Raw genomic sequence first — 55,902 nt, 5'->3', positions numbered from 1 at the left:
CTCTACACTCTGCCCGCAGTGCGCGGTCGGGGTTTGGGTCGGCGTTTGATTGAACAGGCCGAGTTTGCGGCTCGGCAGCAGCAGGCGGACTCTCTGCATCTGTGGACAGATACTCGCTTCACGACGGCTCATCGGGTTTATGAGCGGCTCGGCTATGTGCGTCTGCCGGAAATTCGTGAATTGCACGATCGCAGCAACTCTGTGGAGTATCACTACGAAAAGCGTCTCCGTTGAGGGTCGGGCTGTTGAACTGTGATGCGTTGGTGATTGGCTGTGGAGTGGTGGGCTGTGCCATTGCCTACGAATTGGCCACAGCTGGGCTGTCGGTCATTGGAGTGGATGCCGGGGATCCTGCCGCCGGCTCGACAGGGGCAGCTCTGGGGGTATTGGTGGGCATTTCCAGTCGGCAAGCGGGTGGGGAGACGGTTCAGCTTCGCCTGAAAAGCCTGGAGCTGTTCGATCCCCTAATCGCGCGGCTGGAGGAAGACCTGGGCCGGAGTTTGCCCGTCAATCGGCGCGGCATTCTCAAACTCCTCAGGGAGGAGGAAGTGGAAGCTTGGCAAGAGACCCTGGCGGCCCGCCGACAAGCAGGTTACCGCCTAGATCTGCTCAGCCCTGCCGAAGTGGGATCCCTGCAGCCCGGCCTGCGCAGCGACCTGGCGGCGGCCATCTACTCTCCCCAGGATCGACAAGTCCAACCCAAGCTCCTAACCCAGGCTCTCTTGGAAGCAGCCCAACGCAAGGGATCCCGCTTTTTCTTCCACCAGCCTGTCCAGAAGATTCAGCGCAGCTCGGATCCCCCCTTTCGCCTGCAAACGGTTTACACGCCCGCTCTCACCCTCTCGGCAGGGCACGTCATCCTGGCGGCAGGTCTGGGCAGCTCTCCTCTGGCCAAAGAGCTGGGGCTGCAGGTGCCGCTGCAAGCGGTCAAAGGTCAGGCCCTGCGGGTCAAAGCCCCCGGGATCCCCCTGGGGCCCGTGGTCACCGACGCGGATCTGCATCTGGTTCCCCTGGGGGATGGATCCCTGTGGGTGGGGGCAACAGTGGAATTTCAGGCCCCTCATCCCGAGCCGACGCTGCTGGCGCTACAAGATCTGCTGGCCCGCGCCATCCGACTCTGCCCGGCTTTGGCCGAAGCAACTTTGTTGGATCATTGGGCCGGCCATCGGCCTCGACCAGTGGGACAGCGCGCCCCCATCCTGGGTTGGGCTCCTGGCTACGCCAATCTGCTCATTGCCACCGGCCATTATCGCAATGGAGTGTTGCTGGCCCCGATCAGCGCCGCCATCCTGCGGGACTTGGTACTGAAAGGGGAAACAGCCCTCTGTGATCTAGGGCCCTTTGCCCCCAGACAGGGCTGAGCCCGTATCCATCTTCCGGCTCTCGGCCCGCCGATGGACAGGACATATGTCAGAATGAAAGGCTGCCTGGTTAGGATCGGATCGTCCGTTGAGTAGCCCAAAGGAGAAGAGAGCCTTGCCGAAGTTCGCCCTAAAAGCCCTCTGGTTGGAAAACGATTTGGCTATTGCCGTCGATCAGGTGGTGGCCAAAAACCGCAGCCCCCTCACCCACTACTTTTTCTGGCCGCGGGATGACGCTTGGGAGCAGCTTAAGGCTGAGCTGGAAAGCAAAACTTGGATCAGCGAAGTGGATCGCATCGAGCTGCTTAACCGAGCCACCGAACTCATCAACTACTGGCAAAACGGCGGGCGCAACCGCCCCATCAGCGAAGCCCAGGCCCAGTTTCCCGACATCCTGATCGGCGGCAACTCCTAGCCCTCTCCCCCCTGTCAGCCAAAACGTGACTCCGGATCTGCCCATCTTGCTCAGGCTCCCGTCTTTGAGCTAGATTGGCACTCGGGAGTTTAGAGTGCTAACTCCCTGCTAGCCGAGCCGGAGGATTCCTGGGAACCCCACTCCGCCTGGCAGTACCCAAAGTAGGAGCCCAGTCAGACTTACGAGGATCGCGGATTCTATGGCAAAGCGGATTCTGTTTAGAGAAGAGGCCCGCAAGGCATTGGAGCAGGGCATCAACCAACTGGCGGATGCAATCAAGGTTACGATTGGCCCCAAAGGACGCAACGTGGTCTTGGAGAAGAAGTTTGGTGCCCCCCAAATCGTCAACGACGGGGTCACGATTGCCAAGGAAATTGAGTTGGCCGATCCTTTGGAGAACACAGGCGCCCAGTTGATGCGGGAAGTGGCCTCTAAGACCAACGATGTGGCCGGAGATGGTACCACCACAGCCACCATCCTGGCCCAAAGCATGGTGCGGGAAGGGCTCAAAAACATCTCGGCGGGCGCCAACCCTGTGGCTCTGCGGCGCGGCATTGAAAAGACCACTGCCTACTTGGTGGAGCAAATTGCAGCTCATGCCAAGCCTGTGGAAGGCCGTAAAACCATCGCCGAAGTAGCCACTATCTCTGCTGGCAATGACAGCGAAGTGGGAGAGATGATCGCCAAGGCCATGGATGCTGTAGGGCGAGATGGGGTGATCACGGTCGAAGAATCCAAGTCGCTGGAAACCGAGTTGGACGTGGTGGAGGGGATGCAGTTTGACCGCGGCTACATTTCCCCCTATTTCGTCACAGACTCGGAGCGGATGGTGGCCGAGTATGAGAATGCTTATCTGCTGATTACCAGCAACAAGATCTCCAGCCTGCAAGATCTGGTGCCCATCCTAGAGCGGGTGGCCCGCGAGGGTCGGCCTCTTCTGGTCATTGCGGAGGATGTGGAGGGAGAGGCTCTGGCCACATTGGTGGTGAACCGCCTGCGGGGGGTACTCAATGCGGTGGCGGTCAAGGCTCCGGCTTTTGGGGATCGGCGCAAAGCCATGCTGGAAGATATCGCCATTCTCACCGGCGGGCAGCTCATCTCTGAGGATGTTGGCATCAAGCTGGATAAGGTCACCCTGGACATGATGGGGGTGGCCCGCAAGATCACTGTCACCAAAGACAAGACCACCATTGTGACCGATGGCAGCACCAAGGCGGCGGTGGAAAAGCGGGTGGCTCAAATTCGCAAGCAACTGGAAACCACCGATTCCGAGTACGACCGCGAGAAACTGCAAGAACGCATCGCCAAGTTAGCCGGGGGAGTGGCGGTGATCAAAGTGGGGGCTGCCACTGAAACAGAACTCAAAGATCGCAAGCTGCGCATTGAGGATGCCCTGAATGCCACCCGAGCTGCGGTGGAAGAAGGGATCGTCCCTGGCGGCGGGGCGACGCTATTGCACCTCTCCAAAGGGATCCCGGCTTTCAAGGCCAAGTTGAATGCCGAAGAACAGGTGGGGGCAGAAATTGTTTACCGAGCCTTGCAGGCCCCTCTCTTTCAGATTGCCCACAATGCCGGTCTGGAAGGGTCAGTGGTGGTGGAAAAGGTTTTGGAGAAGGAGATGCCCTTTGGCTTCGATGCCCTGAGCGGAACCTATGTGGATATGTTTGCCCAGGGGATCGTCGATCCGGCCAAAGTGGTGCGCTCAGCGCTGCAAAACGCGGCTTCCATAGCCGGAATGTACCTCACAACCGAAGCGATTGTGGTGGAAAAGCCTGAGCCCAAGCCGGCGGCTGGCTCTGCACCTAAGGGGATGATGTAGTCTTGCGAAAGTGAGCTTTCTGGGAAGGGATTAGTCTTGGATGTACTCCTCGCCAGAGATCAGGGCAGCTTCGGCTTTTTGAAACTCCCTGCCCAAGTAGGCCGCATGGCTGAGCTGGGAGACCACTCTCTCCTGCTCCTTTTCAAAGATCTGTACACACAGTTCTTTGGCCGTGCGCCCAACATACACCCGTTCAGGGGATCGGTTGACGGAGCCCTTGGCTGGGATCACAGCTCCTGTCTCCGGATCGGTGGCCAGCCCCCGCTCATTGATGACGGTGCTGTAGTACTTGGCGCAAATGAGGTTCTGCTCCCGATCCAAGTAGATGACGAAATAGCCCGCCGGATCCAGATCCAGGGGGCGGCGGGAGAGATGGTCGTCGATACTGCGAATCTGCTCGCTCAGGGGATTGGAGGAAGGGGACATAGAACGGCTGACCCAGAACCACACAGGAGAAACGTAGCCGGGACTACTTTTGGCTGCTCTCATTGTGGCAGATGAACCCAATCTTTAGGCAACCTTTGGGAGAGTTGACTCCCTTCCCGGCCTGGTCATGCACCCAATCCAATGGGATCCTGTGCGGCTCCCCTAACCCAAGTTCTCAGAGCTTGGATTAGCGCGGGGCAACCCGATAGAATCGGGTGGCCGTCACCCACTGGTCGGAAGGGATCCCCTCGACGATGATGGCGCGGGCAATGGCATTGCCCAGTTGGGATCCCCGCACCCGCACGTCGGCAAAGGAGCCACTCTGCTCAAAAGAGGCAATCTCCTGGAAGTTCAGCGGACGGGGGGATGCCACCGCTAACACCTGGGCTTGGCCGAAGGGTGGAGCGATGGTCAACCGATAGCTGGCCCCTGGCGGCGGGAAGGTGCGCACTTCTCCGGCCCGCAGAAACTCGTTGCCACCGGAAAAGCGGTTGGGCAAAATCAGATGGGTACGGCCATCGGCTTGGATGCTGAACAGGTAAACGTAGGCATCGCGGTTGGTGCTCAGGGTAATGGCAATCGGCTCGCCAGGCCGGTAGATGGGGTTAGACCCGTGCCGATCCAGCTCCAGATTCACCCGCAGGTCGGAAGGAACGGGGTTGACAATGATGGAGCGGGTGCCAACATCCAACTGACGAGTATCGGCCAGTTGCAGCCTTTGTAAAGGAGGGTAGATGCCTAGGGTTTGCGGAAAAACAGCGGTGGTCGGAGCCACAGACAGCCCCAAAGCCAGCGGTAGGAAAAGCAGTTTGGCATTCATGGTTCACACCCAATCGATGGCTATGTTCATCCTAGGAAGGGGCGCAGGTTATGCGGGTCAGGCTTTGCGCAATCTCCAATCTCTTGCCGCGGCAGTTTCTCCTGCTGCAGATGGCACCCCCAAGAGGGAAAAGACGGTAAACCAGCGGGGGCACGGCTCTGTTCTCGGTACCTGGGATGGGAATTGGGAGCCACCGGTTTGGCAAGGGTTAATCTACAGGTAAGGGATCCCTTCCTCATGCCAGCTTCCCAGTCAACCCCCAACTTGCTCATGGCTCACGACAGCTACCAAGAAGGCATCGCAGCGGTACAAGCGGGCGATTTCCAGGCTGCCATCCAAGCGTTTCGCCAGGCGGTTGCTGCCGATCCAACCCATACCGAAGCTCGTTACAAGCTGGCCTGGGTACTGGGCATGAGCGGCTATCTGGATCCGGCCCTGACAGAGCTGGAAGCCGTTTTGGCGGCAGATCCCAACCATGTGGCAGCCCATTACAATCGAGGGGCCCTCCTCTTGCAAAAGGCCCAACTGGAAGCCGATGAGGACGGACAAATCGATCTGGCCGTTCTACAGCAGGCAGAAGCAGCCTTTCAAGCGGTGATGCGCTTGGATCCCACCGACCAACGGGCCTTTGCCTTCCTCAATTTGGTCAAGCGGGCCATTCGCAACCATCAGGCGTCCACTCAGGTCTCTAGCGGCAGTGGCGGGTAAACCCCTGCACCAAGACTTCAATCGGCGCAATGCTGGGATCCCCCAGCTCAGCCTCTGCCTCTTGAGAGACCTGTTGCACCACTGCCGGTGACAGTTGCAGCTTTTCCACCAACTGCCGAAAAGCATCCAGCTCTTCCAGATTCACCACGGGCTCCTCCGGGCTGCGAGCGCTGGCGGCAATCACCAGGTAGCCCAACTTGAGGATGAGACGCTTCTCGGCCTCATCGCCGATTTTCGACAGCACCTCCTCCAACGGGACTTGCTGCACTAGGTACTGGCGGATCTCTTGCGCCAAGCTGGCCCGCTGGTCGGGATCCGAAGCAAAATGCTGAGAGAGTTGCTGGGCGATGAGTTCTACTTCCGCAGCCTCTAGCGCACCATCAGACCAGGCCATCGCAGTGACGGCTCGCAGCAGATTCATCTGCTTGGGAGTAATGCCGGGCGGGGGTGGAGTGGGCATATATCCTCCTGGGGTGGCTTATCTGCCAGTGTAGAAGGGGATCCTGGACCCTTCTGGTTAAGTTTGGTATCTGCTCGATGGCTGCTGGCTTTGGCTCAAGTCAAGATAGGTGCCGCCTACCCGGTCGAAGGGGGGCTTTTGCCGAGGGGATCCGATAAGTCTGTGGGGGTTGTGGTCGGCAGCGATTGCACAGCCTGAAGCCCATTGCGTAACATAAGTAAAGCCTGGGGATCCCAGCAGTTTGGAGAGGTGTCCGAGCGGTTTAAGGAAGCAGTCTTGAAAACTGCCGTGGTTCACGCCACCGTGGGTTCGAATCCCACCCTCTCCGCTTACCTGGAGGTGATGCCCAACGGGCCGCAGCTACAGAGATTCACTGGCCCAGAGGGGGAGCTATCCACATGACCATCCTTGATTTATCGACCTTGACCACTCAACAGCTCAAAGACATAGCTTGGCAGTTGCGGGGCACTCCCGCAGTGGAGCCCATCTATCGGGAACTGGGATCCCGACCCAAGAGCATAGTGATTGCACCTGAAGATCCCCAGTGGACAGAAAAGGTTAACCAAATCCTCACAGAGGGATCCCCATCCTGACCGTCGCATCCCAAACAAGGCGGGACATGAATATCGAACAGCCGCCCTTGCCTGCCTGTGTCAGCTCTGCTAAATACTGAACACCCCCCACAGTTCCTTTAGTTGAAGAGAGGGTCACCATCTTGGGTAGCAGGAGCTAGCCGCAATGATTCCCACCGTCAAAGACGTTTGTCAAATTCATCCTATGGCCTTGAACTACGCCATAGTTGAGCAAATTGAAAATCTGTCGAATGTTATCGAGCATACAGCAGAGGATGCCCGGGCATTCTTCGCCAAAAACCACATTACCCGCGGGATGGATCTGTTGCTGCGTCAGGGGCTCAAACGGCTGGCAGGTCGCTCCGACCAAGCGGTGTTTGAACTCAAACAGGCGATGGGGGGTGGTAAAACCCACTCCATGATTGCCCTAGGGTTGCTGGCGCGGGATGCCGCTTTGCGTGCCGAGGTTGTGCCAAACATCACTCAAGATGCTCCTTTTGCCGACGCTAAACTGGTTGCCATCAATGGACGCCTCAAGTTCGAGCAACGGTTTATTTGGGGAGAGATTGCCCGGCAACTGGGGAAAGAAGAGGCTTTTGTCAAATTTTGGCAGCACGGAGCAGATGCCCCCAGTGAGCAGGATTGGATTGATTTAATTGGAGATGAACCCACCCTCATTCTATTGGACGAGCTGCCGCCCTACTTCGACTACGCCATTACCCGCATGGTGGGCGGAGGTACATTGGCGCAAGTGACAACCTACGCCCTATCGAACCTGCTGAGTGCCGCCTTGAAGTTAAAGCGCTGCTGCATTGTCATTTCCAACCTATCCGGCAGCTACGAAGGAGCCTCACGGGAACTGCAAAAAGCAATCGGTAACTTCGCTCAAGAAACCAACCGCCAAGCGCGATCCATCACACCGGTAGACCTGGGCACATCGGAAATTTACGACATTCTCCGCAAGCGGCTATTTAGCTCCCTGCCCGATGTACAAACCATTGATGCAGTTGCTTCTGCCTACGCAAAAGTGCTGGGAGATGCAGCCAGAGCCAAATCAATTGCCAAAACTGCCGAACAAATTGCCGCCGAAATTCATGCTTCTTACCCTTTCCATCCTTCGGTTAAGCACATCATTGCCCTATTTAAGGAAAACGAAAGCTACCGTCAAACTCGCGGCTTGATGCAGTTTGTTTCAAAAATAATCCAGTCGGTATGGGAGCGTCCCAGCAACGATGTCTACCTGATCGGTTGCCAGCATCTGAACCTCAACATCCCAGATGTGCGGGAAGAGATCAACAAAATCAGCAATCTACAGGGAGCGATTGCCCACGATATTGCGGCCAATGGCACTGCTGTCGCTGAACTGGTGGATCAAAAACTGGGCCATGATGCTGCCAGTCAGATTGCTGCCCTGCTGTTGACTGCCTCTCTGTCTGAATCAGTCGATGCCGTGAAAGGCTTTACCGAGGGGCAATTTTTGGAATACCTAGTAGCTCCTCAGCGGAATGTCAGCGAATTTCAGGATGCTTTTCAAGCGTTCCGTGCCAACGCCTGGTACCTGCACCGCAAAGAAAACGATGCTTGGTACTTTTCCAACATCGAGAACCTGCGTAAGCGCATTGATAGCCGTGCCCGCAACGCTCCCCAGCCGAAAATTGATGCGGAAATGAAGCGGCGGCTGGAAGAAATTTTCCGACCCCAACGGCGGATTGCCTATCAAGAGGTGCAAGCCCTGCCCAAAATTGATGAGATTCGCCTCAATGGCCCGCGGGTGTGCCTGGTACTCAGCCCAGACAGCAAAACACCCCCAGAAGAGGCCCAGCAGTTTTGGGAAAGTGTTCCCGAGAAGAACAACTTTTGTGTGGTTACCGGAGATGGCTCCAATCTGGCCAGCCTAGAAGACAAAACCCGTCGTTTGTGGGCCGTTGCCCGAGTACTGGAAGAAACCGGTGGAGACAAATCCCCCCACAAAGCAGAACTGGAGGAAGAGGCCGAACAAGCCGCCTACGACTTTAACGCCACTGTGGTCAGCCTGTTCAATCGGGTCTATTACCCCATCAAGGGCAAACTGACTCCTACCAAGCTCTCCATGACCTTTACGGGCAATACCTTCCATGCTGAAGAGCAGATCGAAAAAGCCCTATCCGATGTCGGTGCATCCAAGCTGTATGTCGATGTGGAAGCCAATGCCGAGGCGTTGCTGTCGCGAGCAGAAGACCTGTTGTGGCCGGCAGGGGGAGAGCGGCGTATCCCTTGGCGAGACGTGGTTTCCCGCACCATCACCAACGAGCGCTGGCCCTGGTTGCCCCCCAAAGGAATGGATACCCTGCGGCAGATAGCCGTCAGCCAAGGTCGCTGGCGGTACACCGAAGATGGATACATCGAAAAGGGGCCCTTTCCGCCCCCCCGCACATCCGTAGCCATCACCCAGCGAGAATACGATGACCGCACCGGTACGGCTACCTTGGAAATTCTGCCTCGAGATGCGGGCAAAAATGGCCGTGTTCACTACAGCTACACGCCCAATGTGGATGCCAACAGCCCTGTGGTGCCCGATACGATCTGGACAACCGATGCCACTGCCCTGTGGTTTGTCGCCATTGACCCGGATGGCCGGCACGAGACAGGGGATGTCTATGCTTGGAAGAATACGCTGACCCTCACCCACCAGCCTCGTATTGGCGGCGGCAAGCGCACCGTAGAGCTAACCGTGAAACCCCGTGGTCAAATTCGCTGGAACACCACGGGCATTAACCCACGGGAAGGCACCCTCTACACTGGCCCCATCGAACTAGAGGGATCAGAAGCCGTTACCATCTATGCCTACGCCGAAGATCAAGGGGTGAGCACCACTCGCAACTTCACGATCCCGGCGCTCGACCAAAAAGGGCCGGTGATTGACAAAAACAAACCGGCTAAGCTGCACAAGCGCCTCAACCTGCAAGGAAATAAGGCGAGTTATACGGCCATCAATCAGAGCAAGGCTTTGGGTGTGCGACTGGCAGGTGGGATCTCCCTAACCGTGGGGGAAGGGAACCGAGCCATCACCACCCGGTTTGGAAGCGATATGGTGGTAAAAGCGGAAGACATTGAGCAGTTTATTGCGATAGCACGTCAGGCTTTGGGCAATGAGACGGCAGAGGTGAGTCTGCGCTTGGACGACCTACACTTTAGCAGCGGCCACGATTTGGAAGTCTTTTTGCATCGGTTGGAAATCAATCCTGAGCCGGGAGAGGTAGAGCAGTGAGCGATAAAAAATGGGAGACGGTGGGGTTCGGCTGTCCCAAAACCGTTGATCCCCACCACTTTGTGGTCGAAATACCTGCCGGCAGAACCGCTCCTGTGCTGATTTACGAAGTCTATGGCATCAAGGCGGGCATCAACGGACAGCCGGACATTGCGGAGCGCTGTGTTCTCAGCCGGTCTATCTGGAGCCAGATTGCTGAGGATCTCAAACAAGAGTTTAATGACCGCCTGCGGGCGAAAAAAATGAATCCGAGCCGTTGGACAACTGGCCGCAACCTCGTAGAACGTCTGCTGGGGAAGGAATTGCTGGTGCTGGCTTGGGCAGTAGAACGGGCCAAACCGGAGGCGATCCCCAATGCCATTCGCAACTGGAGAGGGCTGCGTCCAGAAGAGCGCTGGTGGCTTTACACCATGACAGCAGCGGCGACAGGGGGTGTCGATCACGGGAATATCGGTTGGCGCAAAGCCCTGCGCTATGCCCTCACAGAAAATCCCCTGACGGAACTGAGTGTGCCCACTCCGGTCAAGCGCCCATACCAGCCAGCTTGTTCCGATAGCTTGCGTAGCGAAGCCGTAGAAGCCGATCAACTCAGCCTGTTATCCTGCTTGCAAGAAGATCCCTCGCCCTTTTGGGATAGTGAAGCAACCATTGGCACGACAAAGCTAAGAGATTAAGTTATACTAGATAAAACCGCCTATTTGGGAGAATGCAAATGATGACAGAACTGCTGGAGAAAGCGATTAGCAAGTTAAAAGCTCTACCCACAGAGGAGCAAAATGCAATTGCCAGCCTGATTCTTGATGAGCTAGAAGACGATCAGCGATGGGAAGAATCCTTTGCTTCTTCAGCGGATATGTTAGCAAAACTCGGTGCCGAGGCAATAGCCGAGTATCAAGCAGGCAAGACGGAAGAATTAAACCCCGAAACACTGTGAAATCTCGCACCACTGCCCAGTTTCGCAAGTTGTTTAACGCTCTTCCAGAGTCCATTCCAGATTTGGACAAGCTAGACTTACAAAGGACGCTAATCCCGATCAAAAGTCAATATAATCCGCTTCTCTTGTGCAGCTCTAGCCAAGACCTCGAAATCTTTAGTACCTGGAGCTTCCTCTGAGAGCGACGCCACATCTAAGCCAGCATCTCGCAATAGACAGATACTTAAGCGTGGAAAATTTTCATTGACGAGAAATTGCATCAACTGACTTTATCTGAAAAACTGTAGAAGTTCATTTCACGCATACATTCTTGGATATAGCTAAACATAGCCCTAAGTGCTTCTGGAGTCAGCGTAGGGTAGTTTTCCAAAATCTGCTTTTCCGTCCAGCCTGCCGAAAATAGCCCCAAAATAAATTCCACCGATAGGCGACTTCCTCTGAAAACTGGCTTACCCAGGAGAATATCGGGATCCGAATGAATATAGTCTTCCCAGTTCACGGCTTAGGGCCCTAAGAGCTACCATGATCGATGGTATCGCCGGAGATCTCCCTTGTCCATCATCCCCCTTGCTTGGAAAGATAAGCCGAGTTTGATCGAGCGGCTCTTGCCTGCCCAAAAAATCAGCGCCGAAGCCCAAAAGGAACGCAAAGCTGGGGCTGGCCAAACCCTCACGGCGTTGGGGAGCTACTGGAAAGGGCGCAAACCCCTGATCCTTGCCAAAGCCTGTGTGTTGGGGGCATTGCTACCTGCCACAGATAACCCCGAAGGCGATCTGGAAGTGTTTGAGTTGCTGATGGGCATTGCTGACAGCAGTTTGGAACGCCGTCTGAAATCGCAACGGGATAAACCCAAATTGGCACAAGGCTCTTACCTCGAAAAACTGGAACTCTGCAAACGCCCAGAAGAATGCGACGATGCCACCCTCTACGGCCCCATTTGGGATCGGGTGAACCAACATTTGGGGACAAATGCCCACAGCTTTCCGGAATTGGTGGAACAACTGGGGATTTTGCGGTTTGGGCATCGCCCACGAGTAGGGGATACCTTTTGCGGGAGCGGTCAAATCCCCTTTGAGGCGGCAAGGCTGGGATGCGATGTCTATGCCAGCGACCTCAATCCCATTGCCTGTATGCTCACTTGGGGAGCGCTGAATATCGTGGGAGCCGATGAAGCCACCCGTCGGGAAATTGAAGCAGCCCAAAAAGCAGTGGCTGAGGCGGTGGATCGGGAAATTACTGCTCTAGGCATTGAGCATGATGAGCACGGCAACCGCGCCAAAGCCTATTTGTATTGCCTGGAAACTCGTTGCCCTCACACGGGCTGGATGGTGCCAATGGCTCCCAGTTGGGTGATTAGCAAAACCCGCAATGTGGTAGCCAAGTTGATCCCCAATCCCGAACACAAGCGCTTTGAGATTGAAATTGTATCCGGGGTCAGCGAAGCGGAAATGAAAGCCGCTGCCAAGGGCACCGTTCAGGATGGCGATTTGGTTTACGTTCTGGATGGAGAAGAGTACCGCACGCCTATTAAAACCATCCGAGGCGATTACCGCCTTCCCGATGGCACCACCGGCAATAAACTGCGCCGTTGGGAAAAGCACGATTTTATGCCTCGCCCCGACGATATTTTTCAGGAACGGCTGTATTGCATTCAGTGGATCACCGCCGAAACATTGGGCAAGAGCCGTCAAGAAACCTTTTTTGCCAGCGTCACCCCCGCCGACCTAGAACGAGAGCGCAAAGTAGAGCAAATCGTTAGAGAAAACCTCGCCGCTTGGCAAGAAGCTGGTTTAGTACCCGATATGCCGATTGAACCTGGAGAAAAAACCGATGAGCTAATTCGCACGCGGGGCTGGACTTATTGGCATCATTTGTTTAGTCCAAGACAATTGTTTATACTTTCTAGGATGTCAAATCGATTAAAGAAAGTTTCCACTCTTTCAGTAGATCTTTGTAAGATATTAGATTACTCATCTAAGTTGTGTCGATGGACTCCTGGAAGTCCAGGAAGACCTGGTGTTGCCCTGACTGCTGAAAAAGTTGCCCAAGTATTTTACAATCAAGCGCTTAACACTTTTTTCTCTTATGCCGAGAGAAGTTCTTGCGAGATTAGTGCTTATGTATCCAGATACGACCGTCGATATTCCCATCTAACCGGAATTTCTACTGTTCAATGTACAGATGCCCGGGAACATAAAATAAGTTGTGACTGTGGAGTTACCGATCCCCCTTATGCCGATGCAATTCATTACCACGAAATCACCGAGTTTTTTATTGCGTGGTTGCGAAAGAATCCACCCAAAGAATTTGCCCATTGGGTGTGGGATAGTCGCAGAGCTTTAGCCATTCAGGGCAAGGGGGAAAAGTTCCGTCAGGATATGATTGCTGCCTACACTGCCTTAGCAAAGCATATGCCCGACAACGGCTTGCAAATTGTGATGTTCACCCATCAGGATGCCGAAGTGTGGTCGGATATGGCCAGCATCATGTGGGGGGCGGGCTTGCAAGTTACAGCCGCTTGGTACATTGCCACCGAAACCACTTCTGAACTCAAAAAGGGCGGTTATGTGCAAGGCACGGTGTTGCTGGTGGCGCGTAAGCGGTTGCAAGATACTTCTGCCTATCGGGATGAGCTGGTGGAAGAGGTGCGGCAAGAAGTTGCCCATCAGATTGAAACCATGGTGGGGCTAAATCAAAGCACCCAAGGCAAGGGGCGCACCGAAAACCTGTTTGAAGATGCCGATTTGCAAATGGCAGGTTATGCGGCAGCGTTGCGGGTATTGACGGGCTACCGGCGCATTGATGGACAGGATATGGTGGCAGCAGCCCTGCGCCCCCGACCCAAAGGCGAAAGAGATATCGTTCGGGAAATTATTGATTATGCCGTGCAGGTTGCCAATGAGCATCTTGTACCTGAAGGCATCGCGCAGGGGGTGTGGGAGGGGTGCTGTGGTGCAGAGCGCTTTTATCTGAAAATGATGGAACTGGAAGCGGTAGGGCTGAAGAAGCTGGACAACTACCAGAACTTTGCCAAGGCATTTCGAGTTGGCGACTATGGCGAATTGATGGCCTCTCAGCAGCCCAACAATGCCCGACTCAAAAATGCTCTAGACTTCAAGAAGAGCAGCTTTGAGGGCGAATTTGGCCGCTCAGCACTGCGAGCCGTTTTGTTTGCTCTCTACGAACTGCAGAAAGAGGCGGATAGCGATGAGGTGATGGAATACCTGCGGTCTTTGGTGCCCAACTACCACATGCGCCGGGATGATTTGGTGGCTTTTTGTCAATACATTGCCCGCAAGCGAGAACACCGCTATCCAGAAGAGTCCTCAGCCGCCGGGATCTTGCTCGCCCTTATCAGAAATGAACGCTTGGGTTGAAGAAGAAGTTATAGGATTAACTCACTCACAAGTTGTATTGTCAGGGCTTCCTTCAAGCTCAGCATCTGAGTTAAAGTATTTCTCAACAATCGACTTTATTTGGTTAACATAAGCTATAGCCTTGTCCGCATTTTTTTGTTTGTAGTATTCCAAGGGGACAATATCTACAGCTCCATAAAAAGCCAACTCCCTATCTTTGCGCATCTCAAATGATATGTTTTCCAGCAAGGCTATTTCCTCGTCAGAAAGCTCTGGGAACCGTTCTCTATTTTCTGCTACTTGGCCACCAGGGTCATGGGTTTTGCCGTAGTTTATTCCCTTAATGATTAGGCAAGCTTTGATGAATAACTCAATAATTTCTTGGCACATCCGAACTACATCAGCGTAATCGCCAACCTCATAGAAGAATGACAACGCTTGGATGCGATAATTAGCCCTTTGATAGTAGTCTTTTGCTAATTTCTTTCTCATCGTTATTCACCCAATAGGGGATCCCCCGGCATACTTTATACGTAATTAAACTGTCACAGATGAGTTGATTGACTATATCCCTGATCTGCGTGATGCAGTTCTGCTTTTCATAGATGATGTGGTGGTTGGTAGCCACTTCATAAGTCAAGCTGGCTGGCCTGCATAGCTCTGTGGGCTTTAGCAAGATAAAGTTTATCTCCAAGCCAAGAAGTTTTTCTAGATCCCTGCAGGTAGGAAGCAGTAAGTCATCTCTGCTTCTGCAATCGGGTATATTCTCTGCAATTACTAATAAATCGAGGTCAGAGCCGTGAACCCATGAATTATTGGCGCGGGATCCATAGACAACAATAGCCCACAGATCCGAGCCAAAGACGGATTGAATTTTCTCTTGAATAAGCCGCGCTTGTGCTTCGGATATTCCTATGCTGCGCTTCTCTCTGCCCTGAAAGCCTGCAGACTCTTGTACGGTTGACATGGCTACCTTGCGCTGATCAGCTTATTCTGCAAAGACGCTGCTTGCGCCTTCGGCTGCTCATTTTAAGGCTAGAGTATTGTTACAATTTTACCCCAGCCCGCCATGTCCAGCACTTCTTTCCTACGCCGTTTCAGTTCCCGCCAGCAGCGGCTCAGCCATGTCTTTCTCAAAGATCGCCTGGCAAAGGCACGCACCTACAAGCGCATTGCTGGGTACTTTCGCTCTTCTATTTTTGAATTGGTGACTGAAGAGATTACACACATCGAGCAGGTGCAGATCGTCTGTAACAGCGACTTGGATCCCTGGGATATTGCCATCGGCAAAGCTTCCCGCCAGGCCAGAGAAATGGCGCTCAAAGAAAAATGGAACGAAGAGAAAGGAGAATTGATCACCAGTCTATTACAGCGCCCCCGCTACCGTCAACTTTACGAAATCCTCAAAAGCGGCAAAGTGGAAGTGCGAGTGGTGTCAGCCGCAGATGCCCCCTTTCTCCACGGCAAAGCAGGTGTTATTGAGGCAAGAGATGGCACCAAATCTGCTTTTATCGGCAGCCTCAACGAAACGCGGCAGGGATGGCAAGAGCATTACGAAATTGTCTGGGAAGACCAGTCGCCAGAAGGGGTTGCTTGGGTCGAAGCGGAGTTTCAGTACCTGTGGGAACGGAGTGTTCCTCTGCCAGAAGCGATTGTGGAAGAGGTGGGGCGATTATCTCGCAAGGTAGAGGTATTTCTTCAAGACTTGCAACCTGTCGATGTTCCTGGAGCCGCATTGGTGGAAGCCCCTCTCTATCGCCGGGGTGAGGTTCTCAAACCATGGCAGCAGTCGTTTGTGGAAATGTTCCTGGAACACCGAGAGCTGTATGGTGCAGTGCGACTCATTCTGGCAGATGAAGTGGGGCTGGGTAAAACCTTGTCTTTGGCGGTTGCGGCGATGGTGGCGTGCCTTTTGGAAGATGGGCCAGCCTTAATTCTTTGTCCGGCTACCCTCTGCCAGCAGTGGCAAGTGGAACTCAAAGATAAACTGGGCATTCCCTCTGCTGTGTGGCTCTCCAACCGCAAGGTATGGCAAGATGCCAATGGGCACATCATCAAAACCAAGGGTGCTGAAGGTATTGGCCGTTGCCCCTATCAAATTGGTATTGTTTCTACGGGTCTCATCTTTCACAATGCCCCCGAAGCCCAATGCCTTTTGGAACGACGCTTTGGCACGATTGTCCTGGATGAGGCCCACCGCGCCCGCTGTACCCGTGGTGTCACGGTAAGGGATCCCAAACCCAACAATCTCTTGGACTTTATGGGCAAGGCGGCCACGCAGTCCAAGCACGTCCTTTTGGGCACAGCCACCCCCATCCAAACCCATGTTGAGGAACTGTGGGATCTGCTGGGAGTGCTCAACAGCGGTGCCGAGCATGTGTTGGGACGACGGCATCAGCAGTTGTGGCAGCAGACGCAAAGGATCCTGCCCATCTTGACAGGACAACAAGCAGTGACCGACGAGCATTTTGCCTGGAATTTGCTCCGCAATCCTCTGCCGCCATCTGTTGAGGATCCCTTGTTTGACCACATCCGCAGCGATCTGAAGCTCTTCAAAGGTCAACACTTCACAGATAAGCCCCTGACGGAATTGGAGGACTTCACCCGCCAAGAACTGCGAGATGCCCTGGAAGAGCGCCAACAGGGGCTGACTTTTTTCCAGCGACACAACCCAATTCTGCGCCATACCGTATTGCGAAAACGCTCTACCTTGGAAGAATTGGGCTTGCTTGAGCGGATTGCCGTCGATATTTGGCCGAGCGAGGGAGAGCAATTGCCCATGTTCTGTGGGCTGGGTTTGCTCACTTCTCCCGAATTTGATGTGGCCTATGAAGCTGCCCAAGATTTTGCTAGGGCTTTGAGACAGCGTACCCAATCCGCTGGGTTTATGAAAAGCATCATGCAAAGCCGGATCTGCTCCAGTATTGCCAGCGGCCTATCTACGGCTCAGAAACTACTGGAAAAGCGGCGTTTTTTTGAGGAGGACGGAGAAGAAGATTGGCTGTTAGACAACCTTCCAGAGATTTTAGAGGCAGAATATGCCCATTTGGAGCGCATTGTTAGCGTCTTGAGCCAAAAGAGCACGGATCCCAAACTCGATGCCGTCCTCTATTTCCTACAGGAACGACACTGGCTGGACTTGGGATGCATCATTTTCAGCCAGTATTTTGATACCGCCCATTGGGTGGCCAACAACCTGAGCCAACGTCTGCCTCAAGAAAGTGTGGCTCTCTATGCAGGCGCCCACAAGTCGGGTTTGTTTTTTGCCGGAGAATGGCGGAGCGCAGAGCGGGAAGATATCAAGAGAGCCGTGCGAGAGCGTACCATTCGGCTGGTGGTGGCCACCGATGCTGCTTGTGAAGGTCTGAATCTCCAAACTTTGGGCACGCTGATCAACATTGATCTCCCTTGGAATCCTTCCCGCCTAGAGCAGCGCATCGGGCGGATCAAGCGCTTTGGTCAGACCCGCGACCGTGTGGACATGCTCAACCTGGTGTACCACGGTACCCACGACGAAAAGGTATACGAGGTGCTTTCTCAGCGGATGAAAGATCGCTACGACTTGTTCGGTTCTTTGCCCGATACTATCGAAGATGAGTGGATTGAGAATATCGAAACTCTGGAGGCCAAATTGCAGGAGTTTACAGAGCGCAAGAAACAGGCCAACGCTTTTGAGCTGCGCTACGCAAGCACAGTTGAACCCAAAGGCCCAAGATAGGAGACCTGCGAAAAGGTGTTGTCCCGTCGGGATATTGTGGAACGTCTTTCAGAAGGGTGGTAGCCATATATCAGCCAATTCGATATGCTTCTGCCAATGGGCTGGAAAAAGTTGCCTCTGACCACGAGTTAATACGGGCGGAAGTGCCTTGACCATGCTAGGCTCCAGCCCGAAAAATCTGCTCAGCCGTGAGGTTTAATTCAGGGAAAACTTTAGAGCGAATCCGGTCATTGCCCCGAAATAATTGCGCCTGATATTCCTCATTGACCAGTTGGAAAACCGAGATTGTGGGAACCTTCGGCTCGCCAATGTACCGACGACCCCCCAACGCTTGGTAGTCAACGATCCAGTATTCGGCAATACCTAACGTCTCGTAGTCACTCAGCTTATGCCAGTAGTCATCTCGCCAGTTGTTGCTGGTAATTTCAATGACAAGAGGAATAGAGGTTCCGTGGATGAGCGTCGAGGATTTCTGCCACAGGGGTTCTCTGGCCAAGGCGGTACGGTCAATCACCACCCCATCAGGAGTGTAGGCAGTATCGCCTTCCGGCGCCTTGATCAAGGTGTCCCGACCTAGAAAATAGTTGAGGTTGCACCTGCGGATTTCTAATGCCAATTCGATGGCAAGAAAACCACTGATTTCATCATGTTTCCCTGTGGGTTGCATCTCAACCGCAACTCCGTTGTGTAGTTCGTATCGTCTGTTAGGTTTCCACTCCAGAAACTCAGCAAAAGTCATTGGCTTAGAAGAAACAGCATAGGTAGCAGTCATAGTTTTTCCTCCCTTGAATGAGTTAAAACGCCCTAGATACTTCTGCAAACATTGTCGCCCATCTCATCCTTTAATAGTCTTTTATGGCATAGCCGTGTAACCCTAGCCAGAGCCGGATATAGATATCTAGCAGAATCACTTCAGGCATTCCCAACTTGCCTCATCTACGTTTCAAGTGGGGGAGTAGGTTCTTGTCAGGAGCGTGTTGCATTTGAATCTTGCTCTAATTCAATATCACCGTAAATGTCTGCCAGGGAAAAAGTGATGTTGACAGATGGCAGCGTAACAACATCATCCAGGGCATGGTAGTCCCTGAAGATCCACTCGACATTTCCCTGGCAGCGGTAGTGTTCTACACTGATTCGAGCTTGGTCAATTAGCAGATACTCCTGTAAAGTTGGGAGAGAGCGATAGGCAGCAAACTTCGCTCCTCTATCGTAGCTTTCGGTGGCAGGCGAGAGCACTTCCACAATTAAGATAGGGTTAGTGACAGTATCCTTGCGCCCTTCTTTAAGCTGAACTGGGTTTTGGATCACCATACCATCGGGATAGACATATTGTTCGAAGGCAGGTATGTAAAGTCTGAGATCACTAGAAAAAACGGAAAAACCCTTGCCTCTTAGCTTAAGCCAAAGTAGGGCATTGACACTGGTAATCAGTTGGCTATGAATGGGTGTGCCGCCAGTTATCTCAATAATTTCCCCATTGCGAAATTCACGGCGGATCCCGCCTGTGGCCTCTGATTCAGCTTCCAGGGCAAAGTATTCCTCTGAAGTGTGGGTTTTACGGGGGGCGAGGGCAGTGGTCATGGCATCTCCTCAGGCAGCGGCAGAATGGATCAAGCGGTCAGCCGGGTGTCGAGAAGCTCGACGCGGTGGCCTTCGGGTTCTCTCGGTCGCAAGTGCAGCCAACCTCTCTGTATCCTTCGTCGGCCTCTCCATGATGAGAGGTATCCTGCGATTCTGGGGTAAAGACCGGTGGTGGGGAGCCGACGCTTTTGTTATCCTGTCGCATAAGCTCCCCCCTGGGATCGCGAGGGAAAGTGGGCCAACCTTGCCTGACGCTAGATTAGATGCCAGCACAGGCCACATGATGTCGTGTCAGCAGGACTTGGTTCTCATTGGCAGGCTTGGAGAGAGGACGTGACCTGATGTTTACTTGGCTCTGGACGAAACAATTTTCTCGCTTGAATCAGAGGCTACAGAGCCTGGAGGTAGCCCGCGAGGAAAACCTTCTGTCTCCCGATCTGAGCGCCCAAACTCTGCAGGTGGCCCCCGACTTTTGGGAACGGCAGCACCAAGCCTTTGTCTATGTGGATAAGCAAATGCGAAGGCTCAGCCGTCGCAGCAAGATTTGGGGAGGAATGGCGCTGCTGGCCATTCTGGCAGATGCGGCTTTGATAGTGGCAGGTCTGGCAGCGTTCCAGTCTTGGCAGCAGGTGCAGGCGGATCGCCAATTAACTCGCATTGCCCAACAGGTTGCGGCTGTCGATCCTGTGCAGCAAGCTTTTGATGATCTGGTGGCTCAATTGCCCCAGATGAGCGGGGCAGAGCGATCTCGTGCCCTAGAGGCGTTGCAGGCTCTCTCGGCCATCTCGATGGCCTATGGCGGCTACTCCTCCGACGGTTCTGCGGGCATTTCCATGTACAGCTCTGTTTTCCCAGCGGCAGCAACCCCTCTGGAGGCTCAACTGCAAACCATCTACCAGTTGGGGCAAATGCGGGTGGTGGAGGCGGTGCCGGCTTTGCTGACCAAGCTTGCGGACGATGAGCCGGTGGTGCGGGAGGCGGCGGCCCGTGCCCTCGGCCAAATTGGGGATCCGCGCGCCTTGGGTCCCTTGCACGATCTTCTGGCCTATGAGCCCAATGAGTTGGTTCAAGATGCCGCTATTGCTTCGATTGCCCAACTGCTGCGCTGAAGAGAGGGTTAGATGGGGGTGGGAGTTGAGGCACTGGGGATGAGTATCGGCAAAATGAGCAGGCTGGGCAAACTGCTGGGGGTGATTTGTTGGGTGTGGGGATCCGCTCTGCCCGTTTGGGCGCAGGATCCCTTCCGCAGCGGGGACAATGCCCGCCCCATCAGGCCGGAGGTGGCGGCAGCTTTTGAAGAGTTCTTCTGTGCAGGCCGCTACAGCCAGAGCCGGGAAAAACTGGAAATGGCCAAGAAGGCCTCCCCCGAAGAGCCGATGGTCTATGCCCTGTTGGCGGCGCTGGCTTATCAGGAGGGAGACCTGGAAGCATTTGCCCAGTTGGCCACTCAAACCCGACAGGTGGCCGCCGAGTTGAAAAAGACGGATCCCCTGCGGGGCAACCTTTATGAGGGCGTGGGCTATGGGCTGGAGGCAGCCAACATAGTGGTGCGAGATGGGGTGGTCATCGGTTTGCCCAAAGCTCTGCCCACCCTCAATCAATTGTTTGCTTCCATTCGGGCCGCCCAAGCAGTGGACAGCAGCGATCCGGAGCTCAATCTGCTCAACGGCTACATGGATTTGCTGCTGACCTACCGGGAGAAGGCTCTAAATCAGTTTCGGATGGCAGCGCCTGACTATCTGTCCTACCGCGGCCAAGCTCTGGCCTACCGGGATATGCAGCGCTTTGACGAGGCGCTGGAGGCGGTGGATCGAGCCATTGCTGCTTCTTGCAGCAACCCCGAGCTTTACTACCTCAAGGCGCAAATTCTGGTTTCCAAAGGGCAAGACCGAGAGGCCGTCCCCCTTTTCGATCAGGCCCTGCAAGCTTCCGCCCAACTGCCCCAACCTTTGGTGGAGCAAATCCAGATGGAGCGGGATCGCGCCGCCCAGCGCAGTGGGTTGACCGGCCAGTTGCCGGCCACGCCTAGCCCCTGAAGGGATCCCATGAGCCTGCGCATCAGCGGCAAACGAGCGCTGCAAACTCCCGCTGGCTTGGGCACCCGACCCACACCTGGCCGGGTGAGGCAGGCCTTGTTCAACATCTTGCAAGGGCAGGTGGAAGGCTGTCGCTGGCTGGATCTGTGCTGTGGGGCCGGTACGGTGGGAGCAGAAGCTCTGTGTCAGGGGGCCGCTTTTGTGGCCGGGATCGAGATTGCCGCCCCTGCCTGCCGCATCATCCGAGCCAACTGGGCCAAGGTGGCGCAGCCGGGGCAATCTTTCCAGGTCATTCAGGGGGATGCCCGCAAGCTGCTCAGCCGAGGGCTGGGTTTGGATCCCTTTGACTACGTCTATTTTGCCCCCCCCTACGCGGCGGGTCTGTATGCCCCTCTGCTGCCCCTGATCCCACCCCTGCTGAAGCCAGGCGGAACCTTGATCGTCGAGCATCGCAGCGGCCAGAAGCTACCAGACCAGGTGGGATCCCTGCTGCGCTTTGACCAACGAACCTATGGGCAAACGGCCCTCGCCTTCTATCGCCATCTGGAAGAGCAGCTCTAGCTGGGGAAGGGAGTGCTGACGAAGCCGATTTCCAAGAGCTGCTGATAGGCTTGGGTGCCCAGCTCGCGGGTTGGGCCCTGGCTGTTGATGACCTGGATCAGCCAGCCCACAGCCTCTTCCGGTCGCCCGGCGGCGCGATAGACCACGGCCAAATCGTAGGCGGCTTGATCCCGGGCTTGGGCGGCAACACGGGCCAGCTCCCGCTGTTCTTCGGAGATGCGGTTTTGGATCCCGGCGAAGGCGCGGGAGAGATCTTGGTGGTAGTTGGAGCGCTGGTTGTAGGCGTTGAACACCTGCTGCAGCAGCTCGACAGCCTGGTCGTAGTTTTGCGCTTGGATGGCGGCATTGGCTTCGGCGGCCAGTTGTTCGGCTCGCAATGCGCTGAGGGCGCTGCTGGGCTGCTCTAGGGCGCGAAACTGCTGCGGATTGGGAATAAGCTGTTGCCCGGTGGGGAGCTGCTGAGCAGTGGCCCAGAAGGTGGAGCCCATGCCCAGGACAAGGCCGAGCAGTACGCCGAAAACCAACCGCGCCCAAGAACGGCGCAGAAGGCTGAGCCCCTGTGCGATGGCGTCCTGGCGACAGCCTTGGGAAGCAACAGTAGGACGTCGTCCAATCATGTGCGGGTAACCCCCAAAACCTTTTTTGACCCGTTCCACTCTACCCTACTCCTCGTGCCTTTGCTGCAGCTCAGGGATCCTTTTGGAGCGAGGCTGGGAGGAGATGGGCTTCTTGAGCTTGGGCGGAGAAGAGCTGGGCGAGTTGGGTGGCTCTGGAGGCTTTTCCGGCAGCAGCGGTAGGTTGAGAATCAGCTCATACATGCGCAGGTATTCCAGCGCTGAGCGGTGCCAACTGAAATCGCTGGCCATGCCCCGCTTCTGCAGCGCTTGCCAAGTTTCTTTGTGCTGGAAGGCTTCCCAAGCCCGCGCCAGACAGGTGTAGAAGTCCAGGGCTTCGTAGCGGTCAAAGCAGTAGCCGGTGCCGATCCCCTTGCTGGGGATGTGGTGGCTGACGGTATCCACCAGCCCCCCCGTGCGGCGGACAATGGGCACACACCCATAGCGCATGGCGATCATCTGGCTGATGCCGCAGGGCTCAAAGCGGCTGGGCATCAAAAACGCATCTGCCCCCCCGTAGATCAACTGGGCCAGCTTGGGTTGGTAGCCTTTTTGGTAGGCCATTTTGCCCGGGTGCCGCTCGGCCATCTCCCGGATCCGCCCTTCGTAGTAGGCTTCGCCGCTGCCTCCCAGCAAAACGAATTGCGCGTCGCTGTAGTCCAGGAAGCGATCCAGGGCTTGGATGAGCAAGTCGATCCCTTTTTGCTCCACCAAACGGGCCACCATGCCCATCAGAAAGGTATCTGGGTTGACGGTCAAGCCCAACTTGGCCTGTAGCGTGGCTTTGTTGGCCGCCCGCCCGCTGAGATCATCGATGCTGAAATTGGCTTCTAGGTCTGGGTCGGTGCGGGGATCAAATCTGTCGATGTCGATCCCATTCAAAATTCCTCGCAACCGTTCCCCTTTCCAGGCCAACAAGTCCTGCAGTCCTTCCCCATGTAGAGGGGTGCGAATCTCCATCGCGTAGGTGGGCGAGACGGTGTTCACTTGGTCGGCGTAGAGGATCCCGGCAGCCATGGTGTTGTGGGCAGAAAAATACCAGGGCAGCCAGGTCATGCGCTCCAGTTGCCAGCGCCAGGGCCCTTGGTAGGCCAGGTTGTGGATGGTGAACACCGTGCCAATATCGGGAGCTTGGTGCATCCAGGCCGGGATCATGCCGGTGTGCCAATCGTGGCAGTGGATGATGTTGGGTTTCCAGGGGTAGTAAGTCCAGGCAAATTCGGCTACGGCGTTGGCAAAAAAGGTGAAGCGCCAGAACTCGTCCTCGCCGTAGTAGATGCGGTGGGGAGCAAAGCAGTAGTGGCTGACCAAGTAGAGGGGCACATCGGTGCCGGGCAAAACGCTTTCGTAAATATCGGCCACCTGACCCATGACCTGTTTAGACCAGATGGGATCTTTCGAGCGGGGGTATTGCCCTGGTTCCTGGCCGAACTTGTCCCAGAGAAAGCCATACAGAGGCATGATGATGCGGACATCCTGCCCCAGCTTGCGCAAAACGACAGGCAGGGATCCCACCACATCCGCCATGCCCCCCACCTTGGCCAGAGGTGCTGCCTCTGCCGCTGCGAACAAAATCCTGGCTTGAACCACGCTGCCCTCCCTGGTGTTGTGGGCTCTACTCCACCGCCGCGAACGGATCCCGGCTCAGTTGCCCTCAGCCAAAACCCTTCCCATCCTAAAACACAAGGGATCCCTGCGCCGGATGAGCTGATGCAGCGCCTCATCTTGAGGTTATGTTGCAACTTATTGATTTTTCGTAAGATGGAAGGACAGTGCTGCTCAGAACTGTTGTGGGCGCTGCTGTATTGCACTTTATTCGTCGTCATTGTTCTGGAGAGACGTCCTATGACCATAGCGGTAGGGCGCGTGCGTCAGGAGCGAGGATGGTTCGACATCGTCGATGACTGGCTCAAGCGTGACAGATTCGTGTTTATCGGCTGGTCCGGGCTGCTGCTGTTCCCCTGCGCTTACCTAGCCCTGGGCGGCTGGCTCACCGGCACCACCTTTGTAACTTCCTGGTACACCCACGGGTTGGCCAGCTCCTACCTGGAAGGGTGCAACTTTTTGACCGTAGCCGTCTCCACCCCCGCCGACAGCATGGGGCACAGCCTGCTGCTGCTGTGGGGCCCCGAAGCCCAGGGGGACTTCACCCGCTGGTGCCAGATTGGGGGGCTGTGGACCTTTGTGGCCCTGCACGGAGCGCTGGGGCTGATTGGCTTTATGCTGCGGCAATTTGAGATTGCCCGGCTGGTGGGGGTGCGGCCCTACAACGCCATTGCGTTTAGCGCGCCGATAGCGGTGTTTGTGAGCGTGTTTTTGATTTACCCGCTGGGGCAGAGCAGCTGGTTTTTTGCGCCCAGCTTTGGGGTGGCGGGGATTTTCCGCTTTTTGCTGTTTTTCCAGGGGTTCCACAACTGGACGCTGAACCCGTTCCACATGATGGGGGTGGCTGGCGTTTTGGGTGGAGCGCTGCTGTGTGCCATTCACGGGGCGACGGTGGAGAACACCCTGTTTCAGGATGGGGATGCGGCCAGCACCTTTCGGGCTTTTGAGCCGACGCAGTCGGAGGAGACCTACTCGATGGTGACGGCGAACCGGTACTGGAGCCAGATTTTTGGGATAGCGTTTTCCAACAAGCGGTGGCTGCACTTTTTCATGTTGTTTGTGCCGGTGACGGGTTTGTGGATGTCGAGCATTGGGGTAGTGGGGTTGGCGCTGAACCTGCGGGCGTATGACTTTATCAGTCAGGAGGTGCGGGCAGCGGAAGACCCTGAGTTTGAGACGTTTTACACGAAGAACATTTTGCTGAACGAGGGGATTCGGGCGTGGATGGCGCCGCAGGACCAGCCCCATGAGCGCTTTGAGTTCCCTGAAGAAGTCCTCCCCCGCGGCAACGCGCTCTAAAGGAAGCTACCCTGGCTGCGTCAGGGATCCGCTCCCGGCGAATCTTAAGTAATCCACTTGAGTATTGAAGAGTTCAGGGATCCCCCAAGGGATCCCTTTTTGTTTTTTGTAATGGGCATGAGGTGGCTAGGAAGGGATCCCATCTCGCAAGCGGGCGCGAATGGCTTGCCAGATCTGTTCAACCAACTGGGGCGGGCTAGTTTCTGACCGGATGGGCACCCGCACATCGGCTTGGGCGTAGAACGGCTCTCGCTCTTGCATCAGCTTGTACAGGGTAGCTTGGGGGTCGGGGGTTTGCAGCAGAGGGCGTTGGCCGGGATCCCGCTTGAGCCGCTGCCAAATCAGCTCGGGGGTCGCATCCAGCCAAACGGTGAGGCCATGGTGCAAGTAGCTCCAATTTTTGGGGCGCAACACAATGCCGCCGCCTGTGGCGATCACCAACCGGGTGTAGCTGCTCAACTGGGCCAACACCTGCGTCTCCAGATCCCGGAAGTAGGCTTCCCCATGCTCGGCGAAGATCTGAGCGATGGAAGAACCCCCCACCTGCTCCACCAGACCATCGGTGTCGAAAAATTGAAAGCGCAACTGGGCTGCCAGCTCCGATCCCACGGTGGATTTGCCGCTGCCCATCATCCCAATGAGATAAACATTTACGCCGCGCAGGCGCTCAACTTCCTCGGGGTGGATCATGGGAAAGGTACCTAGATATAGCCATGCTCGGCCAGAAACTCCAGAGAAACGCTGCTCTCGGGGGGCAGCAAGCCCAGCAATTTTTCCACATACTTGCCCAAAATATCCGCCTCTATGTTGACGGGATCCCCAACTTGGAGCTGAGAAAGGTTGGTCTCGCGGTAGGTTTGGGGGATCACAGCCACCTTGAACCAGCAGCCCCCTTGGCGCACCTCAGCAATGGTCAAGCTCACCCCATTCACCGCCACGCTGCCCTTGGGTACGATGTAACGCCCGATCTCTTCAGGAACCTTGAAGCTCAGCTCCCAGGCGTTGCCAGTGGCGGCTTGATCCCACAGTTGCCCCACCCCATCGATATGGCCGCTGACAAAATGCCCCCCTAACTTGTCTCCTACCCGCAGCGCCGGTTCCAGGTTGACTGTGCGCGGGCCGAGGGATCCCTGGCCCCAAGTCGAGCGCCGCAGGGTTTCCGGCGAAACATCGGCCAAAAATCCATCGGGCAGAATCTCCACCACCGTCAGGCAAAGGCCGTCCACCGCCACGCTATCTCCATAGGCCAACTGAGGTTGCAACCGGGGACAGGTAACCCGTAGCTGTGAAGAATTGATCAACTGGGCTGTGCCCAAACTTCGAACCAGACCCGTAAACATTGCTTTGGCTCCTTAGGTTTTGCCGGCTGCCTTTTTGGCTTTCTGTTTTTCTCGCTCTTTGGCTCGTTTTTCGGCAGCGATTCGCTCTTGTCGGGCTTTCTCTTTCTCTTCAGCGATCTTTTCTAGATAGTAGTGATAGTTGCCCTGGTAGGCGACCAACTCTCCGTTGCGAATCTCTACAATCTTGTTGGCCACTTTTGAGATAAAGTAGCGGTCGTGAGAAACAAGGATCACCGTGCCATCGTAATGCTGTAAAGCTTCTTCCAGCATCTCTTTGGCCGGGATATCTAAGTGGTTGGTGGGCTCATCCAAAATCAGTAGGTTGGCCGGCTGAAGTAGCATTTTCGCCAACGCCAAGCGGGCTTTTTCTCCTCCACTCAAAGCCGCTACCTTCTTAAAAAAGGCGTCGCCACTGAAGAGAAAGCGACCCAACAGCGTGCGCACTTCTTCTGACATCGACAGTCGGCCCAGACAGGTTATGATCTCTTGGGTTGATTTCTTGTCTAACACAAAATTTTCGTTAGTTCTGACAGGAAAGCTGATGGTGATGGGGATAAGCCTAGGGGGATATTATGCTTTCGCTTGATCCTCAAGGGGATTGGGGGATCCCTGAAACAGGGCAGGATGACCTGTTCTGCCTCCCTGAACCGACAGAGGATTTTGTCTGTGGGCAGGCGGCTGTTGGGCCAGAAGCCGCTTCACCTCTGCATTAAGCTGACTTTCGTTGAAGGGCTTGGTCAAGTAGGCGGTTGCCCCCGACCATTTGCCGCGGATGCGGGCCAGCAGACCATCGCGAGCGGTAACCATCAGGATGGGAAGGGACTTAAACTCTTCTAAGCTGCGCACAATGCGGCAAAGCTCTAGACCATCGATCCCCGGCATGGCGATATCCATCAACAACAGGTGGGGCCGATGCTGAAACAACAAAGGAAGCACCTCGGCGGGGTTGCCCGTTGTAATCACCTGATAGTTGGGCAAATACTGCCGTAGGATTTCCTGCATCACCACGCTGTCGTCCACCGCCAAGATGGTTATCGGGTTGTGGCGCTTGGTCTGCAGCAGCTCTTGGGGTGTTTGTAGGCTGACCAAACCTTTTTTCGCCCAGGAGGCAAAGAGATTGGCCACCTCCAGCCGATCCCGGCACAGCTTCTTGGCGATTGCTTCCAGCGACTGGCCATCTTTGGTGAGAGCGTGGAGCTTCTGTCGTTGCTCATCGGTGATGCGATAGCGGTTGACTCGCTCCCAATTGACCACCGGCACCGCCAGCATAGTTGGGATCGCCACCTTCAAATCTGCCCAGCGATCGTGGCGCCGGGCGGCTTCTTGCAGCAGCGGCTCCAACTCAAACCCGCCAATGGGGGCCTCTTGGGCGACCTGCTCCTGCACCTCAAAGTAACAGGTGCCTGCCCGTTCGAATAGGTAGCGGTCGAAATCGGTAAGCAGGTTGAGCCACAGGGCATCTTCCAGCTCCCCCGGCTTGAGCAGGCCCAATTGCGTGATAGCCTCCAGCAGCTCAGGTAAGGAATGGTCTTTCATCAAGCGCTCTTGCACCACCGAGATGGCCCGCTGTGGCCATTCCAAGTTGAGGCGAGGAATAAAGCGGGAGAGTCGTTTCAGCAGGATTTGCGTGTTGAGGGGTTGATCGGCAGAAAAAAACAGCCTGCCGTGGTAGTAGGTCAACACCCAGGGTTCCGCACCCTCAGAGGGATCCAGTCCCTTGAGGTGAATGTGCAGATATCCAGTGGTAAACCGCCAACCTTGCTGCCTGAGCAGTGGCGCAAGTTCCTCCGAGCCGAACACAAAACGGGACATGCAGCGTTCTCCGGGCCAACTTCTTCAGGCCAAATGAGCAGCGATTCACCTCAGCCACACGCTCAAACCGTCGAAAGGAGAGCTTCAGAGAGCTCACTTATTTTAACAACTGGCTGATCTTAGCTTTCCCGGCCATTCCTTTACAGCAAGGGAATACCGCTTTGCCAACCAGGATATACACCCATGCAATCCCATATGCAGTGCCTTGAAGGATTACCATTGCAAGGCTAGGGTCCGGCTATGGCTCTATCTTTCTAAATTGAGAGCCTGCCGTTGGGCTTGTAGCAATTCTTGGATCCCGGCTTGGGCCATCTCCAACATTTGTAGCAGTTGCGGGCGACTGAAGCAGGCGGCTTCGGCAGTGCCCTGGATCTCGATGAAGGATCCCTGCTCGTTCATAACAATGTTCATGTCCACCTCGGCTTGGCTGTCTTCCTCATAGCACAGATCCACAAGTACCTCTCCCTGCACAATTCCTACTGAAAGGGCCGCCACCTGCTGCCGCAGCGGGGATCCCTGGGCCGGATCCAGCGCCCCCTGTTTGTACAGCCAAGTGATGGCGTCGTGCAGAGCCACATAGCCCCCTGTGATCGCGGCGGTGCGCGTTCCGCCATCGGCCTGCAGCACATCGGCATCGACGGTGATGGTACGGGATCCCAGCTTGCGAAAATCCAAGGCGGCGCGCAGACTGCGCCCGATGAGCCGTTGAATCTCGGCAGTACGGCCCGATAGTTTCAACATTTCCCGCGGCTGTCGTTGTTGCGTGGCTCCGGGCAACATGCGGTACTCAGCCGTCAGCCAGCCTTGGCCGGTGTTCTGCAGAAAAGGGGGAACTTCTTCGGCCACACTGGCGGTGCAAAGGACATGGGTATGGCCGAACTTGACCAACACCGAGCCAGGGGCATAGCGGGTAAAGTGGCGCTCAAAAGAAACCGGGCGCAATTGAGCAGCGGTGCGATTATCTGGGCGTTGCCAGCTCATGGACAGTTCAAAAAGGGATCCCTCGCATTGTCAACCATGTCTGCCCAATGCGGCTCAGGACTTGGAATCTTTGCAGAACATGACTGGGGCGACGGCTGCGGACGGAATTGGTCTGGGAAGGCAAGGACGACAAGTGTAGCAACCGCCGCAAATTGGATATTGCCGGGTATGCCACCTCTACGCGGAAGAAAGTGAAGCACTTGTGAGCAGCAAAACTTCTAGCGGCTGATCTCAACCCTCAGCTGCCCTACTTACCTACTTATTCCCTGCTTGTCCAAGAAAATCTAAAAAAATGCACCAGCGCACGCTGGCGCAAGAGGGTCAACTTTTACCGGTCAGACATCGACCTAGACAAGGGCAGGGATCCGAGATCCTCCCAAGGCCTCCACCAATGCCCGCACTTGAGCCACCATGGCCACTTCATCCTGGAGCCGGCTGACAGCTTTGCCCACCCCTACACCTGAAGCGCCGGCAGCAATGGCCAAGCGCACTGTTACCGTCGAGAGGCCGGAAGCGCAGATAACCGGTACCGAGACGACACGGCTAATTTCATAGGCGGCGGCCAGGGTGGGGGCAGCCTTCTCGATCAGGCCCAGGGATCCCCCGTGAACCGGCTCGGCACTGGTGCTGCCCTCGGTTTGGATGAGATCGGCTCCCAGATCCTCCAGTTTCTCGGCCAATTCTGCCTGTTGATTCAGAGGCAGAGTGTGGGGAACGGTTACCGACAAGAGCGTGCGGGGCAGAAGAGAGCGGGTTCGGCGGGTAAGGTCTAGGACTTCCGCTGCGGAGAAGATGCGGCCTGAAGGGTAGAAGCTGTCGTAATTGCCGATCTCGGCCATGTCTGCTCCTGCCTGTACGGCTGCGGCCAACTGCTGCGGCTCCACCGCCGACACACAGATGGGCAGATCGATCTGGGCGCGTACCCGCTGCACCAATTCGGGGCTGGCAGCGATATCCACCCAAGTGGCCCCTCCCTGTTGGGCGGCGCGGGTGATGCTCAGAACCGACTGCAGGTCGAAGTTTTGTAGACCGCTGATGATCTTGAGGGCCCGACGTTGGGCCAGAGCGTCGAAAAGAGCAGCGTGAGAGGCAGTGGTCATAGGCTCGTCAGCTTGTGGAAAGGCAGTCTAAGAGGAGTGAAAACAAATGGCTGCTAAAACTGGGCTTGGGGAAGCCTTTGCTCAGTCTAGAGGGTTTGCCTCAATCCCACAAGGGATCCCTCTTTACCCCATCATCCCAGTCCTTTTGGCTCACCACAATTCTTCAATAGATTCAATAGAATAGGGATCCCTTCTTGCAAGCCATCATGTATCGCTCTCCCTTCCCCTTCCTGGGCCTGCCTGAGCCGGATCCGGAGATGGCCCAAGCAATTCTCCTGCCCGTCCCCTACGAGGCTACCACCTCCTATGGCAAAGGCACCGCCAAAGGCCCTCAGGCGCTGTTGCAGGCTTCTGCCTATGTGGAGATCTACGACGAGGTACGGGATCGCCAGCCAGCTCTTCACCCCGACTTCTCGGAAGAGATCTCCCGCTACTGGACGGCCCCCCCGGTGGAGTTGGAAGGTCTGGGATCTTCCGCCCAGGAGCTGGCTATGGCCGAAATCCAGCGTCGCGCTGCCGAGTGGGTGAGACCGGGGCGGTTCCTGCTTTCCATTGGTGGGGAGCACTCCATCAGCGGGCCCCTGATTGCTGCCCACCTGGCCCATTATCCGGAGCTGCACGTCCTGCAAATCGATGCCCACTGCGACCTGAGAGATAGCTACGAGGGATCCCGCTATTCCCATGCTTCTGCCATGGCCCGCGTGGTGGAGCAAGTGGGCAGCCGCCTCACCCAAGTGGGGATCCGCTCCATCTGCGCCGAAGACCGCCAAACCATTCGCGAGCGCCGTCTGCACACCTTTTTTGCCCACAGCTTGCACACCAAGCCAGCCCAGGAGTGGATCCCAGAGGTGATTGCCACCTTGGGCCCCCAGGTTTACCTGACGGTGGATGTGGATGGGCTGGATCCCGCTGTTGTGCCAGCCACCGGTACCCCCGAACCTGGCGGCTTGGGCTGGTGGGAGACGGTGGAGCTGATTCGGGCACTAGGACAGCAACGGCAAATCATCGGCGCCGATGTGGTCGAGCTGTCGGTCACGGGAGAACGGGAAACCGATCGCCGCAGCGCCTTCACGGTCGCCAAACTGGCCTATCAGATCTTGGCTGCGGCCTTGGGTTAAGCTCAAGAAGAGCTTGGCCGGCCATCCCCGGGGCACCTGTTCGAGTTCTTTAGGTTTTTGGGTAACACACCTGTGAAATCGGCCCACCCCCGTCGTCCTGCTTTTGAACTTCCCGCTTTGTCCTGGATTCCCTTGGTGGGTGGGGCATTGCTGCTGATCCTCTTGGCCACCTTGCTGCAGTGCTTGGTGGTGGTGCCTGCCGGCACACGGGCCGTGGTGTTCAACTCCCTGACGGGGCTGAAGCCGCAGCCGCTGGGAGAAGGGCTGCACCTCCTGCTGCCGCTGGTGGAAACGCCTATCTTCTACGACGTGCGCACCCAAACCTACACCATGGCCTCCCAACGCTCCGAAAACCAGGGGGATGATGCGTTGAAAGTGCTCAGCGCCGACGGCCAGCAGATCTCCCTCGATGTCTCGGTGCGCTTTCGCTTGGATCCCGACCAAGTGGCCCACCTGCACCAGACCATTGGCCCTTCCTACGTGGACAAAGTGATTCGCCCAGAGGTGCGGACGGTGGTGCGCAATGAACTGGCTTTGCACCGCGCCATCGCCGTTTTCTCGGAAGAACGCGAGCAGATCCAGGAAAATGTGGAGCGGCAGCTCTCCAGCATTTTTGCTGAGAATGACCTGATCTTGCAAAACGTGCTGCTGCGCAATGTCCGCTTCTCCGACCAATTCCAAACGGCCATCGAGCAAAAGCAAATTGCCGAGCAAGAGAAAGAGCGGGAACGCTTCCTCGTGGAAAAAGCAGAGCTGGAAAAACAACGATTGGTGATCCTGGCAGAAGGAGAAGCCCAAGCCATTCGCCTCCAGGGGGAAGCCCTGAAGCAAAACCCAGAAGTGGTGCAGTTGGACTACGCGCGCAAACTGGCGCCCGGCACCCGCGTGATCATCTCCCGACCGGATCCCTGGCAGCGGTAGCGGACAGCCCGTTGGCTCTGGGTTCTGCAAAAATCTATCCCAGAGCATTGTTGCCAATTGGAACGAGAATGGGGATAGAGATCCCCGGCCTGCTGACCTGACGATGCCCCTTGACGAGCAGCTCATCCACAGCCGCATTCAGGCCATCCGAGCCCAGATCCCAGACCATGTGGAGATCATGGCAGTGAGCAAAGGCTACAGTGCCGACCACATCCGCGCCGCCTATCGGGCTGGGATCCGCCACTTTGGGGAGAGTCGAGTGCAAGAGGCCGCCGTCAAACAAGGGCAACTGCAGGATCTGACCGGCATTGTTTGGCACTTAATTGGGCATCTGCAGACCAACAAAGTAAAACCAGCCCTTAAGCAATTTGCCTGGATCGACAGCGTCGATAGCTTGCGCCTGGCCAAGCTGATCAACCAAAAAGCCTGGGAGCTGCACCTCACCCCCAAGCTTTGCCTGCAGGTTAAATTGGCTCCGGATCCCAATAAGTTCGGCTGGCTCATCCCCGATCTGTTGCAGAGCCTCCCCGAACTGAACCAACTGCTGCAGGTGCAAATTGTGGGCCTGATGACCATTTTGCCTTTGGGCTTGAGCTCAGAGGCGGCCCTAGACCTGTTTCGCAAGCTGGCCGAACTGGCCGATTACATCCAGCGCAGCGGCTATGAACATCTGCAGGTGCACACCCTCTCCATGGGCATGTCCGACGATTACCTCCTGGCGGTGGCAGCAGGCTCTAACTTGATCCGGCTGGGGCGCGCTTTGTTTGCCGACGCCGAGCAGGAATAGATGTGACCTCTGTGAAGCCGTTAAATTTTTGTGTAAATATTTTGTGTAAAGCCGTGCAACTCCCCAGTCGCCCTGCGGGGCACCTTTGGGGCGAGAGTTCGGCTTGGATAATCAAAAGTGGGGGGATCCCGCCCAGGATTTGCCTTATTGGGGAAATTTTGGGGAAATTTGTAATCATTTGCGTTACTTCCGTTAACGTGGGCTCAATCCAGACGGGGAGCAGAGTTCAATCCTGCCAAACAACGGCTTGGCAAGTGAGATGACATCTTCACTTCTTCGTGGGTAAACTCTAGTCGTCGAATCAATGGGGTTTTGTTAACCTACGTTAGCCCCCACCTGCTTCGGCAGCTTCCTGAGCAAACCCTGTCTCAGCCTATTGAAAGACTTTGACCGATGAAAGACTTTGACCGAGAATAAAAGGACGCCCCCTAGCTTGAGTGAGCCACTCAGGATCCAATCAAGAGCCTGAATCCTATGCTCGCCGTAAACCCATGACCTGTAGTGAGGATGTGCATACATATGAATGTCAATGGAATCTGGAGCAGGGTAAGAGATTTTGTGGGTCTGAATGATCCCGTGGACGGCCTGGAGGAGTACTCTGAAATGGAAGGGCAGGATGATTACCAACTGCTCTACGAGGGACGCCGTTCCCAACCGGCTGCTCCCCCCGAAGAGGAGGAAGTGAGTACCCTTCCGCGAGGGCGGCGGCAACGGGGAGTGGAAGCGGGGGAGGGCTCTGCCGGTCGAGAAGAGTCGCGGGGCCATCGGCGCAGTCAGCATCGGGATCGCTCAGCAGGGGGCAGTATGGGGAGCAACGTGATTGGATTACCGGGCGTAAACCCACCCACCAGTGAAGTGGTGGTGATGGAGCCGCGCAGCTTCGATGAGATGGCTCAGGTTATCCAGTACCTACGGGAGCGCAAGACGGTGATCATGAACTTGACCCTAATGGATCCCGCTGAGGCGCAGCGCTCTGTGGATTTCGTTGCCGGCGGCACCTACGCCATCGATGGCCACCAAGAGCGCATCGGAGAGAACATTTTTTTGTTCACCCCCAGCACGGTGATGGTTTCCACCCCCAGTAGCCAAGTGGTGCAGCCGCTGCAGCGCCCTTTGCAAAGCCCTACCCCCCTCTGGCCCAGCAGCTATGAGCATTTGCAGGCGGTGGGCCAGCACTAGTCGTTATGGAGCGGCCACTGCTAAGTGTTATCGGGGGTGGAGCCATGGGATCCGCCCTGCTGCGGCGTTGGGTGGCTGTGGGAGTTTATCCCGCAGCGCAGGTGGCCTTGCGGGAGCCTGATCTGGATAAGGCTGTGGCCCTGCAGCATGAGCTGGTTTTCCGATTGTTGGCGGTTCCATCCCAGGCGGGAGAGTCTGAGATTCTGTTTCTGGCCGTTAAACCGCAGCTCTTCCCGACAGTGGTGGCTGAGATGGGCCGGCTGTCCGCCACAGAGCTGGTGATCTCGATTATGGCCGGGATCCCCTTGCAGCAGTTGCAGCAGGCTTTTCCCAAACAAAAGGTGGTGCGCACGATGCCCAACACGCCGGCGCTGGTGGGGGCGGGCATAACGGCCATCAGCTACGGGCCAGGGGTGACGCCTATGCAGGTGGAGCAGGTGGAGAAGCTGTTTCGCGCGGTGGGCGAGGTGGTGACGGTGGCCGAAAGCCAGATGGATGCGGTGACGGCACTTTCGGGTTCCGGGCCGGGGTATCTGGCGGTGATTCTGGAAGGGCTGATCGACGGAGGGGTACAGGTGGGGCTGCCGCGTCCCATTGCTACCCAGTTGGCCCTGCAGACCTTGGCGGGTACTGCTGCCCTCTTGCAGCAAGAAAATCTGCACCCTGCCGTTCTCAAAGACCGGGTCACCAGTCCAGGGGGGACGACCATTGCCGGGATCCAAGCCTTGGAGCAGGCGGGGGTGCGGGGAGCCCTGATGCAGGCAGTGCGAGCGGCCTACGAGCGCTCTTGCCAGTTACAGGGATCCTAGCGGGCCAGCAGCCCTTGCCACAGGGGGCGGGTGATCCAATTCCATCCCACCTTGAGCTGGTGTTCCAGTGTGGGCAGGCGCACCAAATAGGCAGTTCGCCGGGCCAAATAGCCCAGGGGGCCGGTCAGTGTGAGGCCGCCAAGGGCAGAAAGCACCGCCGTATCCACCCCCAGGCTGAGCATTTCCCCCAGAGAAAAGTAGCGAAAGGGCAAGAGAGGCCGCTCCTGGGTGAGCAAAGCCCACAGGTTCCAGGCGCAATAACCGGCCTGTTGAAAAGCCGCTTGGGCTGTGGCCGGCACCGGCTTGCCCTCCGCATCCACCACCGCTGCTGCATCTCCCAAGGCAAAGATCTCTGGGAAGGTGGGGGTTTGTAGGGTGGACAAAACCTGTAGCCGTCCCCGCTCCGTTTTGGGCAGATCCAAATTGGCAATCACCGCTGCCGGTCTGGTTCCGACAGTCCACAGCACAGCATCCACAAGATCTGTGGCGATCTCCTGGGTCTCCAGCCGTTGCAGCTGCAGATGGAAGGGAGGGGCGCCGTTCTCGCCAAGGGCCTCGATGCCCAAGACCTTGGTTTGCAACTCCACCTGCACCCGCCGTTGGGCCAGCGCCTCTTGGGCCGCCTCCCGGCTGGAGAGAGCAAAGCCGGACAAGATTTGGGATCCCAACTCGATGAGGCGGATCCGTCCCCGCCAGCCCAGCCGATCCGCCAATTTGCAGGCCAATTCCACGCCACTAGCCCCTGCTCCTGCAATGGCCAGAGCCACAGGCTGAGCCGGATCCCGGTCTTCCAACGCCTTCAGGTGGGCGCGCAGCCGCTGAGCATCTGCCAGGGTGCGAAAGGGAAAAGCAAACTCCGCCGCTCCCGGAACGCTCTCCAGAGGGGTTTCTCCCCCCAGCGCCAGCACCAGCGCGTCGTACTCCAAGCTTTGCCCATCTTCCAGCTCCACGCGGCGGGCTTGAGGGTCAATGGCCTGGACAGATCCGCGGCGAAACTGCACCGATCCCGGGGGCAGCAGATCTTGAAAACGGGGGGCCACCTCCCAGTCTTCCATTTCTCCGGTGAGCAGCTCATAAAGCAGGGGGGCAAAGACGAACCGCTCCTGCCGATCGACCAAGGTGATCTGGGGTGGTTCTGGCCAGGGTTGCCGGCTCAGTTCCAAAGCTGTGTACAACCCGCCAAAGCCGCCCCCAAGAATGCAAATGCGATTCATGCTCGGATGGTTCACGTGACGTTATCAGACGTTATCAAAGTTGCGCGAAAGGCCCCGACTTAACAATCACACCCTGCTGATGCAGAAGGGGCAACGAGGGATGGCCCACCTTGGGCTTGAATTGATTTAAACTTTCCCGGCTAGACTTCTCCAGCGTAGTCTTTGTTGCCCCAGCTTTGCCAAGCCGGCACTTCTGACAGGGAAGCCCGTCGCTCGTCCAGCCAAGTTTGGAGAATTACCGCCGCCGACTGCTGATCGATTAAGCCCTTCTGGGCTTTGGCCGGGATCCCCGCCTCGCGCAGATCCCACTCCGCCTGCGCGGTGCTCAGGTATTCATTGACGGTAACAATGGGAAGATCCACGGCCACCTGCAAAGCGCGCACGAACCGCTGGACTTTGCGGGCCTGGGATCCCACCGACCCATCCGCCAGAAGGGGGATCCCCACCACCACCACGGTGGCCTGGCGGCGGCGGATCCACTCCTGCACTTGGGCAATATCCTCTGAGAGGGAACGGCGCTGGATCACCCCCAGGCCAGTAGCCAGCAGCCCCAGCCGGTCGGAGCCGGCCACGCCAATGCGGCGGTTGCCTACATCCAGCCCCAGCGCTGAAAGGGGATCCCTTGTGGCAGAATAGTTCAGGCTTATCGACATCCTTGCTGATCTTTATGGCTGCCTGGCCCCCTTTGGGGCTTGCAGTTTCCGTTCCCCTATCCTCTCTCGATGACCCTGTTTGGAGCAACACTCGATGACCAGCGCTACCCTGTCTCTCCCGAAGCATGAAGTGAAAGATCTGAACCTCGCCCCCCTGGGCAAGCAACGGATCCAGTGGGCGGCGCGGGAGATGCCGGTGCTGGCCCAGATCCGGGAGCGCTTTGCTCAAGAAAAGCCCTTTGCCGGGCTGCGCTTGGTGGCCTGCTGCCACATTACGACCGAAACGGCCAACCTGGCCCTGGCTCTACAAGCAGGGGGGGCGGATAGCGTTCTCATTGCCAGCAATCCCCTTTCCACCCAAGACGATGTGGCCGCCAGCCTGGTGGCGGACCATGGCATTTCGGTGTTTGCCCTCAAAGGAGAAGATGTGGCCACCTACCGCCGCCATGTCCAGATTGCCCTAGATCACCGCCCCAACCTGATTATCGACGATGGCGGAGATGTGACGGCGGAGCTGGTGCAGCACCGTCAGGAGCAACTGTCGGAGCTCATCGGCACCACGGAAGAGACCACCACTGGCCTGGTGCGCCTTAGGGCCATGCTCAAGGCGGGGGTGCTCAGCTTCCCGGTGATGACCGTCAACGACGCCGAGACCAAACACCTGTTCGACAACCGCTACGGCACCGGCCAATCCACCCTGGACGGGATCCTGCGCTGTACCAACATCCTTCTGGCCGGGAAGACGGTGGTGGTGGCTGGCTACGGCTGGTGCGCCAAGGGAGTGGCCATGCGGGCCCGCGGCATGGGATCCCAGGTGATTGTCACGGAAGTCAACCCGGTGCGGGCTCTGGAGGCGGTGATGGACGGCTTCCGGGTGATGCCGATGGAAGAAGCCGCTGCTCTGGGGGACATCTTCATCACCGTCACCGGCAACAAGCACGTGATTCGCGGCGAGCACTTCGACCGCATGAAGGATGGGGCGATGGTCTGCAACGCCGGCCACTTTGACATTGAAATCGACCTGGTGGCGCTGCAGGAGCGGTCGGTCTCCCGACAGACGGTGCGGCCTTTTGTCGAGGAATATCGTCTCCAATCGGGCAAGTCAGTGGTGGTGCTGGGGGAAGGCCGCCTGATTAACTTGGCTGCTGCCGAAGGGCACCCCGCCAGCGTCATGGACATGAGCTTTGCCAACCAGGCCCTGGCCTGCGAATACCTGGTGAAAAACCGGGGCCGCTTGGCCCCAGGGCTTCACCCCATTCCTCTCGAGGTGGACGAGGCCATCGCCCGCCTCAAGCTCAAGGCCATGGGGATCCAAATCGACAGCCTCACCCCCGAGCAGATCGAGTACGGCAACACCTGGACTGCCGGGACTTGAGGGTGGGTGCTGGCGCTACGAACCTGAGATACATCCTAAAACCTGTCGCACCTGGGCCAACTCGTCAGCAGGGAGGCGAGCTTTCAACTCCTTCTCCCAGCGATCCAGCCAGTTGCACAGTACCTCCGGCAGACAAACCTTTTGGTTATAGAGCTCACACACTACCCAAAGGCTGCCGTGGACGACAACGCCGCTCTCCGCGCAAGCTCTGCGCAACCGGCCATCGTTGGAGAGGAGCGTAGAGCTGCTGGTACGGCAGTAGTGAAGACACAATGCGTCAGCTATCGACAACCCACTTTTCTTCAGAACCATTGCCTCTGGAAGCCACGTTTCCTGCACCTGGACAACCTGCACGCCCAAAGCAAGAACCTGGGACTTGCAAGGGTCATCGACTTCTGCCAGTACCACGTCAAGCACCTCCAGACTTGCCAACCTCGCTAAGGATTCCAGCCCCCCAACCTTGGCGAAGTCAATGAGGATGTTGGCGTCAGAAAGCAAGGTCATTAGGGGCTGCTAAAGAGCACTTGCGCCGTTCGACCACCAAAACGAAGCTCGCTTGCGGATATACTCCATTGAAACCCCCAGCACTTCTGCAGCTCGGGAAGCGCTCACAACCTCAAGGGAGAGAGCCTGAAACACCAGCCGCTCAAGGCGGGATTTGGGCAGTTGGCTCTGGTCGTTCTGCCAAGCCGGGTTGTAAAACTCGCGCCGTAGCTCAAGCGGCTCTTTGTCTTTTCCGTATTTCTTGTTCAGTACACCGATCTGTTGGCCACATTGCTTGCGAGAAATGATACCAATTTGAGCGGCTCGCACCAGGACAGTTCGCATGCTGACGCCGTAGCGGAGCTTGAGGTCAAGCAGCATGGCCTCAGGAACCCAGCGGTGGCGGAATGCCTGAAGTTCTCGCTCAAGGACGTCACGCGGCAGCAGCACTGCCCCGGCCAAATGGTTGGCGAGTTTCTCCCTAGTGCTCCGCACCGCTGTCACGAACAGCTTGCCATCCACAGCCTTTTCTGGGTGCGCGAAGTCCTGGCGATGGCAGATGAGGTGAGCCAACTCGTGTAGAGCGGTGAAAAACTGCCGTTCAACAGGGTGATTGTCGTTGACGACGATAACTGCTCCAAGCGACTCGGTGTAAGCTGAGAGCCCACTGACACGGGCTGGCAGGGGGGTCAGGAGGATCTTCAAACCGCGCTCCTCAAGTCGGGCAATGACATCTCCCAGAGGAGCATGTTCTACCCCTAGAAAGTCTCGCACGTCCCCAGCGTAGCGCTCCACTGCATGCGGATCATAGGTCTCCACCGGCATTTGGGGCGGTGACACAGCAACCTCACCAATCTCCTCCTCGATCTCGGCATAGGCTAGGGCTCGCTTAAGCACCAGAGCTTTGAGCGCGGGGGTGAGAACTTTTGGGTCATCTGCTCTAAATAACAGAGTCGGTTCCGTCTGCGCTGGCGGGATGGATCCCTTGGACTTGGCCTGGCCATCACAGTCGGGCGGTGGGGGACAAGCGGCATTTTGTTCGAAGAAGACCTCAAGCGGCACCCCCAGCGCACGGGCAACAGCAGCCAACTGACCAATGGAGGGCATGCACTCCCCTTTCTCACAGGCCGCAATGGCCTGCAGGGGCAGCCCAACTTTGTTAGCCAGATCGGCCTGGCTTAAGCCCTTGTATTCGCGGAGTAACTGGATGTAACCAACGTTGATCATAGGCAGCACGATGTGCTCCACTGTAGTAACCCAAAGGCAGTCGGTGTTCATCGGCAGGCTTTCAGGGTGTTTATGGTCATTTCGACTCAAACTAGGCCGCTGTACCCACACCTAAAATGTTGACTGCACGGGGCCAGAAGGCTTTTCAAGGACTCCGTCCCGCTGGCGCGATCAATGGCCCAGGGGTCTCACCTTAACCTGAGAATCACTATGTTGATTTCGACTCCGACAGGCTAGCCAAAGGCCCACCAATCTGCTCAGGCAATCCGGAGAAGAGAGCCCATTGTTGCTCCATTGAGAACCTCAAAAGCCTCTAAACGACCACGCAGGAGTGCTTAATCACCACTGAGGCCAGGATGGGAGTCGTGGCCCCGGTGCACCTGGGCCCAGACACGGGTGGGCAGACCCCAGACGTAGATGAAGCCTTCTGCCGCTTTGTGGTCGAACTGGTCTCCTGCGCCGTAGGTGGCCAGCTCGGGGTTGTAGAGGGAATAAGGGGAGCGACGGCCCACACAGACCGCCTGGCCCTTGTGCAACCGCATCCGCACGACACCGGTGACGCTTTTCTGGGTGGCGCGGATAAAGGCGTCCAGAGCCTCCCGCAGCGGCGAGTACCAAAGGCCGTTGTAGATCAACTGGCTGTAGGTGGTCTCGATGCCGTACTTGTAATGAATGACATCGCGGGTGAGGGTGAGGCTTTCCAGCTCGCGGTGGGCTTGGATCAAGACCATTAGAGCAGGGCACTCGTAGATCTCCCGCGACTTGATCCCCACCAGGCGGTTTTCAATCATGTCGATGCGGCCCACCCCATGCAGGCCAGCTAAGGAGTTGAGCTGCTCGAAGAGGGCTTTGGGACTGAGGCGCTGCCCATCCACCCCGACAGGGATCCCTTGCTCGAACTCAATCTCCACGTAGGCGGGCTCGTCGGGTGTCTGGGAAATAGGCCGGGTGAGGGCATACACTTCCTCCGGCGGCTCCCGGTCGGCATCTTCTAGGATGCCGGCTTCAGCGCTGCGGCCCAAAATGTTGAGGTCGATGCTGTAGGGGCTGGACTTCTGCACGGGCATGGGGATCCCGTAGCGCTCCCCATAGGCAATGGTCTCCTCGCGGGTCATCCCCCACTCGCGGGCAGGGGCCAACACTTTGAGCTGGGGATTTAAAGCAGCAATAGCCAGATCAAAGCGCACCTGGTCGTTGCCTTTGCCGGTGCAGCCGTGGGCCACCGCATCGGCGCCCACCTCTTCCGCCACTTCCACCAGCAGCTTGGCAATCAGGGGTCGGGCCAGGGCCGTGGAAAGGGGGTAGCGCTGCTCGTAGAGGGCGTTGGCCTGGATGGCCGGGAAGGCATAGTCGGTAATGAGGGCCTGGACAGCCTCCCGCACCAGAGATTGCTCTGCCCCCGCCCTGAGGGCTTTGGCCTGAATGGCCTCCAGCTCCGCCCCCTGCCCCAAGTCGACTGCCAGGGCCACCACCGATTCCACCCCCCACTCGTGCTTGAGATAGGGAATGCAGACGGAAGTATCCACCCCGCCTGAATAGGCCAATACCACCTTCTTTGCCCGTCCCATGGGATCCCGCCGTTGCCGTTAAAAAGTTGCTAGCCCATTATGCCCTGTGGCAGGGATCCTGGCTGGCCTCAATGTCGGTTTCCTCAGCTATTCTCAAGGGGATTTCTCCTGCCGGGGAAAGGCCGGGGGTGTGAGTGAGCATGGCTGGCAAAAAGACGGCTGCGGCGTGCCGGGGATCTGAGCCCAAGCGAACTGTGGGGCTGGGGATCCTGTCGTTGCTGAGCTTTGTGGCCGGGATGGGGTTTGCCGCCCTCTCCCAGCCAGAGGTGGGATCCCCTGTTGCCGTCTCCGAGCCGGAGGTGCCCCGTTTTACCGCCCACGGTTGGCCCTTTGTTGGATCCCTTGCCGCAGCGGGACGAGAATTGGGAGTGAGAGCTGGAGGTGGTGGGGGGATCCCTGGGAGGGGTGGCAGCGGCAGGCCATGCCATGCGAGGGGGGGTGCAGACCTGTCTCATCGAGCTCACCCCTTGGCTGGGGGGTCAGATTACCTCCCAGGGGGTATCGGCCATTGATGAATCGCTGCCGATGCGGCAGCGGGGCAATTTTTCCCGCCACTGGCTGGAGTTCAAGGCCTTGATCGAAAGCCAGCCGGTGCATCTGCCGGCCTGGACAGGGATCCCGCCGGGAACCCGCGTATCCGAGATCAACAGCTGCTGGGTGGGAGGGCTGTGTTTTCCGCCCCAGGCCGGGCTGCAGGCGGTGGAAACCTGGCTGCAACAGGCAGCTCAAAATGCCCCCAACAGCCGCTGGGCTACCCAAACGGCTTTTAAGGGGGCCACCTTCAGCGCCGATGGATCCCGGATTGAAAGCATTTATGCTGTGCAGCGGCAACCCCGGGATCCCGATTTTGTCCCACCGGGACGGCTGTGGCGGGAGCTGGTGAGCTGGTACAGTTGGCAGGAAACGGAGGTGTTCGCCAAGCGAGTGCTGCGTCTACAAGCGCCGCCAGGCCGCCCATTCTTCGTGATCGATGCCACCGATACCGGAGAGCTGGTGGGCTGGGCCGGGATCCCCTATCGGCTGGGTTCGGAAGGGCGAGACGTGACCGGAGAGCCCAATGCCGCCCCCGCCAGCAACCCGGAGTGTACTCAAGCCTTTGCCTTTCCCTTCGTGCTGGCCATCCACGACGATGGCGGTCGCTCCCGCGCCGAGCTGGCCCAACTGCAGCTGGGCTATTCCCGCGCCGAACACCGCCGCGAGTTCGACATGGAAGGTTTCCCCACCTTCAGCGGCCAGAGCTTTTTCAATTACCGCCGCATCGTCAGCAAGGGTCGCCGGGATCCCTTCTACAGCACGCCTGTTCCAGGCGACCTGACGCTGGTGAACTGGAACCGCGGCAACGACTGGGGGATCATGAACCCGCCCCTGATCCTGACGGAAGAGCGGCTAGTGGCCTCAGGGCAGCGCCACAACTGGCTGGGGGGCCTGGATGTCTCGGCCATCAAAGATGGAGAAAACCACGCCCTGCTGTTTGCCGAGTGGCTGATGGAAACCCAATCCCGCTCTGGCTATCCCCTCTCCTTGGTGTTTGCCGAAGAGTCCTTGCTGGGCACTCGCTCTGGCCTTAGCCTCTACCCCTACATCCGCGAAGGTCGGCGCATCCTGGGGCGAGCTGCCTACGGCCAAGCAGAGTTCCTGATGTTGGAGCAGGATATTCGCGTCGGCACCGCCGGGGGGCGGGACTTCAGACCTACCGTGGTGGGGGTTACCCACTACGCCATCGATATCCACGGCTGTCGCTACCGCAACTGGGAGCCCTCTCTTTCGGCCAGCTCCGCGCCAGTCAACGAGTTTTCCGTCCGTCCCATTCTCATTCCCTTGGAAGCCCTGATCCCGCAGAAGGTGGATAACCTGCTCATCGGCGGCAAAGGGATCGCCGTCAGCCACATTGTCAACGCCGCCACCCGCGTGCATTACGGTGAATGGACCATCGGCTCGGCAGCAGGCCTGACCGTGGCTTGGCTGCGCAGTCAAGCTCCCGGCCTGATCCCAGCTCAGATCGTACCGCAAGGCAAAATAGCCGATTTACAGCGCTACCTGATCTCCCATGGGCAAAGACTGCAATGGTGAACCCAGAGGACACCGTCTCAGCGCGAACGACAGATCCCCACCCAATCGACCCAATTTTTCCGATATCGGGGCCCTAGCCCTCAGAGGGAAGTGAATCGGGATCCCTGCCTGCGCGGGCATCTTCGCTACTTTTGCCATAGCGCTGCTGCCGCCACCACACCAACAGGGGGCTGGCGATAAAAATGCTGGAATACACCCCCAAAGTAAAGCCAATGAGCAGGGCAATGGCAAACCCCTTCAAGGTAGCTCCCCCGAAAATGGCAATGGCAACTAGGGGCAGCATCGTCGTCAGGGTGGTATTCAAGGAGCGGGCGAAAGTTTGATTTAGAGACAGGTTCACCACCTCAGCGAAGCTGACTTTGCGGCTCACCAGGCGGAGGTTTTCGCGGATGCGGTCGTAAATGACCACGGTGTCGTTGACAGAAAAGCCGATGATGGTCAGCAGCGCCACCACAAACAGGCTATCCACCTCCATGCCCACCGTCAGGCCCAAAAGGGCAAACAGCCCTATCGTCAACACCACATCGTGCAGCAGCGCCACAATGGCAAACACCGCGTAATCCCACTGAAAGCGCAGGGCCAGATACACCACAATCAGGCCGAAAGAGATGAGCACGGCCACGATGCCGGAACGCAAGAGCAGACGACCCACCGTCGGGCCCACTGTCTCCACCAGGTTGCGCTGGAAGGGGGCAACCTCCTGCCGCAGGGTGGCTTCCACGGCCAAGCGCTCCGTCTCCGACAAAGGGGGCATGCGGATCAGGGCTTCCTGGCCCGTCTGGGTGTCCAGTTGAATGATGCTGCTCCCCAGGTTGTGTTCCTGCAGCGCCCGTCGCAGCTCCTCGGTGGTGACAGGCCGCTCAAAGCTCAGATCCAGCAAGGTGCCGCCGGAAAAATCCAACCCCAGCCGCAGGGGAGTTCCCAGAGAAGCCAGGGAAAAGGCCATGCTGACCAGCCCCACCAGCAGCACCGCCAAGGACAAGCTGAACCACAGCTTGCTCCGTCCAACAATGTCGAAGCGATAGTCGAGCAACCGAGAGGCGGGATCTACGGGGGATAGCTCTTGAGCCGTCATGATTGGGCCGCCTCCATCCGAACGCCGTAAAACTCAGGTTTGCGCAAGCTGGGGATCCCCATTGCCGCCAAGAGCAGGCTACGGGTGCAGGTGATGGCCGTAAAGAAGCTCACCAGAATGCCAATGCCCAGGGTTACCGCAAACCCTTTCACCAGTCCCATCCCCAGCCAGAAAAGCACGCCACAGACCAAAAGGGTAGTCACATTGCTGTCCAGGATGCTGCTGAAGGCGCGGTTAAACCCTTCCGAAATGGACTTGTAGATGGATTTGCCGGCCCGCAACTCTTCTTTGATGCGCTCGAAGATCAGCACATTGGCATCCACCGCCATGCCGATGCTGAGGATAAAGCCGGCGATCCCCGGCAGAGTCATGGTTACCCCCAGCAGTTGGAAGAGAGCAAAGGTACAGAGGGCGTAGATAAGCAGAGCAATGTCCGCAATCAGCCCTGGCAGGCGATAGTAGGCTACCATAAAGAGGAAAACCAGCACCAGGCCCCCGATCCCGGCATAGAGGCTGCGGCGCACGCTCACTTCCCCCAAAGTGGCCCCGACAGTGCGATTTTCAATCACCTGAATGGGAACCGGCAGCGCTCCTGCCCTGAGCTTGACCGCCAAGTCAGTGGCGGTTTCCACCGTAAAATTGCCCGTGATCACCGCCGTCCCGCCGGTAATGCCGGTGCGGGCAAACTCCGGCCCCACGATCGGGGCACTGATCAACACGTCGTCCAGAAAAATGCCCAATGGACGTTCTGTTCCGGCCAGATCTCGGGTGAGCTGAGTAAATTTTTCTGCCCCCTCCGGCTTGAACTCCAGCAGCACCTCCCAACTCTGGGATCCGCGGCGAGGGGCTTGGGGATAGGCATTGCGCAGCAGATCCCCGGTGAGGCCGACCCGCTCAAACAGAGTATCCGGATCCTCCCCCGCTGTTATCTCTCCCCGCTCGTTGCGGGGCAGCGCGCCGACGGGAACCAAGCCCTTGCGAAACTCCAGTTGGGCTGTATCTCCAAGGAGAGCAATGGCCCGATCCGGATCCGCCACCCCCGGCAACTGCACGAACAGGCGGTCTTGGCCGCTGATCTGCACCAGAGGCTCAGCCACCCCCAGCCCGTTGATCCGCTGCTGGATGACGGCCTCTACCCCCTGCATCACTTCGGGGGTGATTTCAGGCACCTCCTCGGTGGGCACAGCTTGTAGCGTGAGCTGGGTTCCTCCCTTGAGGTCAAGGCCAAGGCGAACCTCCCGGCTGAAGCCCAAGTAAACGAGGGCAACCACCACGGCCAAGATGAAGATCAGCCCTCGCAAAAAGGAGAGCCGACTGAGCCACGACGCTGAGGATCTAGCCATACTGCTGAGAAGGTGAGGAACACGGTCGCACTCGATCTGAGGCTCTTAGGATTTTGGCACTTTCTGAACTTTCTGATCCTATCGCAGACGGGATCCCTTGCTTGGCAAGGCGGAAAACGGCAAAGCCGGTGGCGCTGCCCCGACAAAATGGCCCTTGGGATCCACCGCAAAGGCAACCCCCAGCTCGATGAAGACGGGTACTGGGCTATCCCTTTGGGCAGAGCGGATGAAGTTCAAAGCCGTTATTGTTGGAAAGATTATTCAAAGACTCCCCCTGGTTTGCGCCGACCCTAGGTTAGGCTATTGCCATCCCGGGGGAGCAAGAAACACCGCTGCTCTGCCCCAAAGTCCGCGAGTTGAGTTAAGGAAGGTTGAGGTGAAGGGGAGACTGACCTGCCATTTCCCTGTGCTGCTACTGGCCCTGCCTCTGTGGGGATCCCCGACCTGGGCCGGAGAGTATTTCACCGAGGAAGTCACCAGCCCCAGCCTGGAGATCGTTCATGGCTGGCGGCAGGAGGTGTACGGCATTGGGGTTACCATCACCAACACCAGCCTCGGCTCCTTTCGCGTGCCCCTGGAAATTGATATGGAGGATCGGGCTAGCTGTGAGCGGGCCGACTTGGTGCTGACGAACAATCGCATCATGCCGATGGGATCCTTTCAAGACTGCATTCTCAACATCTTTCCCTACCTGGATAAGTTCATCAACCAAGAAGTCGCCAGCATTCGAGTCACCCTAAAAGGACCGGCTCCCCTTCTGGAAATTCCGGTAGAGGAGTCGGATCGACTGATTTTGGCCCAGGTGGCCAACCAATCGCGGGAAGCCTTTGTTTTCTTTCAGCAGGAGTTGGCCCGTGTTTTGGAGCTGCTGAGGCAGTCGGATCCCAAGCAAAGCGAGACGGCCCCACAGCCTGGCACCCCAGTTCCGACCGCCACTCCAGCCGAGTCTGCCGCTAGCCCAGGAGATTTTGTAATCGTGGGATCCATTCGGGAAGAACGAGTGGGGGCCGGTAGCCGCCTAAGCGTGGAAGCGATCAACCGCAGCACCCGCACGGTTCTCAACGCCCGTGCTCGTTTCACCTTCTATCGGGGAGAAGAAGTTGTCGATACGCGAGTGGCAGCATTTGAGCCCAGCGACGTGCCCCCCGGACAAAGGGCCTCCGCCAGTGTGCTGAAAACCGAGGCCAACTGGGATCGCGTTACGGTGACCTTCCAGTGGCAGTAGGGTTGTCTCAGGGGGCTAAAGCGTTGCCACGAATCAGGCTGCCCAAGGTTTTGACCGTGATCTTGAACTGCACCCAAGGGCTCATGGGCACCACCGTCTTGTAGAGGTAGCTGTCAAAGGTCATCCTCTGCACGTCCCGGTCGGCGCACATCTCCACAAAGGCTTCGCGGGTGGCATTGGAACGGTAGAACACCCGCTGCAGGATGTCCAAGACCTTGTAGGTCAGGCCGTATTGGCGATCCCAGCGCTTAAGATACAGCTTGAGATCCTCTTCGCTGGGGATGCGCGCCCCACCGTTGGAGGTCTCGACGATGGTCTCGGCGCACATGCGGCCTGACTTGGCGGCAAAATAGATCCCTTCGCCGCTGGATTTGGTGACGTATCCCGCCGCATCTCCCACCAAAGCAGCACGGCCCACCACACGGCGCGGACGGGGATGCTCTGGGATCGGATGGGCTTCCACCTTGATCACCTGGCCGCCGCGGATACGCTCGGCAGCACGGGCGCGGATCCCAGCTTGCAACTTTTGGATGTGGGCTTGGTTTGCCCTCATGGTGCCGGTGCCCACGGCTACATGGTTGGACTTGGGAAACACCCAGGCATAAAAGTCTGGAGAAACATCGTCCCCCACATACATTTCTGCCCGCTCTGCGTAGTAGGCCATTTTGTCGTCCGGGAGCCGGATGCGCTCCTGAAAGGCCAGCGCATAGTTGTAGTCGCCAGCGCCAATGGCTTCTGCCACCTTGGAGTGAAACCCATCCGCCCCGATCACCACATCCACCGCCAAAGAACGCGGCACCCCTTGCCTCGATCCGTCGGAAAAATCGTTGTAGTGCAGGATGTAGGGATCCCGGCCATTCTGGGGGATTTCCAGATGCATTACCTTGCCGTTGATCAGCTCCGCCCCTTTTTGGTGGGCACGATTGCGCAAGAAGGCATCCAAGATCTCGCGGCGGCACATGCCGATGTACTCGTTTTCTTTTTCGAGGGCGATATCCACCTCATAGTTAGAAGGGGAGATCATCTTCATCTTGCGCACTTTGCGGTCGATGATCCCCTCGGGGAGGTCGAACTCGGAGACCATACAGAGGGGAATGGCGCCCCCGCAGGGCTTGGCGTTGTCCAGCTTCCGCTCAAACAAAAAGGTCTCGATTCCAGCTTGGGCCAGAACTTCGGCAGCAGAGGCTCCGGCTGGGCCGCCCCCCACAACAGCAACTCTCAGACTCAAGGTGCTCTCCTCGATGCAAGTGCAACTGGCTCATCAGACAGCAGGCATCCTACCACAGCTCCTCAGAAGCATTGCGGACCTTGACGAAGTGTTGCAGAGTGGAGGGCTCGCGCTCGCTGTGTTTCTACAAAAGGCCCCGCCGCATTTGATCCCAGAGGTTGAGATAGGACTCGGCTTCGGCTGAGCTCAGGGGGCGCCAGATCTCCGAGCGTTGCCAAGTGGAGATTTGCAAGTCGGCTCTGCGTTGCAGGCGTGGGGCAAGTTGAGCCAAATCCAGCGGCAAAACCGAAGGGATCCCGCTCAGATTGACCAAGCGGGGGGCAAATTCAGGATTCAAGACAAAATCAAGCCAGTCAGCCAACAGGGATCCGGAATCTGTCTGGGTTGATTCTGTGTGGGCATTGTCTTCGTGGGCATGGTCTTCGACGTGGGGTCGCACCCAGACATCCCACCAGATGGCGGATCCGGAGGCCGGGATCACCACTGCCAGCTCAGGGTAGTTGGCTTGGGTGGCGTAGAGATCCTGCGACCAGCCCACGGCCACCCAGCTATCGGCCAAGCGCAAGATGGGCAGGTAGTCGGAAGAGGTGTAAGTTAAAACCTGGCGATGCAGGGATCCCAGCTCTTGCCGTAATTCCACATCCTCAGGGTCGAGGGGATCGTTGTAGGAGCGGCCCATTTTCTTTAGGGTTAGCCCAATCACCTCCCGCGGATGATCCGGCAGAGTCAGTTTGCCGGCCAGCTCAGGCCGCCACAGATCCGCCCAGTCCCGAATGGGCTCCCTCACCCGATCGCGGCGGTAGGCAATGGCCGTTACCCCCCAGCGCCAGGGCACACCCCAAGTCTGCCCTCCCCGGCGTGCCGCAGCTTGCCAACGGGGATCCAGATTCTGCCATCGTTCTCCCAGCAGGCTTTCCGGTAGCGGATCCAGCCAACCGGCAGCAATGGCCCGATCCAATCCGTCGGCCCCCAACAAACTCAAAGCCGCCACCGGCAGCCGCCGCCGGAACCATCCCCCCGGATCCCACCAGGCCGGATCAGCCGGCTGAACGCTTTGCTGCAGATAGGCCAACAACTGATCCCGACTATCCAACAGTTGCAGCCGAAAGCGGGCCTGAGTCCTGCGGCGAAACTCGTTGAGCAAACTGGCAGGGATCCCTTGCTTAAGCGCCACGATAAGAGGCAAGTGCGCATCCGGCCCCCCACATCCTGCTGCCACCAGCCCCAGCAGGATCCCCTGCAGCAGCTCACGCCGGCTCAGCCGTATCTCGCCCACGACAGTACCGCTCCACCAGAATGAGAGCCACCAGATCATCGTAAGCCTTGGCGGGCACCCGCATCCCCTTGGGCAACAGCCGCTCCCATCCCTGCGGTGGGTGAAAGTCCCAGTAGCGCTGACGGGCCTCTTGGGAGCTGTGCCGCTCATCCACCAGGACAATCTGCTGCGGGGGGAGGATCGATTCCAGTTGAGACTTCCAGGCTTGGGCCGTCGTCTGATTGCCCAGGATCACTTGCTCCGCCTGAAACTGTTGCCGGAGCGTTTGTAGTCTAGACAGCGCTGCCGCGGAAGGGACCACCTCCCGGTGTAAAACCTTCAGCTCCGTTTGCGTAAACACCTGCACCACAGCAATGCCGCATTTGTCGCGCCCTGGGTCGAAACCGATCAGCACTCGTTGGCCCTTCAGTCTTGCCGGGTGGAGTGGATCCGTCATCCCTCAGGACGCCCCGCCTGCTGAGCCCCAGAAGAGCCGGGTTGACCGGAAGCTTCTGCCATCAGAAAACTCACCCGCAATGGCCCCGCTGTGTAGATGTCGGTGTCGGCAACTAGCTTCACATCCAGAGGGGTGGTGCTCTGGCGGAGATGCTGCACAACCTCCAGAAACTTGACCTGGGAGAACTCCCCCACAGTGCCGGTGATGGGATCCGAGAGAAGCCCCTCCTCTTGCGAGCGCTGATTGGCCTGGTTCAGCAGCCCCAGCAGTTGCTGTTGGATCTGATTTTCGCTCAAACCCGGTTGAATCACCCCGTGGGCCAGCACGGATCCCTTGGCGAAAATCCGCTGGTTGGGGTAAATCTGCACGAGCACAGGCACAGGCTCCCCCTTGAGCCGGTTGGTAACAGAGAGAATGCGCACTGCCCAGCTACCGGGCTCTTGCAACTTCTCCAAGGCTTGATCGGCATCCTCGCGGCGGATCAAGATCGCGTTTTCCAGAGGGGGCATGGGCTGGGATCCAAGGGCAAGGGCCCGCTGTTCCGCCTGGGCCAAAAGGTGCTCAAACTGCCGCCGGATCGCCTCTGGTTTTGCCCCCCTTGGAGCCTCCACAACCCCCGTTGCCAAGACTTCCCCCGCCAAGATGGCCAGTTCCCCCCGCCGCAGCCGCACCGCCAATTGGTTGAGCTGCTCGATCTCCTGCTCAAGCTGGTTTTTCTGGTTCTCCAGTTGGGTTAAGGCCGCCTGCACCACATCCAGGGAGCGCTCCAGCTGATCCCGATCCAGTTGCAGGGCTTGTTTTTGCGACTCCAGGGTGGCGATCACCTGGCGGGCCGACTCCACCTCTGCCTTCACTGCCTCCAACTCGGCATGGGCTCGATCCAAACTGGGCTGCACCTTGGCCAGTTGCTCGTTGGCTGCCGCCAGCTTGGCCTCCGCCTCCTGCCGCTCCTGCAGCGCCACTGCCAGCTGATCGCGCACTTCGCTCAGGCGGGTTTGGGCTGCCGACTGCTGGGTGCGAAATTGATCCAGATCCACCTTGAGGTGGTCTCGCTCAACCCTGAGAGCGGCATTTTCCGCTTCCAAGAGGGCTTTTTGGCGGTTGAGGGCCCGCAGCTCTTGCTCCGCCTGGGCAATTTGGTTGGTGTAGCTGAACAGGGCCTCCGACAGAGAGCGGTTGAGGAGCAGCAGTGTGCCCAAAGTCAGGGCGGAGATGCTCACGCCGGTCACCACGGCCACCAGAATGGCGGTATGGCGGGGGCGCAGGTTAAACCAGGTAAGGCGCTTTTTGCCAATGCGGTAGCCCACCCGATCCCCAACAACGGCAATCAGGCCACTGACAACCAACATGTAGAGGATCAGCAGTACGCCTTGCATATTCCCGGATCCCTGCCATGGAAATCTTAGCAAGGTTGCCCTGAGGATTTTGCAAGTTGCTGGGAGATAGATTTCGGCGCTGTTTTGTAGGGATTTTTGGGGGTTCTAATCCGCGTAGAGGAGCCGCTCCACCGCCGCCACAATATCTGCAGGTTGCACGATGGTGGCCGCCTCCAGCGTGCCGTTGTAGGGGGTGGGAATGTCCTGCGAAGCCAAACGCATCACCGGCGCATCCAGCTCATCGAACAGTTCTTCCATGATGCGAGCTGTCAGTTCCGCCCCAATGCCACCCGATTTCATGTCTTCCTCAACAATGATCACCCGATGGGTTTTGCGCACCGAAGCGGCAATGGTTCCCATATCTAAAGGTTTCAGCGAGATTAAATCGATCACCTCAGGGTCGATCTCCTGCTGCACCAAAGTGTCCACGGCCTTGAGCACGTGGTAGCGCATGCGGGAGTAGGTGAGCAGGGTAACATCGGAGCCGGATCGGACGATTTCGGCTTTGTCCAGAGGCAAAAGGTATTCCTCTTCTGGCAGATCTTCTTTCAAGTTGTACAGGAGCACATGCTCGAAAAAGAGAACGGGGTTGTCGTCGCGGATGGCGGACTTGAGCAAGCCCTTGGCATTATAGGGAGTTGAACAGGCCACGATCTTAAGCCCGGGCACCGCTTGGAAGTAGGCCTCTAGCCGCTGCGAGTGTTCTGCTCCCAACTGACGACCCACCCCGCCCGGCCCGCGGATGACCATCGGGATCTTGAAATTGCCCCCGGAAGTGTAGCGCAGCATACCGGCATTGTTGGCAATTTGGTTGAAGGCCAGCAGCAGAAAGCCCATGTTCATCCCTTCCACCACCGGGCGCAAGCCGGTCATGGCTGCCCCGATGGCCAGGCCGGTGAAGCTGTTCTCGCAAATGGGGGTATCCAGCAGGCGCATCTCCCCGTACTTGCGATACAGGTCTTTGGTGACTTTGTAGGAGCCGCCGTAATGGCCGACATCTTCTCCCAAAACAAATACGTTGGGATCCCGGGCCATTTCTTCGTCGAGGGCAGCACGCAAGGCGTTGTAAAGGAATGTCTCGGCCATAGAGGTTCAATATCGCTAAACCCTCATTAAACCATTTTGCCGGCATGGATCCCCTTGCAGCTGACTTGATAGGCTGAGCTCAGAATTCTTGCTCAAAGGGATGGCGACCTTCCCCACAGCTTTCCTCAGCACTCTCTTTCCCCTGGAACATGGGGATCGTCCGTCTTCTCAAGAAAAGACACCATGAGCATTCCACGGCCCAAACTGGCGCTGACCTTGGGGGATCCCGCGGGAATTGGGCCGGAAATTGTGCTCAAGGCGCTGGCGGATCCTGAGGTGCAGTCTTGCGCCCACATCACGGTTGTAGGGGATCGGCAGGTTCTAGAAGCCACCTATCGCCTGCTGAGAGATCGGTCGCCGGCTCCATTGGCCCATCCGGCAGGGATCCCGATGCTGGAATGCGACACAGGCTTTCGGTTACAGCCTGGCTGTATTGGTCAAGGGGATGCTGACAGTGGTGGGGTCAGTTTTGTTTACCTGAAAACGGCAGTCGAACAGACGCTGCGGGGCGAGTTTCAGGGGATCGTGACAGCGCCCATCGCCAAGTATCTCTGGCATCGAGCCGGCCATCGGTTCCCTGGTCAAACAGAAGTTTTGGCCCAGCTGAGTCGGTCTGAGCACTACGGGATGATGTTTGTTGCCCGTTCCCCCCACAGCGGTTGGCAGATGCGGGTTTTGCTGGCCACCACCCATATTCCCCTCGGCCAAGTGCCCACCGTGCTGACTCCAGAGCGGGTGCGGACAAAGCTGAATGTGCTGGTGGGATCCCTGCGCCACACCTTTGGGATCCGGGATCCTGTGATTGCAGTAGCCGGCCTGAATCCCCATGCCGGCGAACAGGGGCAACTGGGATCTGAGGAAAAAGAATGGCTGACCGAGCTGCTGCGCACCTATGCCCACGCCCAAATCTGGGGGCCGCTTCCCCCTGACACCATGTGGCTGGCTCCCGCGCAAGCCTGGCATGGCCAGGGATCCCCAACTGTGGCAGATGCCTACTTGGCTCTCTATCATGATCAAGGTTTGATCCCGGTGAAGATGCTGGCTTTTGACCGGGCAGTCAACCTGACAATTGGGTTGCCTTTTGTTCGCACCTCTCCCGATCATGGCACCGCCTTCGACATTGCCGGCCAAGGGGTGGCCCGATGCGAGAGCCTCAAGCAGGCGATCCTGCTGGCGGCAGAACTGCTGGGCAAAAACCCCTCCTGAGGGAAACCATGCCTGTGCCCGGCCATCTGAAGCTGTCTCCCGCCTCTGGGGGGTGATTTGATGGGAGTTGCTGGCATCACCTCAGCCGCAATGCTCTACCGTCGCTTTGGGCGCACCCAACAGCTGGTCTCGGTTTTTTCTCTGGGCAGCATGCGCTTGGTCAATGTGCCCAGGGATCAAGCTCAGGCAACCGTTGAGGCAGCCCTAGCCGCAGGGATCAACCACATCGAAACGGCTCAGGCTTATGGCCATGCCGAGGTGCTCTTGGGCGAGATTTTGCAAACCCTGCCCTTTTCACGCCATCAGTTGATTCTGACCAGCAAACTCACTCCCACAGATGGGTTGCGAGAGCGGCTTCAGGGATCCCTGCGCCGTCTGCGGGTGGATTACTTGGATCAATTTGCCTTTCATGGCATCAACCTGCCGGAACACCTGGAGTGGGTGCTGCAGAAAGGGCTGCCGATTCTCCAGCAGCTCCAGCAGGAAGGCTGGGTGCGCCACATTGGGTTTTCCACCCATGGATCCCTGGAGTTAATTTTGCAGGCCATCCAGACAGGATGCTTTGACTTTGTCAATTTGCACTATCACTTTTTCCAACAGCGCAATGCACCGGCCCTAGAAGCGGCTGCCCAGCAAGATATGGGCGTGTTCATCATTTCTCCTGCCGATAAAGGGGGAATGCTCTATCGTCCGCCCCAACACCTGCAGGAGTGCTGTGCACCTTTCAGCCCCTTGGAGTTTGCCTATCGTTTTTTGCTGGCGGATCCCCGTGTTCACACCCTCAGCCTGGGCATCACTCATCCTGAGGAGCTACAGGTGGCCTTGTCGGCTTTACAGGATCCCGACCGTTGGTGGGTGGATGGCCCTCAGATTCAGGAGCGGTTGCGCCAAGCCGAGCAGGAACGCTTGGGATCCAGCCGCTGCACCCAGTGCTACGCCTGCCTGCCCTGCCCAGAAGGGATCCACATTCCCGAAGTGCTGCGTTTGCGCAACTTGGCCATTGCCCACGAAATGACGGAGTTTGCTCGGTACCGCTACAACATGTTCGGCCAAGCTGGGCATTGGTTTCCGGGGTCACTTGCCGACCGCTGTACCGAATGCGGTGACTGCTTACCCCGCTGCCCAGAACATCTGCCTATCCCGGAGTTGCTGGCCGAAGCCCACCAGTTGCTGCATCGGTCTCCGATCCGGCGGCTCTGGGAATAACCATTCCACTTATCCTATTTGGCTGAGCTTAACTTCACTTATAATCGGATGGAGTTTATCGATTGCATCACAAGGCGAGGCATCGGAGTGAATAGTCAGAGCCAAGACCGCTTAGACCGGGTGGAACAACTGCTGGCTTGGACGGCTGAACAGACTGCTGCCAACAGCCGAGAAATCCGGGAGCTCTGCCAATCCATCCAGGAGCTGCGTCAGTCCATCCAAGAAAGCCGCGCCCAGTCTGCCGAGGAGAACGCCGCCCGTCTGCGGGAAATCGAG

General features: G+C 57.5%; 56 protein-coding genes, 1 tRNA gene and 2 pseudogenes (1 of these 59 only partly in view). 29 read left to right on the top strand and 30 right to left on the bottom strand.

Features of this window, described 5'->3' with window-relative positions; genetic code table 11:
* The 4 genes from NW805_RS03240 to groL all read left to right on the top strand — a co-directional run.
* A protein-coding gene (locus NW805_RS03240; RefSeq protein ID WP_414330053.1) for a GNAT family N-acetyltransferase crosses the window boundary here: on the top strand, positions 1-234 show its end. The gene continues 246 nt to the left of window position 1, outside the view; the window shows 234 of its 480 coding nt (coding positions 247-480); the start codon falls outside the window, past its left edge; the stop codon is at positions 232-234.
* An 11-nt stretch (positions 235-245) separates the two neighbouring features.
* Positions 246-1,361 carry an NAD(P)/FAD-dependent oxidoreductase gene (locus NW805_RS03235; protein ID WP_414421614.1) on the top strand — a complete coding sequence of 372 codons (1,116 nt, stop codon included), beginning with the start codon at positions 246-248 and terminating at the stop codon, positions 1,359-1,361.
* An 88-nt stretch (positions 1,362-1,449) separates the two neighbouring features.
* Entirely contained in the window at positions 1,450-1,776 is a 327-nt protein-coding gene (locus tag NW805_RS03230) for a 30S ribosomal protein PSRP-3 (protein ID WP_414330048.1), read from the top strand.
* 199 nt (positions 1,777-1,975) lie between these two features.
* Entirely contained in the window at positions 1,976-3,595 is a 1,620-nt protein-coding gene (gene groL / locus NW805_RS03225) for a chaperonin GroEL (RefSeq protein WP_414357711.1), read from the top strand.
* A 30-nt stretch (positions 3,596-3,625) separates the two neighbouring features.
* On the opposite strand, the gene NW805_RS03220 is transcribed toward groL, so the two are convergent.
* Together NW805_RS03220 and NW805_RS03215 are read right to left on the bottom strand one after the other, a co-directional pair.
* Positions 3,626-4,021: a DUF4346 domain-containing protein gene (locus tag NW805_RS03220; RefSeq protein ID WP_414407603.1), complete on the bottom strand. Its 396-nt coding sequence runs from the start codon at positions 4,019-4,021 to the stop codon at positions 3,626-3,628.
* 187 nt (positions 4,022-4,208) lie between these two features.
* On the bottom strand, positions 4,209-4,841 hold the full coding sequence (locus NW805_RS03215) for a DUF4384 domain-containing protein (protein WP_414330041.1): 633 nt from the start codon (positions 4,839-4,841) through the stop codon (positions 4,209-4,211).
* Between the two features lie 237 nt (positions 4,842-5,078).
* Between NW805_RS03215 and NW805_RS03210 the strand changes: the two genes are divergently transcribed.
* The gene (locus NW805_RS03210; protein ID WP_414421613.1) at positions 5,079-5,549 is read left to right on the top strand and encodes a tetratricopeptide repeat protein; all 471 of its coding nucleotides are present in this window, start codon (positions 5,079-5,081) and stop codon (positions 5,547-5,549) included.
* On the opposite strand, the gene NW805_RS03205 is transcribed toward NW805_RS03210, so the two are convergent.
* Positions 5,530-6,009 carry a TerB family tellurite resistance protein gene (locus NW805_RS03205; RefSeq protein WP_414421612.1) on the bottom strand — a complete coding sequence of 160 codons (480 nt, stop codon included), beginning with the start codon at positions 6,007-6,009 and terminating at the stop codon, positions 5,530-5,532. The two genes, NW805_RS03210 and NW805_RS03205, sit on opposite strands and share 20 nt — an antisense overlap.
* 63 nt (positions 6,010-6,072) lie before the next feature.
* On the opposite strand from NW805_RS03205, the gene NW805_RS03200 reads away from it, so the two are divergent.
* The 6 genes from NW805_RS03200 to NW805_RS03175 all read left to right on the top strand — a co-directional run bounded on the left by NW805_RS03200 (position 6,073) and on the right by NW805_RS03175 (position 10,762).
* A complete protein-coding gene (locus tag NW805_RS03200; protein ID WP_414421611.1) occupies positions 6,073-6,207 on the top strand; it encodes a hypothetical protein in 135 nt (44 codons plus the stop codon).
* 45 nt (positions 6,208-6,252) lie between these two features.
* A tRNA-Ser gene (locus NW805_RS03195) sits at positions 6,253-6,337 on the top strand.
* Positions 6,338-6,407: 70 nt separating this feature from the next.
* Positions 6,408-6,602: a hypothetical protein gene (locus NW805_RS03190; protein WP_011433320.1), complete on the top strand. Its 195-nt coding sequence runs from the start codon at positions 6,408-6,410 to the stop codon at positions 6,600-6,602.
* Between the two features lie 145 nt (positions 6,603-6,747).
* On the top strand, positions 6,748-9,828 hold the full coding sequence (locus tag NW805_RS03185; protein ID WP_414421610.1) for an anti-phage-associated DUF499 domain-containing protein: 3,081 nt from the start codon (positions 6,748-6,750) through the stop codon (positions 9,826-9,828).
* Positions 9,825-10,502 carry an anti-phage-associated DUF3780 domain-containing protein gene (locus NW805_RS03180; protein ID WP_083757646.1) on the top strand — a complete coding sequence of 226 codons (678 nt, stop codon included), beginning with the start codon at positions 9,825-9,827 and terminating at the stop codon, positions 10,500-10,502. The genes NW805_RS03185 and NW805_RS03180 overlap by 4 nt, the downstream gene beginning before the upstream one ends.
* Positions 10,503-10,540: 38 nt before the next feature.
* Positions 10,541-10,762 carry a hypothetical protein gene (locus NW805_RS03175; protein ID WP_011433323.1) on the top strand — a complete coding sequence of 74 codons (222 nt, stop codon included), beginning with the start codon at positions 10,541-10,543 and terminating at the stop codon, positions 10,760-10,762.
* A gap of 89 nt (positions 10,763-10,851) precedes the next feature.
* Here the strand turns inward: NW805_RS03175 and NW805_RS03170 are convergent, their stop codons facing one another.
* Positions 10,852-11,022 (bottom strand): DUF5615 family PIN-like protein, encoded by a 171-nt coding sequence (locus NW805_RS03170; RefSeq protein ID WP_187147225.1) that lies wholly within the window; start codon positions 11,020-11,022, stop codon positions 10,852-10,854.
* A complete protein-coding gene (locus tag NW805_RS03165; RefSeq protein WP_011433325.1) occupies positions 11,022-11,261 on the bottom strand; it encodes a DUF433 domain-containing protein in 240 nt (79 codons plus the stop codon). The genes NW805_RS03170 and NW805_RS03165 overlap by 1 nt, the downstream gene beginning before the upstream one ends.
* Before the next feature lie 52 nt (positions 11,262-11,313).
* On the opposite strand from NW805_RS03165, the gene NW805_RS03160 reads away from it, so the two are divergent.
* Entirely contained in the window at positions 11,314-14,139 is a 2,826-nt protein-coding gene (locus NW805_RS03160; RefSeq protein ID WP_414421609.1) for an anti-phage-associated DUF1156 domain-containing protein, read from the top strand.
* Between the two features lie 21 nt (positions 14,140-14,160).
* On the opposite strand, the gene NW805_RS03155 is transcribed toward NW805_RS03160, so the two are convergent.
* On the bottom strand, positions 14,161-14,610 hold the full coding sequence (locus tag NW805_RS03155; RefSeq protein ID WP_414384341.1) for a HEPN domain-containing protein: 450 nt from the start codon (positions 14,608-14,610) through the stop codon (positions 14,161-14,163).
* Positions 14,570-15,085, bottom strand: a complete 516-nt coding sequence (locus tag NW805_RS03150) for a nucleotidyltransferase domain-containing protein (protein WP_414357407.1) — start codon at positions 15,083-15,085, stop codon at positions 14,570-14,572. Before NW805_RS03150 ends, NW805_RS03155 begins: the two co-directional genes overlap by 41 nt.
* Positions 15,086-15,187: 102 nt before the next feature.
* Between NW805_RS03150 and NW805_RS03145 the strand changes: the two genes are divergently transcribed.
* Positions 15,188-17,836: a phospholipase D-like domain-containing anti-phage protein gene (locus NW805_RS03145; RefSeq protein ID WP_414421608.1), complete on the top strand. Its 2,649-nt coding sequence runs from the start codon at positions 15,188-15,190 to the stop codon at positions 17,834-17,836.
* A 157-nt stretch (positions 17,837-17,993) separates the two neighbouring features.
* Here the strand turns inward: NW805_RS03145 and NW805_RS03140 are convergent, their stop codons facing one another.
* Together NW805_RS03140 and NW805_RS03135 are read right to left on the bottom strand one after the other, a co-directional pair.
* On the bottom strand, positions 17,994-18,608 hold the full coding sequence (locus NW805_RS03140; RefSeq protein ID WP_414384344.1) for a Uma2 family endonuclease: 615 nt from the start codon (positions 18,606-18,608) through the stop codon (positions 17,994-17,996).
* A 194-nt stretch (positions 18,609-18,802) separates the two neighbouring features.
* Positions 18,803-19,417, bottom strand: coding sequence for a Uma2 family endonuclease (locus tag NW805_RS03135; RefSeq protein WP_414384346.1), 615 nt, complete (start codon positions 19,415-19,417; stop codon positions 18,803-18,805).
* Between the two features lie 341 nt (positions 19,418-19,758).
* On the opposite strand from NW805_RS03135, the gene NW805_RS03130 reads away from it, so the two are divergent.
* Genes NW805_RS03130 through rsmD form a run of 3 tightly spaced genes read left to right on the top strand, consistent with a single transcriptional unit; the run spans position 19,759 to position 22,014 of the window.
* Positions 19,759-20,526 (top strand): HEAT repeat domain-containing protein, encoded by a 768-nt coding sequence (locus tag NW805_RS03130; RefSeq protein ID WP_414421607.1) that lies wholly within the window; start codon positions 19,759-19,761, stop codon positions 20,524-20,526.
* 39 nt (positions 20,527-20,565) lie between these two features.
* Entirely contained in the window at positions 20,566-21,453 is an 888-nt protein-coding gene (locus tag NW805_RS03125) for a Sll0314/Alr1548 family TPR repeat-containing protein (RefSeq protein WP_414421606.1), read from the top strand.
* Between the two features lie 9 nt (positions 21,454-21,462).
* A complete protein-coding gene (gene rsmD, locus NW805_RS03120; RefSeq protein ID WP_414421605.1) occupies positions 21,463-22,014 on the top strand; it encodes a 16S rRNA (guanine(966)-N(2))-methyltransferase RsmD in 552 nt (183 codons plus the stop codon).
* Here the strand turns inward: rsmD and NW805_RS03115 are convergent.
* Positions 22,011-22,631 (bottom strand): hypothetical protein, encoded by a 621-nt coding sequence (locus NW805_RS03115; protein WP_414350843.1) that lies wholly within the window; start codon positions 22,629-22,631, stop codon positions 22,011-22,013. The genes rsmD and NW805_RS03115 overlap by 4 nt on opposite strands.
* Positions 22,632-22,676: 45 nt before the next feature.
* Positions 22,677-24,218, bottom strand: a complete 1,542-nt coding sequence (gene glgA, locus NW805_RS03110; protein ID WP_414421604.1) for a glycogen synthase GlgA — start codon at positions 24,216-24,218, stop codon at positions 22,677-22,679.
* Positions 24,219-24,473: 255 nt separating this feature from the next.
* Between glgA and psbD the strand changes: the two genes are divergently transcribed.
* A complete protein-coding gene (gene psbD / locus NW805_RS03105) occupies positions 24,474-25,532 on the top strand; it encodes a photosystem II D2 protein (photosystem q(a) protein) (RefSeq protein WP_414332488.1) in 1,059 nt (352 codons plus the stop codon).
* Between the two features lie 126 nt (positions 25,533-25,658).
* On the opposite strand, the gene NW805_RS03100 is transcribed toward psbD, so the two are convergent.
* The 6 genes and pseudogenes from NW805_RS03100 to NW805_RS03075 form a co-directional block, all read right to left on the bottom strand.
* The gene (locus tag NW805_RS03100; RefSeq protein ID WP_414421603.1) at positions 25,659-26,222 is read right to left on the bottom strand and encodes a shikimate kinase; all 564 of its coding nucleotides are present in this window, start codon (positions 26,220-26,222) and stop codon (positions 25,659-25,661) included.
* 11 nt (positions 26,223-26,233) lie between these two features.
* Complete coding sequence (locus NW805_RS03095) at positions 26,234-26,872, bottom strand: riboflavin synthase (protein WP_414332173.1); 639 nt, start codon at positions 26,870-26,872, stop codon at positions 26,234-26,236.
* Positions 26,873-26,884: 12 nt separating this feature from the next.
* Positions 26,885-27,325 (bottom strand): annotated as a pseudogene (locus NW805_RS03090) (ATP-binding cassette domain-containing protein); the annotation flags it as partial.
* A gap of 117 nt (positions 27,326-27,442) precedes the next feature.
* Complete coding sequence (locus NW805_RS03085) at positions 27,443-28,684, bottom strand: response regulator (RefSeq protein ID WP_414421602.1); 1,242 nt, start codon at positions 28,682-28,684, stop codon at positions 27,443-27,445.
* 246 nt (positions 28,685-28,930) lie between these two features.
* Positions 28,931-29,665 (bottom strand): ribonuclease PH, encoded by a 735-nt coding sequence (gene rph / locus NW805_RS03080; protein ID WP_011433341.1) that lies wholly within the window; start codon positions 29,663-29,665, stop codon positions 28,931-28,933.
* Between the two features lie 347 nt (positions 29,666-30,012).
* A complete protein-coding gene (locus tag NW805_RS03075; protein ID WP_011433343.1) occupies positions 30,013-30,765 on the bottom strand; it encodes a DUF561 domain-containing protein in 753 nt (250 codons plus the stop codon).
* A gap of 194 nt (positions 30,766-30,959) precedes the next feature.
* Here NW805_RS03075 and speB point away from each other — a divergent pair, with 194 nt between their 5' ends.
* The 5 genes from speB (at position 30,960) to proC (ending at position 35,579) form a co-directional block, all read left to right on the top strand.
* On the top strand, positions 30,960-31,883 hold the full coding sequence (gene speB, locus NW805_RS03070; RefSeq protein WP_414413650.1) for an agmatinase: 924 nt from the start codon (positions 30,960-30,962) through the stop codon (positions 31,881-31,883).
* 72 nt (positions 31,884-31,955) lie between these two features.
* Positions 31,956-32,804 (top strand): prohibitin family protein, encoded by an 849-nt coding sequence (locus NW805_RS03065; RefSeq protein WP_011433345.1) that lies wholly within the window; start codon positions 31,956-31,958, stop codon positions 32,802-32,804.
* Between the two features lie 103 nt (positions 32,805-32,907).
* Positions 32,908-33,591, top strand: a complete 684-nt coding sequence (locus NW805_RS03060) for a YggS family pyridoxal phosphate-dependent enzyme (protein WP_011433346.1) — start codon at positions 32,908-32,910, stop codon at positions 33,589-33,591.
* Positions 33,592-34,194: 603 nt separating this feature from the next.
* A complete protein-coding gene (locus tag NW805_RS03055; protein ID WP_414421705.1) occupies positions 34,195-34,770 on the top strand; it encodes a cell division protein SepF in 576 nt (191 codons plus the stop codon).
* A 5-nt stretch (positions 34,771-34,775) separates the two neighbouring features.
* Complete coding sequence (proC, locus tag NW805_RS03050) at positions 34,776-35,579, top strand: pyrroline-5-carboxylate reductase (RefSeq protein ID WP_414421601.1); 804 nt, start codon at positions 34,776-34,778, stop codon at positions 35,577-35,579.
* Here proC and NW805_RS03045 read toward each other — a convergent pair.
* Both NW805_RS03045 and ruvX (NW805_RS03040) read right to left on the bottom strand, forming a co-directional pair.
* On the bottom strand, positions 35,576-36,793 hold the full coding sequence (locus NW805_RS03045) for an NAD(P)/FAD-dependent oxidoreductase (protein WP_011433349.1): 1,218 nt from the start codon (positions 36,791-36,793) through the stop codon (positions 35,576-35,578). The two genes, proC and NW805_RS03045, sit on opposite strands and share 4 nt — an antisense overlap.
* Positions 36,794-36,933: 140 nt before the next feature.
* On the bottom strand, positions 36,934-37,446 hold the full coding sequence (gene ruvX, locus NW805_RS03040; RefSeq protein ID WP_011433350.1) for a Holliday junction resolvase RuvX: 513 nt from the start codon (positions 37,444-37,446) through the stop codon (positions 36,934-36,936).
* Positions 37,447-37,540: 94 nt separating this feature from the next.
* Between ruvX (NW805_RS03040) and ahcY the strand changes: the two genes are divergently transcribed.
* Positions 37,541-38,821, top strand: coding sequence for an adenosylhomocysteinase (ahcY, locus tag NW805_RS03035; RefSeq protein WP_414351063.1), 1,281 nt, complete (start codon positions 37,541-37,543; stop codon positions 38,819-38,821).
* Between the two features lie 15 nt (positions 38,822-38,836).
* Here the strand turns inward: ahcY and NW805_RS03030 are convergent, their stop codons facing one another.
* The 3 genes from NW805_RS03030 to NW805_RS03020 form a co-directional block, all read right to left on the bottom strand.
* On the bottom strand, positions 38,837-39,325 hold the full coding sequence (locus tag NW805_RS03030) for a hypothetical protein (RefSeq protein ID WP_414421600.1): 489 nt from the start codon (positions 39,323-39,325) through the stop codon (positions 38,837-38,839).
* 9 nt (positions 39,326-39,334) lie between these two features.
* Positions 39,335-40,531, bottom strand: coding sequence for an ImmA/IrrE family metallo-endopeptidase (locus tag NW805_RS03025; RefSeq protein WP_414357747.1), 1,197 nt, complete (start codon positions 40,529-40,531; stop codon positions 39,335-39,337).
* Positions 40,532-40,866: 335 nt separating this feature from the next.
* Positions 40,867-42,099, bottom strand: a complete 1,233-nt coding sequence (locus NW805_RS03020) for an argininosuccinate synthase (RefSeq protein ID WP_414383362.1) — start codon at positions 42,097-42,099, stop codon at positions 40,867-40,869.
* A gap of 140 nt (positions 42,100-42,239) precedes the next feature.
* On the opposite strand from NW805_RS03020, the gene NW805_RS03015 reads away from it, so the two are divergent.
* Complete coding sequence (locus NW805_RS03015) at positions 42,240-42,611, top strand: hypothetical protein (RefSeq protein WP_414421599.1); 372 nt, start codon at positions 42,240-42,242, stop codon at positions 42,609-42,611.
* Positions 42,505-44,169 (top strand): FAD-dependent oxidoreductase, encoded by a 1,665-nt coding sequence (locus NW805_RS03010; RefSeq protein WP_414421598.1) that lies wholly within the window; start codon positions 42,505-42,507, stop codon positions 44,167-44,169. Before NW805_RS03015 ends, NW805_RS03010 begins: the two co-directional genes overlap by 107 nt.
* 73 nt (positions 44,170-44,242) lie before the next feature.
* Here NW805_RS03010 and secF read toward each other — a convergent pair whose 3' ends face one another.
* The 3 genes from secF to NW805_RS02995 all read right to left on the bottom strand — a co-directional run bounded on the left by secF (position 44,243) and on the right by NW805_RS02995 (position 46,824).
* Positions 44,243-45,244 carry a protein translocase subunit SecF gene (gene secF / locus NW805_RS03005; protein WP_414421597.1) on the bottom strand — a complete coding sequence of 334 codons (1,002 nt, stop codon included), beginning with the start codon at positions 45,242-45,244 and terminating at the stop codon, positions 44,243-44,245.
* Positions 45,241-46,587 (bottom strand): protein translocase subunit SecD, encoded by a 1,347-nt coding sequence (secD, locus tag NW805_RS03000; protein ID WP_414331113.1) that lies wholly within the window; start codon positions 46,585-46,587, stop codon positions 45,241-45,243. Before secD ends, secF begins: the two co-directional genes overlap by 4 nt.
* A 78-nt stretch (positions 46,588-46,665) precedes the next feature.
* Positions 46,666-46,824 carry a hypothetical protein gene (locus NW805_RS02995; RefSeq protein ID WP_414421596.1) on the bottom strand — a complete coding sequence of 53 codons (159 nt, stop codon included), beginning with the start codon at positions 46,822-46,824 and terminating at the stop codon, positions 46,666-46,668.
* Positions 46,825-46,963: 139 nt separating this feature from the next.
* Between NW805_RS02995 and NW805_RS02990 the strand changes: the two genes are divergently transcribed.
* Positions 46,964-47,812 (top strand): hypothetical protein, encoded by an 849-nt coding sequence (locus tag NW805_RS02990; RefSeq protein ID WP_414421595.1) that lies wholly within the window; start codon positions 46,964-46,966, stop codon positions 47,810-47,812.
* A 7-nt stretch (positions 47,813-47,819) separates the two neighbouring features.
* On the opposite strand, the gene chlP is transcribed toward NW805_RS02990, so the two are convergent.
* The 5 genes from chlP to NW805_RS02965 form a co-directional block, all read right to left on the bottom strand.
* Positions 47,820-49,040, bottom strand: coding sequence for a geranylgeranyl reductase (chlP, locus tag NW805_RS02985; RefSeq protein WP_414331046.1), 1,221 nt, complete (start codon positions 49,038-49,040; stop codon positions 47,820-47,822).
* Positions 49,041-49,164: 124 nt separating this feature from the next.
* Positions 49,165-50,316 (bottom strand): extracellular solute-binding protein, encoded by a 1,152-nt coding sequence (locus tag NW805_RS02980; RefSeq protein WP_414421594.1) that lies wholly within the window; start codon positions 50,314-50,316, stop codon positions 49,165-49,167.
* Positions 50,288-50,752 (bottom strand): Holliday junction resolvase RuvX, encoded by a 465-nt coding sequence (gene ruvX / locus NW805_RS02975; RefSeq protein ID WP_414409254.1) that lies wholly within the window; start codon positions 50,750-50,752, stop codon positions 50,288-50,290. The genes NW805_RS02980 and ruvX (NW805_RS02975) overlap by 29 nt, the downstream gene beginning before the upstream one ends.
* Positions 50,749-52,128: a DUF3084 domain-containing protein gene (locus NW805_RS02970; protein WP_414406884.1), complete on the bottom strand. Its 1,380-nt coding sequence runs from the start codon at positions 52,126-52,128 to the stop codon at positions 50,749-50,751. Before NW805_RS02970 ends, ruvX (NW805_RS02975) begins: the two co-directional genes overlap by 4 nt.
* Positions 52,129-52,233: 105 nt before the next feature.
* Positions 52,234-53,214, bottom strand: a complete 981-nt coding sequence (locus NW805_RS02965; protein ID WP_414331610.1) for an alpha-ketoacid dehydrogenase subunit beta — start codon at positions 53,212-53,214, stop codon at positions 52,234-52,236.
* Positions 53,215-53,397: 183 nt separating this feature from the next.
* Between NW805_RS02965 and pdxA the strand changes: the two genes are divergently transcribed.
* The 3 genes and pseudogenes from pdxA to NW805_RS02950 all read left to right on the top strand — a co-directional run.
* A complete protein-coding gene (gene pdxA / locus NW805_RS02960; protein ID WP_414388628.1) occupies positions 53,398-54,420 on the top strand; it encodes a 4-hydroxythreonine-4-phosphate dehydrogenase PdxA in 1,023 nt (340 codons plus the stop codon).
* Between the two features lie 90 nt (positions 54,421-54,510).
* A complete protein-coding gene (locus tag NW805_RS02955; protein ID WP_414421704.1) occupies positions 54,511-55,626 on the top strand; it encodes an aldo/keto reductase in 1,116 nt (371 codons plus the stop codon).
* 87 nt (positions 55,627-55,713) lie between these two features.
* Positions 55,714-55,902 (top strand): annotated as a pseudogene (locus tag NW805_RS02950) (hypothetical protein); the annotation flags it as partial.

Source organism: Synechococcus sp. W60.1, assembly GCF_047461575.1.
In the GTDB taxonomy this organism is placed as follows: Bacteria; Cyanobacteriota; Cyanobacteriia; order Thermostichales; family Thermostichaceae; genus Thermostichus.
This window is presented reverse-complemented; position numbering and strand designations above follow the sequence as displayed.

Coding starts and splice junctions, on each gene's coding strand:
- NW805_RS03020 (WP_414383362.1), bottom strand. CDS start 42,099: ATGGGACGGGCAAAGAAGGTGGTATTGGCCTATTCAGGCGGGGTGGAT.
- NW805_RS03185 (WP_414421610.1), top strand. CDS start 6,748: ATGATTCCCACCGTCAAAGACGTTTGTCAAATTCATCCTATGGCCTTG.
- groL (WP_414357711.1), top strand. CDS start 1,976: ATGGCAAAGCGGATTCTGTTTAGAGAAGAGGCCCGCAAGGCATTGGAG.
- rsmD (WP_414421605.1), top strand. CDS start 21,463: ATGAGCCTGCGCATCAGCGGCAAACGAGCGCTGCAAACTCCCGCTGGC.
- NW805_RS03190 (WP_011433320.1), top strand. CDS start 6,408: ATGACCATCCTTGATTTATCGACCTTGACCACTCAACAGCTCAAAGAC.
- NW805_RS03130 (WP_414421607.1), top strand. CDS start 19,759: ATGTTTACTTGGCTCTGGACGAAACAATTTTCTCGCTTGAATCAGAGG.
- pdxA (WP_414388628.1), top strand. CDS start 53,398: ATGAGCATTCCACGGCCCAAACTGGCGCTGACCTTGGGGGATCCCGCG.
- NW805_RS03095 (WP_414332173.1), bottom strand. CDS start 26,872: ATGTTTACGGGTCTGGTTCGAAGTTTGGGCACAGCCCAGTTGATCAAT.
- NW805_RS03125 (WP_414421606.1), top strand. CDS start 20,566: ATGAGTATCGGCAAAATGAGCAGGCTGGGCAAACTGCTGGGGGTGATT.
- NW805_RS03085 (WP_414421602.1), bottom strand. CDS start 28,684: ATGTCCCGTTTTGTGTTCGGCTCGGAGGAACTTGCGCCACTGCTCAGG.
- NW805_RS03210 (WP_414421613.1), top strand. CDS start 5,079: ATGCCAGCTTCCCAGTCAACCCCCAACTTGCTCATGGCTCACGACAGC.
- NW805_RS03145 (WP_414421608.1), top strand. CDS start 15,188: ATGTCCAGCACTTCTTTCCTACGCCGTTTCAGTTCCCGCCAGCAGCGG.
- NW805_RS03060 (WP_011433346.1), top strand. CDS start 32,908: ATGCCCCTTGACGAGCAGCTCATCCACAGCCGCATTCAGGCCATCCGA.
- NW805_RS02970 (WP_414406884.1), bottom strand. CDS start 52,128: ATGCAAGGCGTACTGCTGATCCTCTACATGTTGGTTGTCAGTGGCCTG.
- NW805_RS03175 (WP_011433323.1), top strand. CDS start 10,541: ATGATGACAGAACTGCTGGAGAAAGCGATTAGCAAGTTAAAAGCTCTA.
- ruvX (WP_011433350.1), bottom strand. CDS start 37,446: ATGTCGATAAGCCTGAACTATTCTGCCACAAGGGATCCCCTTTCAGCG.
- secD (WP_414331113.1), bottom strand. CDS start 46,587: ATGGCTAGATCCTCAGCGTCGTGGCTCAGTCGGCTCTCCTTTTTGCGA.
- NW805_RS03045 (WP_011433349.1), bottom strand. CDS start 36,793: ATGAATCGCATTTGCATTCTTGGGGGCGGCTTTGGCGGGTTGTACACA.
- NW805_RS03025 (WP_414357747.1), bottom strand. CDS start 40,531: ATGATCAACGTTGGTTACATCCAGTTACTCCGCGAATACAAGGGCTTA.
- NW805_RS02955 (WP_414421704.1), top strand. CDS start 54,511: ATGCTCTACCGTCGCTTTGGGCGCACCCAACAGCTGGTCTCGGTTTTT.
- rph (WP_011433341.1), bottom strand. CDS start 29,665: ATGAGCTGGCAACGCCCAGATAATCGCACCGCTGCTCAATTGCGCCCG.
- ahcY (WP_414351063.1), top strand. CDS start 37,541: ATGACCAGCGCTACCCTGTCTCTCCCGAAGCATGAAGTGAAAGATCTG.
- NW805_RS03215 (WP_414330041.1), bottom strand. CDS start 4,841: ATGAATGCCAAACTGCTTTTCCTACCGCTGGCTTTGGGGCTGTCTGTG.
- secF (WP_414421597.1), bottom strand. CDS start 45,244: ATGACGGCTCAAGAGCTATCCCCCGTAGATCCCGCCTCTCGGTTGCTC.
- NW805_RS03150 (WP_414357407.1), bottom strand. CDS start 15,085: ATGTCAACCGTACAAGAGTCTGCAGGCTTTCAGGGCAGAGAGAAGCGC.
- NW805_RS03055 (WP_414421705.1), top strand. CDS start 34,195: ATGGAAGGGCAGGATGATTACCAACTGCTCTACGAGGGACGCCGTTCC.
- NW805_RS03030 (WP_414421600.1), bottom strand. CDS start 39,325: ATGACCTTGCTTTCTGACGCCAACATCCTCATTGACTTCGCCAAGGTT.
- NW805_RS03075 (WP_011433343.1), bottom strand. CDS start 30,765: ATGACCACTGCCTCTCACGCTGCTCTTTTCGACGCTCTGGCCCAACGT.
- NW805_RS02965 (WP_414331610.1), bottom strand. CDS start 53,214: ATGGCCGAGACATTCCTTTACAACGCCTTGCGTGCTGCCCTCGACGAA.
- NW805_RS03135 (WP_414384346.1), bottom strand. CDS start 19,417: ATGACCACTGCCCTCGCCCCCCGTAAAACCCACACTTCAGAGGAATAC.
- NW805_RS03170 (WP_187147225.1), bottom strand. CDS start 11,022: ATGCAATTTCTCGTCAATGAAAATTTTCCACGCTTAAGTATCTGTCTA.
- NW805_RS03115 (WP_414350843.1), bottom strand. CDS start 22,631: ATGATTGGACGACGTCCTACTGTTGCTTCCCAAGGCTGTCGCCAGGAC.
- NW805_RS03155 (WP_414384341.1), bottom strand. CDS start 14,610: ATGAGAAAGAAATTAGCAAAAGACTACTATCAAAGGGCTAATTATCGC.
- ruvX (WP_414409254.1), bottom strand. CDS start 50,752: ATGACGGATCCACTCCACCCGGCAAGACTGAAGGGCCAACGAGTGCTG.
- proC (WP_414421601.1), top strand. CDS start 34,776: ATGGAGCGGCCACTGCTAAGTGTTATCGGGGGTGGAGCCATGGGATCC.
- NW805_RS03100 (WP_414421603.1), bottom strand. CDS start 26,222: ATGATCCACCCCGAGGAAGTTGAGCGCCTGCGCGGCGTAAATGTTTAT.
- NW805_RS03140 (WP_414384344.1), bottom strand. CDS start 18,608: ATGACTGCTACCTATGCTGTTTCTTCTAAGCCAATGACTTTTGCTGAG.
- NW805_RS03205 (WP_414421612.1), bottom strand. CDS start 6,009: ATGCCCACTCCACCCCCGCCCGGCATTACTCCCAAGCAGATGAATCTG.
- NW805_RS03015 (WP_414421599.1), top strand. CDS start 42,240: ATGGCTGGCAAAAAGACGGCTGCGGCGTGCCGGGGATCTGAGCCCAAG.
- NW805_RS03220 (WP_414407603.1), bottom strand. CDS start 4,021: ATGTCCCCTTCCTCCAATCCCCTGAGCGAGCAGATTCGCAGTATCGAC.
- psbD (WP_414332488.1), top strand. CDS start 24,474: ATGACCATAGCGGTAGGGCGCGTGCGTCAGGAGCGAGGATGGTTCGAC.